This window comes from Pelagibius marinus, from assembly GCF_014925385.1.
Taxonomy (GTDB): domain Bacteria; phylum Pseudomonadota; class Alphaproteobacteria; order Kiloniellales; family Kiloniellaceae; genus Pelagibius; species Pelagibius marinus.
Genome location: NZ_JACSDK010000001.1, coordinates 1 through 56,378 on the forward strand (window position 1 = coordinate 1; position 56,378 = coordinate 56,378).

The following is a 56,378-nucleotide window of genomic DNA, read 5'->3' on the forward strand; positions in this document are numbered from 1 at the left end:
GACTTTCTGCTGGTGGTGCCGGGCATTCGCCCCACCTGGGCGGCGGCCGGCGACCAGAAGCGCATCATGACCCCCGAGGACGCGGTGGGCGCCGGCGCCGACTATACCGTCATCGGCCGGCCGGTCACCGCCGCCCGAGACCCCCCGGCCGCGCGGCCTGGCCGCCGCGCTGAACTACGCCTACCTGGACCCCGGCTCCATCTACCGCGCCGTGGCGGCCCGGATCCTCGCCGCCGGCGGCGACCCGCAGGACCCGGAAAGCGCCGCCGCGACAGCCCGGGAGTTGACCCCCGCCGACCTGGAACGCGACGACCTGCGCCGCGAGGATGTGGGCCAGGCGGCCTCCCAGGTGGCGGCGATTCCCGAGGTGCGCAGCGCCCTTCTGGACTTCCAGCGCGGCTTCGCCGCCGCGCCGCCGGGCGGCCCCGAGGGGCCCCGGGGCGGGGCGGTGCTGGACGGCCGCGACATCGGCACGGTGGTCTGCCCGGAGGCGGATATGAAATTCTTCCTAACAGCCTCGGTTGAAGCCCGCGCCATGAGACGGCATAAAGAGTTGCTAGAACGGGGCGAGAAGAGTATATACGCCCGCGTTTTGCAGGACTTGCGCGAGAGGGATGCGCGCGACAGCGGGCGGGCGACCGCCCCCTTGAAAGCCGCGGATGATGCGGTACGGCTTGATACCAGCGGCATGGATGCCGATCAGGCCTTCGAGTTCGCCATGGCGGAGATCGCCCGGCGGCGCGACCAGGAACGGTTTCAGGAAAACTGAAGATCCCGTTGTTCCAAGGCAGGACCGAGCCTTTTCGGCCTGCTTTGAGCGCAAAGCCCCGCAAGACAGACCGCCCGGGATGGTCCCGGGAAGACCGGCGGCAAACCGCCCGGCCTGGATAGTGCACGAACGAAAGGACTGACTACATGGCTGAAGCAGCCACCACCGATACCGCCGCCAAAGAGAGCTTTGCGGCCCTGCTTGATGAATCCCTCGGCACTGAAGACGGCCTCGAAGGCAAGGTCCTTCGCGGTACCATCATCGCGATCGACGGCGACACCGCCGTTGTCGACGTTGGCCTGAAGTCGGAAGGGCGCGTCGCCCTCAAGGAATTCGCCGAGGCCGGCCAGATGCCGGAGCTCAAGGCCGGCGACGAGGTCGAGGTCTATCTGGAGCGCATGGAGAACAAGAACGGCGAGGCCATGCTGAGCCGTGAGAAGGCCAAGCGCGAGGAAGCCTGGACCCAGTTGGCCAAGGCTTTCGCCGACAATCAGCGGGTGACCGGCACCATCTTTGGCCGCGTCAAGGGTGGCTTCACCGTGGACCTTTCCGGCGCCGTGGCCTTCCTGCCCGGCAGCCAGGTGGACATTCGACCGGTGCGCGACGTCAGCCCGCTGATGGGCACCCCGCAGCCCTTCCAGATCCTCAAGATGGACCGTTCGCGCGGCAACATCGTGGTCTCGCGCCGCGCCGTGCTGGAGGAGACCCGGGCCGAGCAGCGTTCGGAGCTGGTGGCCAACCTGAAGGAAGGTCAGGTCCTGACCGGCGTGGTGAAGAACATCACCGACTACGGCGCCTTCGTGGACCTGGGCGGCGTCGACGGCCTGCTGCACGTCACCGACATCTCCTGGAAGCGCATCAACCACCCGACCGAGGTGCTGTCCATCGGCCAGCAGGTCCAGGTGCAGGTGATCCGCTTCAACCCGGAGACCCAGCGCATCAGCCTGGGCATGAAGCAGCTGGAGGCCGATCCCTGGGAAGGCGTCGCCGCCAAGTACCCGGTCGGCACCAAGTTCACCGGCCGCGTCACCAACATCACCGACTACGGCGCCTTCGTGGAGCTGGAAGCCGGGATCGAGGGCCTGGTCCACGTCTCCGAGATGAGCTGGACCAAGAAGAACGTCCATCCGGGCAAGATTGTCTCCACCTCCCAGGAGGTCGAGGTCATGATCCTCGACGTCGACGAGCAGAAGCGTCGCATCTCCCTGGGCCTCAAGCAGTGCGGCAACAATCCCTGGGAAGCTTTCCTGGAGACCTACCCCGCGGGCAGCGAGCTGGAAGGCGAGATCAAGAACATCACCGAGTTCGGCCTCTTCGTCGGCCTGCCCGGCGAGATCGACGGCATGGTCCACCTCTCCGACCTGGACTGGAACCTGTCCGGCGAGGAAGCGGTCAAGCAGTACAACAAGGGTGACAACGTCAAGGTCAAGGTGCTGGACGTCGACGTCGAGAAGGAGCGCGTCAGCCTGGGCATCAAGCAGCTGGGCGAGGATCCCTTCGCCGGCTCGACCGAGAACCTGAAGAAGGGCGACGTGGTCACCTGCACGGTGCACCAGGTTACCGACAACGGCATCGAAGTGCAGGTTGGCGAAGGCGCCATCGGCTTCATCCGCAAGGCCGAGCTGTCGCGTGACCGCAGCGAGCAGCAGCCCACCCGCTTCGCCGTCGGCGAGAAGGTCGATGCGCGCATCACCGCCATCGACCCCAAGACCCGCAAGATCGCCCTGTCGATCAAGCAGCGGGAGATCGCCGAGGAGAAGAAGGCCGTCGCCGAATACGGCTCCACCGAGTCCGGCGCCAGCCTGGGCGACATCCTGGGCGCGGCCATCTCCGAGGCCCGGGCCAAGGCCGAGGGCGACGACAAGAAGGAAGACTAGAGCAGCCCGCGTCCGGGCGGCCGGGGCCGAAAGGCGCTCCGCCCGCGCCTGGGTTGCAGGAAAAGAACGGCCCGCCGAACTCCCGGCGGGCCGTTTTCTTTTGCGCCCCCGGTGCAGGGGCCCCGCGAAAACGCATGGAATCCTTGCGCTTCCGGTGATTTTTCGATCCTCTGCATTCATCGAAAAAACGTTTGTTCTGAAAGGCTTATCCTTGACGCCCGAACGTTCCTCTGGCAACGTTTCCTGCACTTGCAGGCTGGGCAGAGGTCCCGGTGGTGCGAGGGCAGCGCGATGCGACCGCGGCAGGGAAAAACAAAAGCACAAGATTCCCCGCCGAAACCCAGTCGATAACGGCGGCGGATCGTGACCTGCGGGAGGTAGAACGGGATGGGGACGCCGGCCGCATCGCGGGTCGGGAGGGGAACGATGTCGCTATGACGAAATCAGAACTGATCCAACACATCGCGGATCTGAATCCGCACCTTTACCATCGAGACGTAGAGCGTATCGTGACGACGATCTTCGACGAGATCAGCGAAGCGCTCTCCCGGGGGGACAGGGTCGAGCTGCGTGGCTTCGGAGCCTTTTCGGTGAAACGCCGCGAGGCCCGGGTCGGCCGCAACCCGCGTACGGGTACGGCGGTGAACGTCTCGGAAAAGCACGTTCCCTTCTTCAAGACCGGCAAGCAGCTGCGCGAACGCCTGAACAACCGCTGAGCCCGGACTCCCCGCCGCCCGGGCAACCTGCGGGGGCGCCGGGGGGAATTTTATGACGGGTCTCGCGAAGCGGCGCCGATTGGGCTAAAGTCCGCCTGTGACCTTGGACCCTGAACGGCAGTTGCGCCCGTGCACTACATCTACGTGATCGTCACCGCCCTGTTCCTGATCGTCTTCGCGACCTTCACGTCGGCGAACCTGCAGGGCGTGACCATCGACTTCTGGCCCTTCGAATACCAGATCAACGCGCCCTTCGCCCTGGTCGCCCTGGGCTGCCTGCTGGTCGGCTTCCTGGTCGGCGCCTTCCTCATGTGGCTGCGCTTCGGCGCCGCGCGCGCCCGGGCCCGCCGGGCCGAGCAGCGCGCCGCCGTGCTGGAACGGGAACTGGGGGAGCTGAAGCGCTCCGCCGCCAGCGCGCCGCGCGGCCCCGGCGGCGGCTCTGCGCCCCAACTCGCTGCCCCCGAGCTCAAAGCGGTCTCCGGCAGGAATTAGCTTTCCCATGCGCGTCATCTCCGCCGCGGAGGTCGAGGCCGCGCTCGACTATCCCAGCCTTGTCGAGCGCCTGCGTCAGGCATTCCGCCGCGATATCGAGGTGCCGCTGCGCCATCACCACGACATCGAGGTGACGGGCGGCAACAGGGCGACCCTGCTGCTGATGCCGGCCTGGCAGGTCGACCGGCACATCGGCGTGAAGATGGTCACTGTCTTCCCCGACAACGGCCAGCGTTCGCTGCCCGCGATCATGGGCATCTACATCCTGTTGGACGGCAAGACCGGCTCGCCGCTGGCGCTGATCGACGGCCCCAAGCTGACGGTCAAGCGGACCGCCGCCGCCTCGGCGCTGGCCGCGCACTACCTGGCGCGGCAGGATGCCGAGCGCCTGCTGATGGTCGGCACCGGCGCGCTGGCGCCGGAACTTATCATGGCCCATGCGTCCGTGCGGCCGATCTGCAACGTGCTGATCTGGGGCCGCAACCCGAAGAAGGCGGAGAAGCTGGCCAAGCGCATGAACCGCCATGACTTTCGCGTCGACTGGACCGACGATCTGGAGGCGGCGGCGCGCGGCGCCCATGTCATTTCCTGCGCCACGCTCTCGAGCGAGCCGCTGATCCACGGCGCGTGGCTGCAGCCCGGCACGCATGTCGACCTGGTCGGCGCCTTCCGCCCGGACATGCGCGAAACCGACGACGAGGCCGTACGCCGCGCCCGCGTTTTCGTCGACACCCGCGCCGGCGCCACCAAGGAGGGCGGCGACATCGTGCAGGCGGTGGAGTCCGGCGCCCTGGACCCGGACGACATCGCCGGCGACCTTTTCGAGATAACCCGGGGCGAGCGCAGCGGGCGGCGCTTCTACGACCAGATCACCCTCTTCAAGTCGGTGGGCACCGCCATCGAGGATCTGGCCGCCGCGCAGCTTGCCTACGAGCGGGCCTAGCCCGGCCCGGGGGGCCGCCGGACCCAGGCTGGCCGCCGACTTTGTGACGGGGATACCGGGAGGCTGGATTTCGGGCCGCCCCGGCGTTATGCAGGACGCGGCGCCCCGCCGGTGATCCGCTGCCGAAGCCTGTATCGGCGGCGGCCTGGGTCGGCGGGCAGGCCAGCAGGCAAGAAGGTGCAAAGCCATGAAAGTCATTATCATCGGGGGCGGCATCGTCGGCTTGTCGACGGCCTGGGCCCTGGCGCGCAGCGGCCACGAGGCGCTGCTTTTCGAGCAGGGACCGCTGCCCCACGACGGCGGCGCCTCCTATGATCAACACCGTTTGATCCGCCTGCCCTACGCCGACCAGATCGGCTACTGCGCCATGGTCATCGACGCGCTGAAGGCCTGGCAGAGGATGTGGGACGACCTGGGCGAGTCCCACTACGCCGAGGTCGGCAGCCTGGCCCTGTCGAGCGAGGAGGGCGACTGGGCCGACCTGTCGCGCCAGACCCTCGACCACCTGAGCCTCGATTACGCCACCCTGGACAAAAAGCAGATCGAGGCGCTCTGCCCCTTCATGAAGGTGCCCGAGAACGTCTGGGGCCTGCACAACGAGGCGGGCGGCGTGCTCTTCGCGGCGCGCATCGTCGAGGCGCTGATCCGCGACCTCGGCCACCGCGGCGTGAAGCTGCGCGACGAAACCCGCATTGTCGGCGTCGATCCGGCGGCCGGTTCGGTGACCCTGGAAAACGGCGAGCGCGAAAGCGCCGACGCCATCGTCGTCGCCGCCGGCGCCTGGACCGCCAAGCTGTTCCCCGAGTTGCAGCGCCGCGCCGTGCCGCACCGCCAGGTGGTGGCCTACATGGAGCCGCCGGAGGCCCACGCCGAATCCTGGGCCAAGGCGCCGGTCATGGTGCACCTGCTGAACGACGTCGACATCTACGCCGCGCCGCCGGCCGGCGGCACCGAGCTGAAGTTCGGCTGCGGCCAGCACCGCCGGCCCGGCGACCCGGACAGGCTCGACCCCCTGGGCGACGACGAGGCCGCCCAGGTGGCCGGCGCCTTCGAGCCGCTGCTGCGCGACTTCGCCGACTACAAGGTGCTGCGCGGCCAGGTCTGCCCCTACGCCATCGCGCCGGACGAGCGCTTCGTCACCGAGAGCAACGGTCCGGTCCTGCTGATCGGCGGCTGCAGCGGCCATATGTTCAAGTTCGGCGCCCTGATGGGCGAGCAGCTGGCGCGCACCGCCACCGGCGAGACCGCCTTCAAGGACTTCAAGCTCTGGGCGGAAGGCCGCCACCAGAGCCTGACCCGCAACTGAAGACCACACGCATGACGACGGAGAGGAAGCCATCATGAGCAGCGACCTGAAACCCCACGAGCGCATCTTCGTCGGCCTCGACACGCCGGACATCGACAAGGCCGCGCACCTGGCCAAGACCCTGGTCGGCAGCGTCGGCGGGGTGAAGATCGGCAAGGAGCTGTTCACCGCCCAGGGCCCCGACGGCGTGCGCATGGCCGCCGGCGGGACGCCGCTGTTCCTGGACCTGAAGTTCCACGACATCCCCAATACCGTGGCCGGCGCCATCCGCGCCGCCGTGCACCTGCGCCCCAAGATCGTCAACGTTCACGCCTCCGGCGGGCGCGCCATGATGATGGCGGCGGCCGAGGCGGCGCGCGAGGCGTCGGAGGACCTGGGCGTCGAGCGCCCCCAGGTGATCGGCGTCACGGTGCTGACCAGCCTGGACGCGAAGGACCTGGAAGAAGTCGGCCAGATGGGGCCCGCCGAGGCCCAGGTGGAGCGCCTGGCCCATCTGGCCCAGGACAGCGGCCTGGACGGCGTGGTCTGCTCGCCGCGGGAGATCGCCCTGCTGCGCCGGGCCTGCGGACCGGACTTTCTGCTGGTGGTGCCGGGCATTCGCCCCACCTGGGCGGCGGCCGGCGACCAGAAGCGCATCATGACCCCCGAGGACGCGGTGGCCGCCGGCGCCGACTATATCGTCATCGGCCGGCCGATCACCGCCGCCGAAGACCCCCTGGCCGCCGCCCGGCGCATTGCCGCCGACCTGGACGCGGCGGCGGTGGATGCCTGAGCGCGGCGGCGGATAACCGCATGACGCAGGAACAACCGGCCGCGCCGGGCGGCCCGCCCGAAGGGCCGCTCGCCAACGTGGTGATCTGGGAGACCCTGATCGCCGCCTTCGCGATCACCTTCCGCGACCCCGGGCTGCTGCTCCGCGCCGCGGCCGGCGGGCTGCTGTTGCTCGCGGCCACGACCCTGGTCAGCGTTGCGCTGCCGCCCAACCCCTTCACCCTGCTGTTGATGCTTCTGGCGCCGATCGCCGCCTACAGCCATTTCGGCGTCAACTGGTACCGGGCGGTCCTGCTCGGCCCGCAGGGGCTGATCCGCCCGGCGCTGCGCTGGGACCGCCGGCACTGGCGCTTCTTCGGTCTCGGCCTGCTGCTGGGCGGCGGCCTGCTGGCGCTCGGCGGCGTGCTGTCCATGAGCCTGCCCCTGCCTCCGGCGCTCATCGCCCTCTGCCTGCTCTACCCGGCGGCGCGCAGCAGCTTCCTCTTCCCCGCCATCGCCGTGGAGGAGCCCTACAGCCTCGCCTACGCCTGGCGCCACACCAAGGGACAGGGCGGACGCCTGACCGTGCTGCTGCTGCTCGCCGGGCTGCCGCTGTTCCTGATCGTCGCCATCGCCGTCAGCCTGCTCTTCGATGCCCTGATCGGCATTTCCCTCTTCGACGTCGCATCACTGCAGGCCGGCGCGCCGGGCGCCCCCGAAGCGCGCCTCGGCGAGATCACGGGCGAGGGCGGGGACCTCGCGATTTCCCCGCTGAAGACCCTCAGCTTGAAGATGATCACCGAGGCCCTGACCATGGGGGTGCTGGCGGTGCTCTACAGCATCGTCGCCCTGGCCTTCCGCCGCTGCACCGGCTGGGTGCCCGCGGCGCCGGCGGGCCCGCCCGCCGACCGCGGTGCGCCCTGATTCCGGCCCTTTCCCTTGGTCGAATTCCGGGCTAGCTGTTATCGTTCTGGTTGGCAGGGTGCCGGAGAGGAGGCGCCGCGACAACGCAACTGGGGGAAGACATCATGTCGATGGATGAGATGCCGGCAACGCCGATGAAGCTGTCTTTCGAGGCCACCTTCAGCGGCGCCTTCTCCACCGTTTTCGGCCAGTTCTGGATGTTCATCAAGGCGGCGCTGCTGCCGCTGCTGCTGGGCGTGGCGCTGGGCGTGGCCGGCGTGGCGCTGCTGTTCGTCGACCCGGCTCTGGCGCTTCCGGTCCAGTTTCTCGGCCTGCTGCCCTTCGCCATGCTGGGCGTCGCCTGCTGCCGTCTGACGCTGATCGGGCGCGCCGCGGGCGCCCTGCCGCGGCCCGTCTTCGGGCGGCGCACCTGGGTTTATTTCGGCTACACCCTGCTGTTCACCCTGTTCCTGTGGATACCCGTCGTCGTCGTCGGCTTCACGCTGCTCGGCAGCAGCCTGATCACGCTGGGAACCGACCCGGAGAGCCTCGACCCGGCAAACGCCGCGGCCATGGGCTACAGCGTCTTGCTGCTGTTTCCCGCCTACCTCATCTACTTCTACTTCCTGCTGCGCCTCAGCCTAGTGTTCCCGGCGGTCGCGGTGGACCAGAAGCTGGGCCTCGGCGGTTCCTGGCGCCTGACGCGCGGCGCGGCGGGCTTCAAGCTCTATGCCGTCTATGCCGTGCTCGTGATCGTTCTGCTCATCGCCATCATGATCGCCATGTTCGTGGTCAACGCCATCGTCGGCCTGTTCTGGTTCGGACCCGACTTCTCGCAGGACCCCGCGGACATCGACGTTGTGGCGGTGCTCGCCAGCCAGGCGCCGTCGCTGGTCCTGGGGCTGATCTTCGAATACCTGGGCTTTGCGATCATGATCGCCGCCCTGGCCGGCGCCTTCGCCCAGCTCAGCGGCTGGGGCGGCCCGCGCGAGGAAATCCTCGAGCGCTTCGAATGAGTGTCCTGGAACACGCAACGACAGGCCGCCGCAAGCTGTCGATCTGGCAGGCAACCAAGGCAGCCTACCGCAGCACCTTCGCCAACCCGGGCCGCCTCGCCATTGCCGCGGCAGTCCCTTTCGTGCTGTCGCTGCTGCTCGACGGCTTCTTTGCGCCAGAAGCCTCAGGATTCGGCCTGACCCTGGCCTACACCGCCGCCAGCACCGCCATTCTAGCTCTCTTCGAGTTGACCTGGCTGCGCTTCCTGCTGTTGGGGCCGGCTCAAGCAGAGACCGGACTGCTGCCCGGCACTAACCGGCGGCTGCCGTCCTTTGTCGCATACAGTCTGCTGCTGCTGCTCCTTTTCATGCCGGCGCTGCTTCTCGTGCAGATCACGCAGGAAAATCCGGAGTCGGCATCGGCCGGCATCGTCATCGGAACGATCGTCGTCTACGTCCTCGCGATCTATCTCTGCACCCGCTTCATTCTGGTCTATCCGTGGATCGCCGTCGATGCACCGGAGCGCCTGACCGCATCCTGGCGCGCGACGGCGGGCAACGGCCTGCGCCTGATCTTTGCCATACTCCTGGCCGGCATTCCCCTGCTCGTGACGGCGGGCATCATCATTGTCGTCGTTGTGGTTGTCTTCCATGGCGATGCCCAGCAGATAAACATCGCCGCGCAGCAAGGCCTCATGCCGTGGGTGAGCAACGCCATCGGCAATCTGCTGGTCTACATCTTCTACGCGCTCAGCTGCGGCGTCACGGCCTACGCCTTCTCGGCGCTGACCGGCTGGCAGGGCGATCGCCGCGAATTGCTGGAGCGGTTTGATTGAGCCGAACCGGGGAGAACACCGGGGCCGCCCCGGGCGGCGAGCTGCGGGCGGCGGTCTTTGCCGTCAAGGCCTTCCACAACGTCTTTCGCACCCCCTGGGCTTTCGCAAAAATCGCTGCCCTGCCGGGATTGCTGATCTTGGGTATTCTTTGTGCCGCCAATTGGATTGCCTGGCCCAACCTCTACCTAGCGTCGTTTGGGCTGGGCGCCCTGGCTATTCCCCTCAGCGCGCTCGGCTTCGGCTGGCTGTGCTTTTCCCTGCGGGAGGCCCCGCCGCGGTTCTTGTCCGCCAGGCAGTGGAGCCCCTCCTACCTCCTGGTGTTCCTCTACAGCCTGCCCTGCGTGCTCTGGTTCGTAGCAGTGCCCGTCCTCCTGCTGGCGATGCTCCAGTCCTTCGCCGGCACGGCCCTCGAGCCCAGCTTCGAGGCGGGTCTGATCGTGGGCCTCTGCCACATCTCGCTGGGTCTCTATTTCATATCGCGCCTGATGCTGGCGACACCGGCAATCACCGCCGGCATGGATAGGACCCCCAAAGCCGCGTGGCGGCTGGCAGAAGGGCGGAGCCTGCGCCTTTTCGGCGGCCTCTACCTGCTCGTCGTCATCGTGCTGGCGGGGAGCATCTTCTGCCTTATCGGCTACTCCACCCTGATCAACCTGGCCAAGATCCCGCTGGGCATCTTCACCGATCCCCTCTGGCGCTATTGGTGGCTGCCGGACCGTTTTCAGGTGATCATCAGCCTCGGCCTCACGGCCGGTGCTGTTGTCTTCGCGGAATACTTGGCCCTGGTCTACCGCACGCTCACCGGCTGGCGCGGGCCGCAGCGGGAACTTCTGGAGCGATTCGAATGAGCACTCAGGGACCACCGCCCGATCCGGTCGCGCGGTTGCAACTCTGGCCGACCGTCACCGAGGGCCTGAACCTGCTGCTGGCCAACCTGGGCGCCATGGCCAAGCTCGCGCTCTGGCCGCTGCTGCTCAGCATGGCCGCCGACTTCGCGCTGACGGCGACCTTCTGGGGCACGCCGCTTTACGGTGTCCTGAGGCTGCTCTGCCTGAACCTCATCTGGGTGCTCTTCGCCGTCGGCTGGCTGCGCCTGCTCCTCTTGCAGGACCGCAGAGTCATTCGCGTCTTTCCGCAGCTGACCCCGGACTACCGTCGCTTCACCTTCTACACGCTCGTCATCGCCCTCTTCGACCTGGCGCTGCAGCTCGGCCGCCGCTATCTGGATGACGTGCCCGACGACTTCGGCGCGCCGGGGCTCGAATACTGGCTGGCCTTTCTCGCGATCTCTTTCGTGAAGCTGCGCTTCTCCTTCGTCTATCCGGCGGTGGCCGCCGGGGAGACCTACAGCCTGGCGCTCTCCTGGCGGCACAGCGCCGGCTCCAGCCTGGCGCTGTTCGGCGCCCAGCTCATCGCCGTCTTCATTCCGCTCATCCTGCTGAGCTACCTCGCCAACGCCCTGGCGGCCAGCCCCGACGCCTTTGTGCAGATCCTGATCTGGGTCGGCTCCTACGCCGTGATGTGGCCGCTGGAGGCCGCCTACCTGGCGATCCTCGTCGTCGCCTTCCGTACCTGCACCGGCTGGGTCCCGCCGCCCGACAAGGCCATCGTGGAGCGCTTCGAGTGAGTGCGACGTCAAACGAAGCGGCGAAGGCGGCGGCGGCGACCACGCGCCTGCCGGTCTGGTCGACCGCTGCGGCGGCCTGCAGCGCAGTTGCACGAAACCCCGGAACCTTCCTCAGGCTCGCCGCATTTCCGATCCTGCTCTGCCTGCTGATCCCGTTGGCAACGCTGCCCCTCTACCCCTTCATCACGGAACAGCTTAATCGCTGGGGCGACATTCCGCTTGGCGCCTTGTTCGACAAGGCGGGACTGGAAAGCTTCATTGATCAGGTCCTGCTCTGCATACCCTTCACGCTCTTCCTCAGTCACTGGCTGCAGTTTCTCGCCGGCGGGGCATCCTCGCGGGTCACCGGAGCAATCTGGACTGAGCGCGACCTCGGCGTGATGGTCTACTGCCCGCTCTTCATTCTTCTCCCCCTGCTCATCTTTCTCAATTCCCTCTGGGAGCACTACGAGGCCCTTTCGGCCGAGCCCGGCTTCCTTCTATCGACCATGTACTTCATCGGCTACAGCGCCGAGTGGCTCATCTATCTCGGCGTCTTCGCCCCCTACCTGTTCGCCTTGGCCGTCAACCTTCTTCTGCTTTCCCCCAGCGGACCGGCCTTCGCGGCGGCGGCGGCCGGCGAGCGCCTCGGGCTTTTTGCGGCCTGGCGGCTGACCCGTGGTCTCACCTTCCGCCTGCTGTGGCTTTGGCTGCTACTCTACGCCGGAACAGGCGTCGTCGGCGGGCTCCTGTCTTCTGCAATCGAATCGGCCTACAGCAACGGTCTTGAAGCAGGCTTCGACCCGAGCTTTGGCCTCATTCCACCGGACAACACCTTTGCCTGGGTCGCCGTCTGGCAAGTTGTGCAGCTGCCGCGCACGTTCTTTGTCTTTGTTGCCGCAGCCTTGATCGCCAGCGTCTGCCTGCGCGCCTACCACGGCGAAAACCCCGCAACATCCAGCGCACAACAACAGATCATGGAGCGTTTCGAGTGAGTGCAGAGACACAAGCAGCTGCGGCAGCCACGCGCCTGCCGGTCTGGCCCACCGTGCGCGGTGCCTATGCGGGCGTCCTCACAAACCTCTGGCCGCTGACGAAGCTCGCCGCACCTCCGTTGCTCGTCGCCCTGGCGATTCCGCTCACCACGGCCCCTTTCGATCCAATCACCACCTTGGTGCTCTTCCAACTCGTCGGCCGCGACACTGCCTATCTGCTGGAAATCGCCGGCATCCACCAGATGATCGACTTCGCGCTTTTGCTGATCCCCTTTTCCTACTTTGCAGTGAAGTGGCTGCACTTCTTGCGGCTAGGACAAGACCTCGGTGCCGCCACATCGTCGCCGGGAGCCGGAGGCTACCTGCTCTTCCTGCGACTCAGCCCGCTCCTTTTTGGGATCTATCCCGCAATCGTGTTTCTCAATCAGATCTACATCGCCTATGGGTATGTGATCAGCCTACGGACATCTCTCGCCGATCCGGTCAGCACGCTACTGGTCCAACCTCATTGGATCTATGGACTCGTCGCCGGCACGATGTTGGAGATCGTCATCGTCGCCCGGTTTGCCCCTGCCTTCGCCACCGCTGCCTATGGCGCGCCCGTCTCCCTGCGCGCGGCCTGGCGCAGCACCCGCGGGCAGACTTTCCGCCACGCGCTTATCTGGCTGCTCACCTATCGCCTCGCCTGGTTCGTTTTTGCGTACAGCATTGCCTCAGCTCTAGCGGAATTGCAGATTCCTGACAGGCTTTCTTTCCATGCGCTGTTTGGTGGCGGGAGCCTTGAAGAAAGAATGATCCTGGCATCAATGGAGCTGCCCCTAATCGCCGCGATGTTTGCGGTCATCGCACTGGGCCTCGGCTTCCTCGCCGACGTCCGCCGGCCATCAAGCCCGCGCACCCTCGCCGCCTTCGACTGACCCGGTTGACTCCGGGCGCCCGAGCGGCGCTAATCCCGCCGTCATGACTGTCCAGGTGAAAATCTGCGGCCTCTCGACGCCGGAGGCCATGACCGCCGCCATCGAGGGCGGGGCCGCCTTCGTGGGGCTGGTGTTCTATCCGCCGAGCCCGCGCGCTCTCACGCCCGCCCAGGCCGCGCCCCTGGCGGCGATGGTGCCGGAGGGGGTCGTGAAGACCGGCTTGCTGGTCGACGCCGGGGACGCCACGATCGAGGCCATCCTGAAAGAGGTGCCGCTGGACCTGCTGCAGCTGCACGGGGCCGAGAGCCCGGCGCGGGTGGCGGAGATCAAGGCGCGCTTCGGCCTGCCGGTCATGAAGGTGGTGAAACTGCGCGGCCAAGGCGACCTGGAGGCCGTCGATCCCTACCTGGAGGCCGCCGACCGCCTGCTGTTCGACGCCAAACCGCCCGCGGACATGGAAAACCCCCTGCCCGGCGGCAATGCCGTGGCCTTCGACTGGACCCTGCTGGCCGGGACGAGCTGGCCGCTGCCCTGGATGCTGGCCGGCGGGCTCACGCCCGAAAACGTCGCCCGGGCGGTGGAGATTTCCGGCGCCCCGGCGGTCGACGTCTCCTCCGGCGTGGAGGACGCGCCGGGACGGAAGAATCCGGCCAAAATCAAGGCCTTCCTGGCCGCCTGCCGGGCGCTTTAGCGGCCCCTGAAAGGCTGAATTCCGCCCTTTCGGGGCATTGCGGAGACGGCCCTAATCGGGCAAAGTCCGCCCTTCATCAACGATAAAACGCGAACAAGGACCAGCCCGGATTTCTCAAGCTATGGCGGACGTCACGGAGACAAATTTGATGACAGGCAAGGAAAGACGCGCAGGGCGTATCGGCAATACGGGCAAGCGGCTTGACGCCGCCTGTCATCAAATTTGCCCCGCCCTTGAGGTCGTCTCAGGAAGCCCGCCGGGGGCGTCGAAGTCCTCAACCGTAGGCACCGCTACGCTTTTCGGACTTCTCCTGCCCAGCGGGCTTCCTGAGACGATGACGTTCCACCATAGTTTGAGAGATCCGGGCTAATGTCCCCCATGGAGACGCTCAACACCTACCGCGCCGGGCCCGACGAGGCCGGGCATTTCGGCATTTTCGGCGGCCGCTTCGTCGCCGAGACGCTGATGCCGCTGATCCTGGACGTGGAGCAGGCCTACACCGCCGCCCGCCAGGATCCGAGCTTCCAGAGCGACTACGACTACTACGCCAAGCACTACGTCGGCCGGCCGAGCCCGCTCTACTTCGCCGAGCGCCTGACCGGGGAGCTGCGCAAGGGCGCGCCCTCGGACAAGGGCGCCAAGGTCTACTTCAAGCGCGATGAGCTGAACCACACCGGCTCCCACAAGGCCAACAACGTGCTGGGGCAGATCCTGCTGGCCCGGCGCATGGGCAAGACCCGCATCATCGCCGAGACCGGGGCCGGCCAGCACGGCGTCGCCACCGCCACCTTCTGCGCCCTCTTCGACCTGCCTTGCGTGGTCTACATGGGCGCCACCGACATCGAGCGCCAGGCCCCCAACGTCTTCCGCATGAAGCTGCTGGGCGCCGAGGTGAGGCCGGTGACCAGCGGCACCGGCACCCTGAAGGACGCCATGAACGACGCCCTGCGCGACTGGGTCGCCAACGTCGAGAACACCTTCTACATCATCGGCACGGTGGCCGGCCCGCACCCCTATCCGGCCATGGTGCGCGACTTCCAGTCGATCATCGGGCGTGAGACCCGCGAGCAGATCATGGAGGCCGAAGGCCGCCTGCCCGACGCGCTGGTCGCCTGCATCGGCGGCGGCTCCAACGCCATGGGTCTGTTCCACCCCTTCCTGGACGACAAGGACGTGGCCATCTACGGCGTCGAGGCGGCCGGCCACGGCATCTCCTCGGGCGAGCACGCGGCCTCGCTGACCGGCGGACGCCCCGGCGTGCTGCACGGCAACCGCACCTACCTGCTGCAGAACGACGACGGCCAGATCCTCGACGCCCATTCGATCTCCGCCGGCCTGGACTACCCCGGCATCGGGCCGGAACACTCCTGGCTGCACGACATCGGCCGCGCCAACTATGTCTCGGCTACCGATGCGGAGGCGCTGGAGGCCTTCCAGCTCTGCTCGCGCATCGAAGGCATCATCCCGGCGCTGGAGCCGGCCCACGCGCTGGCCTACGTGCGCAAGCTGGCCCCGCAGATGGGCCGCGACCAGATCATCGTCATGAACCTGTGCGGGCGCGGCGACAAGGACGTCTTCACCGTCGCCGCCGCTCTGGGAGTTGAGCTGTGAGTGAAGCCAGCCGTATCGAGAAGCGCTTCGCCGCGGTGAAAGCCGAGGGCCGCGGCGCGCTGGTCACCTTCGTCACCGCCGGCGATCCGGACTACGACACCTCGCTGGAGATCGTGAAGGGCCTGCCGGGCGCCGGCGCCGACCTGATCGAGCTGGGCATGCCGTTTTCCGATCCCATGGCCGAGGGTCCGCCGATCCAGGCCTCCAGCCTGCGCGCGCTGAAGGCCGGCATGACGCTCAACAAGACGCTGGACATGGTGCGCGAGTTCCGCAAGGACGACGCGGACACGCCGATCATTCTCATGGGCTATTTCAACCCCATCTACAGCCACGGCGTCGACCGCTTCGTGAAGGATGCCAAGGTGGCCGGGGTCGACGGCCTGATCATCGTCGACCTGCCGCCGGAAGAGGACACGGAGCTCTGCCTGCCGGCGCTGGAGGCGGGCATCCACTGGATCCGCCTGGCCACGCCGACCACCGACGACAAGCGTCTGCCGGTGGTCCTCAACAACACCAGCGGCTTCGTCTACTACGTCTCCATCATGGGTATCACCGGCACCGCCGCGGTGCCGACCGACCATGTGCGCGAGGCGGTGGCGCGGCTGCGCCGCCACACCGAACTGCCGGTCGCCGTCGGCTTCGGCATCCGCACGCCGGAGCAGGCCGCTACCATTTCCGGCGTCGCCGACGGCGCGGTCGTCGGCTCGGCCATCGTCGATGCGGTGAAGGCGGAACTGGACGACAACGGCAAGGCGAAACCCGGTCTGGCGGCCAAGGTGCTGGCCCTGGTAGAGTCCCTGGCGAACGGCGTCCGCGGCAACCGCGCCGCGTAACAAACGGTTGGGAACAAGGGGAGATCGACCCGCCCATGAACTGGATCACCAACTACGTCAGGCCGAAGATCCGCGCCCTGGTGCAGAAGCCCGAGGTTCCGGACAATCTCTGGGAAAAGTGTTCCAGCTGCGGGCAGATGATCTTCCACCGCGAACTGGAGAACAACCTGCGGGTCTGCCCGCACTGCGGCTACCACATGCGCATTCCGGCGCGCCGCCGCCTGGAGCTGCTGTTCGACGACGCCAAGTTCAAGGTCATCGAGCTGCCGGAAGTGGTGCACGATCCGCTGAAGTTCCGCGACCGCAAGCGCTATAGCGAGCGCCTGCGCGACGCCCAGGCCAAGAACGGTGCCGACGAGGCCATTGTGGTGGCGCACGGCGAGATCGGCGGCAAGCCCACGGTCATCGCCGTCTTCAACTTCGCCTTCATGGGCGGTTCCATGGGCATCACCGTGGGCGAGGGTCTGCTGGCCGCGGCGCGCCTGGCGGTGATGCAGGAAGCCACGCTCATCGTCATTCCCGCCTCCGGCGGCGCGCGCATGCAGGAGGGCATCCTCTCGCTCATGCAGATGCCGCGCTCGGTCGTCGCCGTGGAGATGGTCAAGGATGCGGGCCTGCCCTACATCGTGGTGCTGACCGACCCCACCACCGGCGGCGTCTCCGCCTCCTTCGCCATGCTGGGCGACATCGCCCTGTCCGAGCCCGGCGCCACCATCGGCTTCGCCGGCAAGCGCGTCATCGAGGAGACCATCCGCGAATCCCTGCCCGAGGGCTTTCAGAGCGCCGAGTACCTGCTGGAGCATGGCATGGTCGACATGGTGGTGCGGCGCGGCGAGCTGCGCGACACCCTGGTGACCATCATCAGCCTGCTGCGCGACAGGACGCCGGTCGCCGAGGTCGTGCCGCTGGGCGAGGGCAAGAAGGGCGCCGCCCGCAAGGCGGAGCCCGCAGTCGAGATTCCGCCGGCCCCGCAAACCGGCAAGGCCGCGGGCAACGGCGAGGACAAGAGTGCCGCCAAGGCGCCCGCCAAGGCCGCGGCCGACGACGGGGCCGAGGCCCCGGCAAAGCTTGGGGAGGGCGATGCCCCCCGCAAGTGATGCGCCGGAGATTGTCCCGCAGGGCAAGACCAGCGACGCGGTCCTCGACCGCCTGACCCGCCTGCATCCCAAGGTCATCGACCTCTCGCTCGGCCGCGTCGAGCGGCTGCTGGACCGCCTCGGCCATCCTGAGCGGCGCCTCGCCCCCGTGGTCCATGTCGCCGGCACCAACGGCAAGGGCTCGCTGCTGGCCTTCCTGCGCGCCATGCTGGAGGCGGCGGACAGACGCGTGCAGGTCTACACCTCGCCGCACCTGGTGCGCTTTCACGAGCGCATCCGCCTCAGCCGGGGACTCATCGACGAGGCGGCGCTGATCGCCCTGCTGGAGCGCTGCGAGGCGGAGAACGGCCCCGAGCCCATCACCTTCTTCGAGGTCACCACCGCCGCCGCCTTCCTGGCCTTCGCCGAAGATCCCGCGGACATCCTGCTGCTGGAGACCGGCCTGGGCGGCCGCCTGGACGCCACCAACGTCATCGACCGGCCGCGCCTCACCGCCATCACCCCGGTCGCCCTCGACCACCAGCAGTTCCTGGGACCTTCGCTGGAGGTCATCGCGCGGGAGAAGGCGGGCATCATGAAGCCGGGTGTGACCTGCGTCACCGGCCCGCAGGAACCGGCGGCCCTGGCGGTGCTGGAACAGCACGCGCGCGAGACCGGCGCGCCGCTCTTCGCCTACGGCCGCGACTGGACTTTCACCGCGACGCCCGGGGGCTTCCGCTATGAAGACGCGAAGGGCCTTCGCAAGCTGCCGAAGCCGGGCCTGCTGGGCAGCCACCAGATCGCCAATGCCGCCCTGGCCGTGGCCTGCGCCGCGCAGCTCGGGGAATTCGACCTCAGCGACAATGCCATTGAGGCGGGGATCGCCCGGGCGACCTGGCCGGCGCGCCTGCAACGCCTGACCAAGGGCCCGGTGGTGGAGGCCCTTCCGGCGGGCTGGGAGCTGTGGCTGGACGGCGGGCACAACCCCGCCGCCGGGCAGGCCCTGGCCGAGACGATAAGGGCGGAATGGGGGGAGGGCGCAGCCGGGCGGCCGCTGGACCTGGTCTACGGCATGCTCGACACCAAGGTGGCCGCCGGCTACCTGGAGGCCCTGGCGCCCTTGACGCAGTCGCTGCAGGCGGTGCGCATTCCCGGCGAGGCCGCCAGCCTCTCCGCCGAAGCCGCCGCCGACCACGCGCAGAAGGCAGGGATCGACGCCGCCCCGGCGGACTCGGTCCTGGCGGCCGTGCAGCGCCTGGTCGAAGAGGGAATCGATTCGGGAAGCGGCAAACCGCACCGCATTCTCATCTGCGGCTCGCTCTACCTGGCCGGCCACGTGCTGGCGGAGAACGGCTGACCCCGGATGCCCGGTCGCTGTCGGGAGAGACCGTGGCGACAGCCCGGGCCGCAGCGACGGCTCAGTAGTTGTTGGTGACGGCGATGTAGTCCGGGTCTTCCTGGGCGTCGCGCTCGAACGTCAGGAACTCGTAGTAGCCGCAGCGCTTGCGCCCGGGATACTCGCGGCAGATCTTGGGCCGCGCCTCGTAGATGGTGCAGCGGCGCTTATCCGTGTCGAAGAACCAGCAGATGCTGCCGAAGTGCTCGTCCTTCTGGTGGCGCAGCACGCGCGGGGCCTTCTTCATGCCCTTTTCCTTGAAGCCCTTCTTGGTGTAGCGCTTCTCGGCCTCTTCCTCGCTCACCTTGAAATGCTCCGCCAGCCGCTTGATGTCCTTCGGCTTGGCGTGGATGTTCGGGTAGGAGCAGCAATACCCCGGACACTTCAGACAGTCGTACTTTTCTTTTCCCACGGAGAAGACCTTCTCACCTGATCGTTTCTTGTTCTTCGCGACTCTGACAACGAGACCAGCGCGGACCTTCGGCACTCAGCGCCGCCCTGTCAAGGGTCGCATCATGAAGATCACAGGTTAAGAGCTTGCAAACAAAGAAAAACCCCGCCGGATCCTTCCGGCGGGGTTTTGGGGCATCTTTCGGGGGGATACCGTACTAACTGGGGGAATACCGTATTTGGAAGCTAACATACCTTGTTACACCCTACCATTTAGGGTGTCAGACAACGGATTCAACCCATTCCATCAACTGTCCCTTGCCGACCGCGCCGACCTTGGTCGCCGCCACCTGGCCGTCCTTGAACAGCATGAGGGTCGGGATGCCGCGCACGCCGTACTTCTGGGGCGTATGCGGGTTGTCGTCGATGTTGATCTTGGCGACCGTGACCCGGCCGCCCATCTCCTCCGCAATCTCTTCCAGCGCAGGCGCGATCATCTTGCAGGGTCCGCACCATTCGGCCCAGAAATCAACGAGGACAGGCCCCGCCGCCTGCAGAACATCCTGTTCGAACGTACCGTCGCTGGTCGGTCTAGTGCTCATAGAAACTTACCCCTGTAACGGTGCTGCCGAGGGGCCGGGCTGGCCCCAAGGTCCGATTCACATTGGCATCAATGTAGGGAGCGCCCTACCGGAGCGTCAAGGCGCGTAATCCCTCAGCAGCGCATCGCTGAGTTGCATGAGACGGGGTTGATCCGTCCAAAGCAGATAGCTGCGAATCGCCCGTCCCGGGTAGATCCGCGCCAGCAGCGCCCGGTAGGCGGCCATTTGTTTCAGGTAGAGGCTGGGAACATCTTCCGGTGCCGCCGGCGCCGGCCGCTGGCTCTTGAAATCGATGAACGAGACCGAGTCGCTTTCTACCAGAAGACGATCGACCTGGCCGGCGATCGCTTGCGGCCCGACGGCGGTTTCCACCAGCCCGGCCAGCGGCACCTCGGCCCGGCTGCCGGGGCCGAAAAGCGGCGCCAGTTCCGGCGCTTCCAGCACCTTCAGCACCTCCGCCAGGATCTCCGCCTGCTGCTCGGCGCCCAGGTCGTGCAGCGGACTGGCGAGAAAGGCCCGCCCCGCCGCGGCACGCTCGGCTTCGGGCAAATCGGGCAAGGACTGCAGCAGCCGGTGAATGAGCAGGCCGCGGCGGAAGCGGCGGCCCGAATCGGGCCCCAGCGGCGAGCGCGAGGGCGGCTCGGCCTCCGCCGGGCGCGAGGGCGCCAGCGGCTGCGGCGGCGCGGGCTCCGGCGGCGCGGCCTGGCGCGCCCAATCCGGCAGAGCCTCCACCGTCGACCCGGCGGCGGCTTCCGGCGCCGCGGCTTCGGCCGTCACCGGGGCCGTCTGCGGGCGCGCCAGCCGCCAGCCCGGCCCGGCCCAGCCTTCGGCCCCCAGGTTCCCGGGACTCTCGGCGGTGAAGTCGAAGTCGACGGCCTCGGCCTCTCCCCCTTCCGCCAGGCGCGCGAGGGCGTTGTCGACCAGCTGGTACCAGTTGCCCTGCGGCGGCGTGTTCTTCGTCAGCCAGCCGCAGAGGTAGAGGCGGTCCTGGGCGCGGGTCAGCGCGACGTAGAGCAGGCGGCGGTATTCCTGTTCCTGGGCGCGCTTGCGCGCGGCCCGCGCCTCGCCCAGCAGCGGCAGGTCGTAGTCGCGCTTCACCGGCCAGACGGCGAGCGGCGGCTTCCGGGTCTCCCTGGCCTTGGCGTCCTCGACCCACAGCAGGCCGTCGGCGGCGCTCGGCAGCTGCAAGGTGTCGGGCAGGATCACCACCGGGGCCTCCAGCCCCTTGGAGCCGTGCACGGTCATGAGGCGCACCGCGCCGTGCTCCTGCTCCAGGTCGCGCTTGATCTCCAGCTCACCGGCGGAAAGCCAGTGCAAGAAGCCTTCGAGCGAGGGCGCGTTCTCGCGCTCGTAGGTCAGCGCCAGGGAGAGAAACTCGTCCAGGGGATCGGCGGCGTCGGGGCCGAGGCGGCCGAGGATCTTCTCGCGCCCGCGCCCGGCGCCCAGCAGGCCCGAGTAGAGTTCGAAGGGCGCCACGTAGTCCGCCTGCCCCGCGTGGTCTTCCAGGAAACGCCGCGCCGCGGCGAAGGCTTCGTCTTCCGGCGCCATTTCGCCGAGGCGCTGCCACAGGCTTTTGCGGCCGCGGTCGTAAGCCAACCGGAAAAGCCGGTCTTCGTCGAAGCCGATGAAGGGCCCCTTCAGGACGCAGGCCAGCGTCAGGTCGTCTTCGGGCAGCAGCAGCACCCGGCCCAGGGCCATGAGGTCCATGACCGCGAGCTGCTCGGTCAGGCGCATGCGGTCGACGCCGGCCACCGGCACGCCCAGCGTCTTCAGCTCGCGCACCAGTTCTGTGATGAAGCTGTTGCGCCGGCGCACCAGGATCATCACGTCGCCCGGCTGGATGCGCCGCCCCTTCGCGGCCAGGCGGCACTGAGGATCGTCGGCGCCTTCGGGCGCCTGCGTCCAGTACCAGATGCGCCGGGCGACCAGGCGGGCGAGGCGCAGCGGCGCCGGGCTGTCGCTGCGGCCCGGCAGCGGCAGGGCCCAGGACTCCAGCTCCTCCGCCTCGGCCGGCGGCGCCGGCGGCCAGAGCTCGACCTGCCCGGCCTCGCCCAGGCGCCTGGCCAGGTGGCGGATCTCCGGCTCGCCGAACAGCACGCCGTCCTGCGCCTCGGCGGCGGCGAAGACCGCGTCCACGGTGCGCAGCACCGCCTCGGTGGAGCGGAAGGAGACCGCCAGCGACACCGGCCGCCACTTGTGTCGCGCCTGCTTTGCGCGTTCGCGAAAGAGGCCACGCAGGCGCTGGAACTCCGCCGGGTCGGCGCGCTGGAAGGAATAGATCGACTGCTTGGGATCGCCGACGGCGAAGACCGTGCGCAGGGCCGCGTCGCGGTTCTCGTGCGCGCCCTCGCCGGTGAAGAACTCGGAGGTCAGCATCTCGACGATGCGCCACTGCTCCGGGCTGGTGTCCTGCGCCTCGTCGACCAGCAGGTGATCGAGGCCGCCGTCCAGCTTGAACAGCACCCAGGAGACGCCGCCCTGGCGCGCCAGCAGACGCGCCGAGAAGTGGATGAGGTCGTCGTAGTCGAGCAGCACCCGCGCTTCCTTGTGGCGCTGATAGGCGCCGATGATGGCGTCACCCAAAATCAGCAGCGCCCTTGTGGCCCGCGCCACGGTGATGGCGTTGCGCTTCTCGGCCACCAGGACCAGGCGCTCGGCCTCGTCCTGCAGCGCCTCCAGCGCGCCGGGGAAATCCTCGGCGGGCTTCTTGTTCAGGAGCCGCTTCTGGATCTCGCCCTTCTGCGTGAGGAAGAGGGCGACGTGGCTGTCGAAAGCCTCCGTCCGCGCCGCATCCTCCGCCGCCAGCCAGCCCGCCAGCGTCGCGCCCTTTTGCTTCTCTTTGTCGGAGCTGTTGTGCCAGGCCTCCATCGCCAGCCTCAGCCCGGCGCGGTCGAAGGCGCCTTCGGCGCAGGCGGCGGCGGTGACGTCCTCCGGCGTCTCGGCGGGATCGACCCCCAGCAGCGCGAAGACCTCCTCGCCCAGGCGGTCGACGCCCCCGCGCGCGGCGATCACCTCGGCCAGGCGTCCGCGCTCGTGGATGAGCTGCTGCACCACCTCGGTGAAGCGTTCCTCCTGCAGATGCGCGATGAGCACGGTGATGGCCTCGGCGAGGCGGCCCTGGCCGTCCAGCGCCGCGGCCAGCACCTCCACCCGCGCGGTCTCCAGCAGGTCGGCGGCCTCGTGCTCGTCCAGCACCTTGGCGTTGGGCGCGACGCCGGCCTCCAGCGGGAAGCGGCCGAGCAGCGCCTGGCAGAAGGCGTGGATGGTCTGGATCTTGATGCCGCCGGGCGTGTCGAGCACGCGGGCGAAGAGGGCGCGGGCGCGCGGCAGCAGGTCGTCGTCCACCGGCCCGCCGGTCAGTTCTTCCAGGCTCGCGCGCAGCGCGGCTTCCCCGGCGGTGACCCAGGCGGCGAGGCGCCCGGACAGGCGGTTGGCCATCTCCGCCGCCGCCGCCTTGGTGAAGGTGAGGCAGAGGATCTTGCCGGGCTCGCTGCCGCGCAGCAGCAGGCTCAGCACACGGTCGACCAGCACCTTGGTCTTGCCGCTGCCGGCCGAGGCCGAGACCCAGACCGAAGCCTCCGGGTCCGCCGCCTCGCGCTGCTTGGCCGTCGCCTCGGCGAGGATCTTTTCCGCCGCCGTGCTCATGACTCGTCAGGTCCCACCGCCCACTCGGCCAGGCGCGAGAGGTGGTCATAGTCGTTGAAGCGGGGCGCCAGCTCCGGGCGCGGCCGGCAGGCGTAGGGCGTCTTCGGATTGTCGAACTCGGCGACCAGACGCTGCAGCCCCTCCAGCGCCTGGGCGGCCAGGGTCGCGGGATCGCTCCGGCTGGCGGCCAGCACCTCGCCCGGCGGCGTGCCGCCGGACAGCCGCCAGAAGGCGAGGCTGCCGACCGGCCCCCCGGGCAGCCCCTCGAAGCCGCCCGCCAGGGCGATGGCCGCCTCCAGGGGAAGCTGCGGGGCGAAGCCGCGCTCGACCTTCTTCTTTTCCGGCGGCGCGCCGGTCTTGTAGTCGATGATCTCCAGCGCGCCGTCGCGCATGCGGTCGATGCGGTCGGCCTTGGCGGTGAGGATGAAGGGCGCGTGCGGAGCGTCGAGCGTCAGCTTGCCCTCAACCTCCACGAAGCTCTCGGCGATGGCGGGACGGCGCGCCTGCTCCTCGGCCAGGAACCACCGGGCGACGCGCAGGAAGCGCGGCCACCAGAAGGCGAAGGCGCCGGGCTTGGCGCTGATCGGGTGGAAGACCTCGGCGCCGATCTCCAGCAGACGGTCGAGGGCGTCGGCGGGCAGCGCGTCCGGAAAGGCGTCGAGGAAACGCTCCAGCGCCGCGTGCACCAGGGTGCCGCGTTCCGCCGCGCCGGGGTCGGCGTCCAGCGGGTCGAGCGGCCTGAGACGCAGGATCTCGCGCGCGTAGAGCGCGTAGGGGTCGCCCATCCAGGTTTCGATGCGCGTCACCGAGAGCTTACGAGGCCGCGCCTCCACCGGCGGGCAGGGCAGCGGCTGCTTGATCGGCGCGACCGTGGCCGGCGCGTCGAGCGCCGCGGCCCAGGCCTTGAGCTGGGCTTGCTCGCCGTGCAGGTCGGCGCTGAGGCCGAGGCCCTCGCGCAGGGCGTCGATGCGCCTCAGCCAGCGCGCCGGCACCGTGGGCGCGCCCTCGACCCGCTCGGCGCGCGTCAGGTAGACCCGCGGCGCGCAGAAGCCCTGGAAGAAGTCGTGCGCCGCCAGGCCGATGCGCCGTTCGGGCAGCGGCAGCCCGAAAGCCGACTGCATGGGACGGCTGAGCCAGGGGCCGGGGTCGACCTCCGCCGGCCAAGTGCCCTCGTTGAGGCCGCCCAGCACCAGCAGGTCCGCGTGCTGCAGGCGCGCTTCCAGCGGTCCAAGAATGGAAACACGCGGATGCAGGCCGTAGCGCGGCCGCACGGCGCGCCCGGCCATCAGGGCCTCCAGCGCCGCCGGGTAGTGCAGCCCCTTGGAGACCGGCGTCGCCAGCGCCGCCTCGCGCAGTTCCGCCGCGAAAGCCGCCGCGGCCTCCCCGGCGTCGCCGGCCCAGAGCCGCTCGGCCCCGCTCTCCTTGTCGCTGGCCGCCAGGGCCTCGGCGGCGGCCAGATGCGCTTCCACGAGGTCGCTGAGCCGCCTGGCGTCGCCCGCGCCCCTGTCGTCCGGGCCGTCGCCCAGCGCCTCGACGAAGGGCGCCAGCTCGGCGGCCAGGCGGTCGAACCATGTCACGAGCCCCTCGCCCGCCCCGGCCCCGACCAGGGCCTTGCGCAGGCCGTCCAGCCCGGCGGCCGGGCGCGCGCCGCGCAGCACCCGTAGTTCCAGGGCGCGCACCTTGCGGCGGAAGGCGGCGGGGGATTGCCCGCCGGCGGCCAGCGGATGCTTCAAGGCGGCGAGCAGCGCCACCGGCGCAAAGCGCTCGGCCACCATGGCGGCGGTCAAGCGCAGGAAGACGCCGGGCGGGGTGTTGGCGAGGCTGAGCCCGGCGGAGTCGTCGACCTCGACGCCCCAGCGCTTGAGGTTGACGGCGACGCGGCGCGCCAGATCGCGGTCGGGCGTGATGAGCGCCGCGGTGCTGGCCGGCTGCGCCACCTGGCGGCGCAGCAGCAGGGCGATGACCAGCGCCTCTTCGCCCGGATCGGCGCAGTCGGCGCGGCGCACGCCGTCCAGCGCAGAGCCGAAATCCGCCGCCTGGGCCTCGTGCCAGCGCGCGGTGGCCCCCGGCGGGCGCAGGGCCAGGTTGGCGAAGCGCGCGCGCGCCGGGTCAACCTGCGGCACCCCCCCTTTAGCTTCAGGGTCTTCCGTCCAGGGCTCCACCGCCCCCCGGTCGAGGCCAAGACGGTCGAGCAGCTGCGCCATGCCGTGCTGCGGGTGGCCCGGGTCGCGGCGGATCTCGTTCCAGGTCTCAGCGTCGCAGTCCAGGTCGAGGCCCGGCAGCAGCACCGCCCCCTGGGGCAGGCCGGCGACGGTCTTCAGCAACTCGGCGGTGGCGGGGATGGAGCCGGTGGAGCCGGCGGCGATCACCGGGTCGGCGGGCGGGCGGCGCCGCCAGGCGGCGGCCTGCAGCTCGGCGAGACGCCGTCGGCGCTCGGCCGGCCCGATGCAGCCCAGGGCCGCCAGGATCTTCGGCCACTCCTCGGTGACGATGGTGAGGAACTCCAGGGTGATCTGCCAGTGCTCGGCATAGTCCTCCGGCACCAGGCCTTGCAGGGCGGCGAAGTCCAGGCCCTCGGTCTCCACCTGGTCGAGCAGGCGCGCCAGCTCGGCGCCGAGGCGGATTGCCTGGTCCTCGCTCATGGCGCTGGCGCCGGCCTCGGCGGCGACGGCGCGGCTGTGGGTCAGGATGCAGGAGGCCAGCAGCAGCTGGCGCTGAACGGCGGAGATGGCGGGCGGCAGGGTCGCCTCGGCCGCGCTGCCGCCGACGAAGGGCGCCTCGAAGAGCAGTTCCTCCGGGTCGAGGTCGCCCAGCGGCAGCAGGCGCGGCAGCAGCAGCGGCGCGCCGCCGGAGGCGCGCAGGAAGGCCGCCTGCAGGGAGCGGCAAGCGCGCCGCGTCGGCAGCAGCACGGTGGCCACGGCGAGGCGGTCCGGGCTTTCCGCAGTGCGCCGCAGCAGCCCGGCGGCCAGGGCATCGACAAAGGACTGTCCGGCAGGGATCGTGAAGACGGCCGGCGCGGAGGGCATCGCGCTATCTCTGGCCCGAGGACTCGGCGAGATAGTGCAGGGCATCCTCGACCGCGCGCAGTTCCTCCGGCGTGCCGACGTGATACCACTCGCCGTCGTGGCGCAGGCCCCAGAGGCGCTCGGCCTCCTGCGCCTTGTCGTAGAGCTTGTTGAGCGAGAAGGAACCGGCGGGCGCGCCCGCGAAGAGGCGCGGGTGCAGGATCTGGATGCCGGCATGGATAAAGGGCGCGATCTGGCGCTCCTGACGGCGGCGCAGGCGGCCCGACGGGTCCATGAGATAGTCGCCGATGCCTTCGTAGCCGAAGGCGCTGACGGTCGGATGCAGCAGCAGAAGCGCGTCCATCTCCTTTTCGTCCCAGGCCAAGGCGAGGCGTCGCAGCGCCGGGGTCAGGCCATCGAGCCAGCAGACGTCGCCGTTCAGGACGAAGAAGGGATCTTCGCCCAGCAGCGGCAGGGCCTTGGTCACACCGCCGCCGGTCTCCAGCAGGTCTTCCTCTTCGGAGAACACGATCTGCGGGCCGCTGCGGCCCTTCAGATGCGCTTCGATCATCTCGCCGAGATAATGCAGGTTCACGACCACTTTGGTGATGCCCGCGTCCTCGAGGCGGTCGAGGATGGTGTCCAGCATCGCCCGGCCGCGCACCTGGACCAGCGGCTTGGGCAGGCTGTCGGTAATCGGGCGCATACGTTGACCGAGGCCCGCCGCGAGAACCATGGCGGTCTTGGGGGTATCGGTCATACCTTCGTTTCCTCTTGCGTATCGGGATCTTCATGGGGCCTTGCGGGAACGCCGCGCAGCGCGGCGGGAGCCTCGCGGTCGAACCAGTCTTTCACCGGCGCCAGAACCGGCTGCCGCAGGTCGCCTTCCAGCAGGCGCCAGACACGCGGGATGTGCTGCAGGTAGCCGTGCTTGCCGTCGCGGCGCGACAGGCGCGTGAAGATTCCGATGATCTTGGCGTTGCGCTGCGCGCCGAGGGCGTAATAGGAGGCGGTGAAGGCCCAGCGGTCGATCTCGTTGCGCATGCCGGCGTGATAGCGCTCCAGCATCTCGGTCACCACCGCCTCGGAAACGTCGCGGCGCGCATCCTCCAGCAGGGAGACGAGGTCGTAGCTGATGGGGCCGATGACACCGTCCTGGAAATCCAGCAGGCCGCAGCGCGCGACTCCCTCGCGGCCTTCCAGGACCATGAGGTTGTCGACGTGGTAGTCGCGCAGCACCAGTTTGTGCGGCACCTGGTCTGCAGGGGGCAGCATGGCCGGCAGGACCTCGCGCCAGGCCGCCAGGTAGGACTCGCGCTGCGCTGCCGGCGTCTCCCGCCCGGTCATGGCCGGCAGGAACCAGTCGACCAGCAGGGCCGCCTCGGTCAGCAGCTTTTCCTCGTCGTAAGGCGGGATCTTCGGGGACTCCACCCACCAGCCGTGATGCAGGGCGACCAGGGTGTCCGTCGCCAGGCGGTAGAGCTCCGCCTCGTCGGCGCCTTCGGCCAGGGCGCGGGTGAAGGTGGTGTCGCCGAAATCCTCCAGCAGCAGGAAGCCGGCCTCGCGGTCGATGGCCAGCGTCTGCGGCGCGCTGAGACCGATCTCGTCCAGGCAGCCGGCGAGGAAGTCGAAGATGTCGACGTTCTCCTGCGGCGGCGGCGCGTCCATCAGCACCGCCCTCTTGCCGTCCCAGGTCAGGCGGTCGTAGCGCCGGAAGGAGGCGTCGGCCGCCAGCACCCGGCGCTCGGCAGCGCCCCAGCCGGCCGACTCCAGAAAGCGCTGCAGCAGTGCCTCACGATCCGCCATCAGCTCCGCAACTCCGCCAGACGTTGGGGCCAGTCGCCGGCACCGTCCAGGCACGCCGCGCGCGCGCCCTCATCGCCGTAGCTCAGGGTGAGCGAAAGCGCCTCGGCCGGCAGCAGGCCGCCCAGGCGTTCGGGCCACTCGATGAGGGTGATGCCCTCGCCCAGCGCTTCGGAAAGGCCCAGCTCGTGGACCTCCGCCGGGTCCTCGATGCGATAGAGGTCGAAATGCCAGACCGGCGCCGGGTCGCGCTCGTAGACCTGCACCAGGGTGAAGGTCGGGCTCGGCACCTCCTCTTCCGCCGCGCCTTCCGGGCCCGGCAGGGCGCGGATCAGGGCGCGGGCCAGCGCCGTCTTGCCGGCGCCGAGATCACCGTAGAGGGCCACCACGTCGCCGGGCCGCAGGATCGCCGCCAGGGCGCGGCCCAGCCGCTCGGTCGCTTCGAGGTCGGGCAGCGGCAGACGAAGGGGCAGAGCGCTGGCTGAAGGCATGGGAGTCGCTGTCATCATCTGCGGGCTGTTTTACCGGGCGACCAGGGCTGCGGCAACTGTCGCGGGCGCGCGCCCGGCCGGGCGGCCGGGCCGCAAAACGGCCGCGGGCGGCCGCAGCCCGGCTTGTATTGGACAGCCTCGCCCGCCATGTTAAGCCCTGCAATCCCAGCGCCTTCATGGAGGGCGCGCCTTGACCCTTCCCCGGCCGCGCGGGGCGCGAGAAACTCTTAGGAAACAAGGGCCCGGCCGCGGCCCGCAAGGGAGAAGCTTCTTGCCGGATCAGACCCTCTCATCCGCCCCCCCCTCCACCCAGGACCCCCTGACGACGGATGTGGCGATCATCGGCGCCGGCCCGGTGGGGCTCTTCGCCGTCTTCGAATGCGGCATGCTGAAGATGCGCTGCCGGGTCATCGACACCCTGGAGGTGATCGGCGGCCAGTGCGCGGCGCTCTACCCGGAAAAGCCGATCTACGACATTCCCGGCTACCCGCAGGTCATGGCCCAGGAACTGGTCGACCGCCTGGCCGAGCAGGCCGCGCCCTTCGAGCCGGTCTACCACCTGGGTCAGCAGGTGACCGGGCTGGAGCGCCAGGAGGCCCATCAAGAGGGTGGAGGCCGCTGGCGACTGACCACCTCGACCGGCGCGCAGATCGACGCCGCCGCCGTCGTCATCGCCGCCGGCTGCGGCGCCTTCGGCCCCAACCGGCCGCCGCTGGCCGGCATCGAGGATTACGAAGGCACCTCCGTCCACTACCTGGTGCAGCGCCGCGAGGCCTTTCGCGGCCGCCGCGTGGTCATCGCCGGCGGTGGCGACTCCGCCGTCGACTGGGCGATCTCCCTGGCCGAACTGGCCGAGAAGGTCTACGTGGTGCACCGGCGGCCCAAGTTCCGCGCCGCCCCGGAGAGCGTCGAGCGCCTGCACCGCCTGGCCGAGAGCGGCAAGATCGAGCTGGTGATCCCCTATCAGCTCGCCGCGCTGGAAGGCGACGGGCGGCAACTGAGCGGTGTCGTGGTGGCCGACATGACCGGCGTGCGCAAACTGATCGCGGCCGACAGCCTGCTGCCCTTCTTCGGCCTCTCCATGAACCTGGGGCCGATCGCCGACTGGGGCCTGCAGCTCGACCATCATCACATCACCGTCAATCCGGCGACCAGCGAGACCAGCGCCGCAGGCATCTTCGCCATCGGCGACATCGCCCACTACCAGGGCAAGCTGAAGCTGATCCTCACCGGTTTTTCCGAGGCGGCCATGGCCGCCCACGCCATCCGCCCGCTGGTCTACCCGGGCGAGGCGCTGCACTGGGAATACTCCACCACAAAGGGCGTGCCGGCGGGCGAGACGGCGGCGGGCTAGATCAGAGCAACTTGTCCGCGTCCACCTGGAGGCGGGTTGCTCCAGCGGCGCCTACTCCGCCACGTCGCGGTCGACGGCGTCTTCGTCGCCGCTGTCCAGTGGCATCTGGCCCAACGGCACGTGGCAGATCACCTGGGTGCCGCCGCCGACGCGGGATTCCAGCTCCACCCGGCCGCCGTGCAGCTCGATGAGGCTCTTCACCAGCGAGAGACCGAGGCCGGCGCCGCTGTGGCGCGTCTCCAGGGAGCCGCGCTCGAACTTGCCGAAGACCCGCTCGCGGTCCTCCTCCGGGATGCCGATGCCGGTGTCGGAGACCTCCAGCAGCACTTCCTCGGGCAGGCGCTTGGCGGCGATCGTCACCACGCCGCCTTCCTTGGTGAACTTCAAGGCGTTGGACAGCAGGTTGAAGAGGGCCTGGCGCAGGCGCCGTCCGTCGGCCAGCAGCTCGCCGGCCTCTTCGTCGCAGACCAGCTTCAGCTCGATGTTGCGGCTGTGCGCGCGCTCGCGGCCCAGGGTGAAGATCGATTCCAGCAGGGAGTGAATGTCGGTCGGCTGCAGGTCGAGCTGCAGGTAGCCGGCCTCGATGGAGGCCAGGTCGAGGATGTCGTTGATCAGCGCGATGAGCTGCTGCGAGGACTGCACGATGGCGTGGCTGTACTCGAGCTGGCGCTCGTTCAGCTCGCCGAAGAACTGGTTCTCCAGCACCTCGGCGAAGCCGATGATGGCGTTCAGCGGCGTGCGCAATTCGTAGGAGATGTTGGCGATGAACTCCGACTTCAGGCGGTCGGCGGTCTCCAGCGCCTCGTTGCGCTCGATGAGGGCGCGCTCGACGCGCAGGGTGTCGGTCACGTCGACATAGCTGAACAGCACGCCGCCGTCGGGCAGCGGCACCTGCGCCCAGTCGATGGCGGAGCCGTCACTGCGTTCAATGCGGCCGCTGCGCGTATCGGGATCGGTGGTGCGGGTAATGATCTGCTCGGCATAGGCCGGCCAGTCTTCATCGGCGATGTCGAACAGGCTGCGCGCCTTGACCAGGACGTCGCGCACATGCGGCTCGCCGCGCAGGAACTCCACATCCAGATGCCACATCTCGCAGAGCCCTGGATTGAAGAGCTTCAGGCGGCCGTCGGCGCCGTAGACCGCGACGCCTTCGTAGAGATTGTCGATGGTCTCGCGCTGCACCTCGGTCAGGGTGTTGTAGCTGCGCTCCAGCGCCAGGCGATCGGTCACGTCCTCGTAGGACAGCAGGATGCCGCCGAAGGGATGCGGCGTGACCACCATGCGCAGGGTGCTGCCGTCGGGCAGGTGCACCAGCTCCTCTTCCTGGGCGATGAGGGTCGCGTACTTCTGCAGCACCTCGCGCTTGTAGGCCGGGAAGTTGGGGAACTCCGGGAAGCGCCGGCGCTCGCGCAGCGCCTCCAGCACGTCGCCCAGGTGCGGCTGCGACTGCAGGAAATCCTCCTCCAGCTCCCACAGCCGCGCGTAGGCGGTGTTGAAGAACATCAGGTGCAGGTCGCGCCCGTAGATAGCGATGGCGGTGGAGAGGTTCTCCAGCATCTCCGACTGCACGCGGATGTGTCGGCCGAGCTCCGCCTGAACCTCCTCCAGCTGAGTGCGGTCGAAGGCCAGGCCCAGTGTCTCGCCCTTGCCAAAGGGCAGCTCGAAGACCTCCAGCAGATGGCGCTCGCCGCCCATGACCACATGGTGGCTGTCGCTGCAGGGCTCGCCCTTCTCGCGTGCCTGGGCCGCCAGGGCCTGGGCCGCCGCGGCCTTGGCGCGGCCCAGCAGCTCGGCGCCGTCCTTCAGGACCGTCTCCACCTCGGCGTCTACGGCCTGGGCGTAGAAGCGGTTGCAGTCGGTCAGCTTGCCCGTGCCGTCGCGCAGCCAAAGGGCCATGGGCAGGCAGTCGATCACCGCGCGAAGGTGCTTGGCCTCGGCCTTCAGCGCGGCCTCGCGGCGCGCCGCCACCGAGCGGTCCTCCAGCCACACCGCCCCCGTGCCGCCGGCCGGGCGGCGCCCGCGTAGCACCAGCAGGCGGCTGCCGTCCTTCAAGCGTGCTTCCGCGTCGAAGGCCGTGCCGGCGCTGTGCAGCTCCTGCAGCGCCGGCTCGACCCGCGCCCGGGCGCCGGCGTCGAGGGCATCGAGAAGCTGGCTTTCGCCGATCGGCGCCTCGGCCGGCAGGCCCAGCAACTCGGCGGCCGCCGGGGCGGCGGGCGGCGCGGTGCCGGCGCCGGCCGCGATCTGCGGCCCCGGCGCGGCGCGCAGGGGGTGGGTCAGGGCCTTGGCGCGGCCTTCCGCGGCCAGGGTCTGGGCCTCGCTGGCTTCCAGGGCTTTGCGTGCGGTGAGGGCGGCCCGGACGCAGAAGACCAGGGCGACGAGGGCAACAAGGAGAAGCAAGGGCCAGACGAGCCCGCCTGCCTCAAGCATCCGGTCCTCCGCGGCGCCGGGCCCGATGGTCTGCGTGGCATGCCAAATGGCCGGCGACCGTCCCCGCTGCTGTTGCGAAGACCGCCGCGCCGCTGCCCCGCCGGCCGGACCGGCGCTCTGTCGAGGCCCCTCTCACGGCATGGGAGTCTAAGCTGAAGCCGCGAAGGCGGCAAGCAAGGCTGTCACGGCGCCGGAAGGGGCCCGGCGCCGCCGCAGGCATCAGTAGCGGTAGTGTTCGGGCTTGAAGGGACCCTCGACGGTGACGCCGATGTAGTCGGCCTGCTTCTGGCTGAGCTGGGTGAGCTGGGCGCCGACCTTTTCGAGGTGCAGGGCCGCCACCTTCTCGTCCAGGTGCTTGGGCAGCACGGCGACGGTCTTGCCGTACTTCTCGGCGCTGGCCCAGAGCTCCATCTGCGCCAGCACCTGGTTGGTGAAGGAGGCGCTCATGACGAAGCTCGGATGGCCGGTGGCCACGCCCAGGTTCACCAGGCGCCCTTCGGCCAGCAGGATGATCTTCTTGCCGTCGGGGAACTCGATCTGGTCGACCTGCGGCTTGATGTTGTCCCACTTGAAGTTCCTGAGCGCGCCCACCTGGATCTCGGAATCGAAGTGGCCGATGTTGCAGACGATGGCCCGGTCTTTCATGGCGCGCATGTGGTCGACGGTGATGACGTCGACGTTGCCGGTGGCAGTGACGAAGATGTCGGCCTGCGGAGCCGCCTCCTCCATGGTCACCACCTCGTAGCCTTCCATGGCGGCCTGCAGGGCGCAGATCGGGTCGGCCTCGGTCACCAGCACGCGGCAGCCGGCGCTGCGCAGGGATTCCGCGGAGCCCTTGCCGACGTCGCCGAAGCCGGCGACCGTGGCGACCTTGCCGGCCATCATCACGTCGGTGCCGCGACGGATGGCGTCCACCAGGCTCTCGCGGCAGCCGTACTTGTTGTCGAACTTCGACTTGGTCACTGAGTCGTTCACGTTGATGGCCGGGAACAGCAGGGTGCCGGCCTTCTGCATCTCGTAGAGGCGGTGAACGCCGGTGGTGGTCTCCTCGGTGACGCCGCGGATCGCCTTGCCGAGCTCGGAATACCAGCCGGGCTTCTCGGCGACGCGCTTCTTGATGGCGGCGAAGAGGGCTTCCTCCTCCTCGTTGGTCGGGTTGGCGACCACAGAGAGGTCCTTTTCCGCCTTCATGCCCAGGTGGATCAGCAGGGTTGCGTCGCCGCCGTCGTCGAGGATCATGTTCGGCGTGCCGCCGTCGTGCCATTCGAAGATGCGGTGGGTGAAGTCCCAGTACTCCGTCAGGCTCTCGCCCTTGAAGGCGAAAACCGGAGTCCCGGTGGCGGCGATGGCCGCGGCGGCGTGGTCCTGGGTCGAAAAGACGTTGCACGAGGCCCAGCGGACCTCGGCGCCCAGCGCCTGCAGGGTCTCGATCAGGCAGGCGGTCTGGATCGTCATGTGCAGCGAGCCGGCAATGCGCGCGCCCTTCAGGGGCTGCGACTCACCGAATTCCTCGCGCAGCGCCATGAGGCCCGGCATCTCCGTCTCTGCGATGTCCAGTTCCTTGCGGCCCCAATCGGCCAGGGAGATATCCGCCACCACGTAATCGGTGAATTCGGCCATGCTGTCCTTCCTACATCCGGGTGCGGCCACCTCACCGGCTCGGTGCCGGTCCCGCCGCGTCAAGAATAGAGCGGCTCATGTATCAGCCCGCGCGCCAAGCCGCAAGGCCGTGCGGAGAGGAAGAGATGCCGCTTAATTCGCCATTTCGTTGAAATCGTCTAGCAGGGCGGCGATGCGCCCGCTGTCGACCTGCTCCATGATCATCATGGCCCGGCGGCCGGCGGCGTGCATGTCGATGGAGAGGATGCGGCTCTTGACCCGGGGGATGGCTTTGGCGGTCATCGACAGTTCACGCACCCCCAGTCCCACCAGCAGGGCGGTAAAGCGCGGGTCGCCGGCGATCTCGCCGCAGACCGAGACCGGAATGCGCGCCCGCAGCGCCGCCTCCACGGTGAACTGGATGAGCCGCAGGACCGCCGGATGCAGGGGATTGAAAAGGTGGGCGACCTGCTCCTCGCCGCGGTCGATGGCCAGGGTGTACATGGTCAGGTCGTTGGTGCCGATGGCGAAGAAATCCGCCGACTGGGCCAGGGAATCGGCGGCCAGGGCGGCGCCCGGCACCTCGATCATCGCGCCCACCGGCGGCAGGGGGTCGGCGATGGCGACGCCGCGCCGGGAGAGGCGCCGGGCGGTCTTGTCCAGCTCCTTGCGCACGGCCCGGATCTCACCCGGGGTGGTGATCATCGGCAGCAGGATGCGCAAGGGGCCGTGGGCGCCGGCGCGCAGCATGGCGGCCAGCTGCGGGCGCAGCAGCTTGGGCTCCTTCAACGACAGCCGGATGGCGCGCAGGCCCAGCGCCGGATTGGCGGCCTCGCCCAGGTGCTCGCCGAGGGAGGAGGCCAGCTTCTCGCCGCCCACGTCGAGAGTACGCACCGTGACCGGGCGGCCCCGCATGGCCTTTACGATCTGCGCCAGGGCTTGGTACTGCTCCTCCTCGCCGGGCAGGTCGGCGCGGTTCATGTACATGAACTCGGTGCGCAGCAGGCCGACGCCCTCGGCCCCGGTCTCGACGGTCTGCTCCAGTTCGCGCGGCAGCTCCATGTTGACCTGCAGGGTGACGCGCTGGCCGTCGCGGGTCTCCGCCGGCACGTCGCGCAGGCGGGCCAGCGACCGGGCCTCGCGCGCGATGTCCTTCAGACGCCGCTCATAGCCGGCCAGCCGGCGGGCCGTCGGATTGACGATGATCAGGCCGTTGGTGCCGTCGATGATAAGCTGGTCGCCGCTGCGCACGGTCGGCAGCAGGTCCGGCACGCCGACCACCGCCGGCATGCCCAGCGAACGCGCCATGATCGCCGTGTGGCCCTCGGCGCCGCCCAGCACGCAGGCGAAGCCGCCGATCTGCCGCGGGTCCATCAGGGCCGTGTCGGCGGGCGAGATCTCCTCGGCGATGACGATGCTGCCTTTCTCCAGGCCGCCGAAACCGTGGTAGGCCTCGTCGGTGAGACAGCGCAGGATGCGGTGGCCTACCTCGCGCACGTCCTCGGCGCGGGCGCTGAGATAGCTGTCCTCCATGGCCTCGAATTCCTGGGCGATCGCGGAAATCTCCGCCATGACCGCGGCCTCGGCGTTGCGCCGGTCGCTGTCGATACGCCGCTCGATGCCGCCGACCAGGCGGCTGGAGTTCAGCATCTGCCCGTGCGCTTCCAGGAGGTAGCCCAGTTCCTCGGCGGCCAGGCCGTGGATGCCCAGCGCTTTTGCCTTCAGCTTGCCGACCTGGCGCAGCGCCTTGTCGATGGCCTCGCCCAGGCGCACCTTCTCGGCCTTCACGCGCCCGGCGGGGATCTGGTACTCGGGAACCTGCAGGTCACCGGCCTCGCGCACGTGCGCGGGCCCGATGGCCACGCCGGGGGCGACGCCGAGGCCTTCGAGTATCAGTTCCTCCCTACGCTTCTTGCTCTTCTTATCCGTCTTCATCGAACTTGCCGGCGACCAGCTTCGCCAGCGCCTCCACCGCATTCTCTGCGCCGGGGCCGGAGGCCTCCACGTCGATCTCACAGCCCGGCCCGGCGGCCAGCATCATGAGACCCATGATCGAACAGCCGGAGACCCTCGTGTCGCCCTTGACCACGGTGATCTGGGCATCGAAGCTCTCGGCCAGCTTCACGAACTTGGCGGCGGCGCGGGCGTGCAGGCCTTTCTGGTTGCAGATGGTCAGGCGCCGCTGCACGGCATCCTGCGCCTCCGCCTGCGCGGCCGCGTCGGCTGCCGCATCTTCCAGCTTTCCGGTCATTCCCAGCCCTTCATTCCTTGTCCGCGTCGAGCAGCTGCGAGGCCACGTTGATGTACTTGCGGCCGGCGAGCTGGGCCTGGGTGACCGCCTCGGCCAGGGAGGCGCTGCTGCGCAGCCCCGTAAGCTTGATCAGCATGGGCAGGTTGATGCCGGCGATGACCTCGACCTGGCCCTTGTCGAGCACGGAGATCGCCAGGTTCGAGGGCGTACCGCCGAACATGTCTGTCAGCAGCACCACCCCGTCACCTTCATCGGCCTTCTCCACCGCGTCGATGATGTCCTGGCGGCGCTGCTCCATGTCGTCTTCCGGTCCGATGCAGATCGCCGTCACGTTCTCCTGCGGCCCGACGACGTGCTCCAGAGCCTGGACGAACTCTACGGCGAGCCGCCCGTGGGTTACCAAGACGAGACCGATCATCCCAAACTCCCTGCCCGCCAGTGCAAATCCCCGGCTTTCCGCCGGGGATACGCTGGTCTTGCTTGTTCTCCGGCCATGATAAGGGCCCAATCGCGGCCCCGGGTCAACTCCCCCACCCGCAAGCTCAAGGCCTTGGCCCCACCCTCACCCCGGCCTCACTGGGGGCCCGCCGCACGGGCCGGCTCGCGTGCGATGTCGCGGTGCGCCAGGTGCACCTGGCGGCCGCCGGCGCCCAACCAGGCGGCCAGGCGGCCGGCCACGAAGGCCGGGCGGTGGCGCCCGCCCGGGCAGCGCCCGGCGAAGGTCAGATAGCTCTTCCCCTCGCGCTCGTAGCGCGGCAGCAGCCCCTCCAGCATGGCCGTCAGCTGCGTGAAGAAGGGCGCGAAGCCGGAATCGCGCTCCACGTAGGCGCCGACGGCGGCGTCCTGGCCGCTCAGCGGCTTCAGCTCCGGGTCGTAGTGAGGGTTGGCCAGGAAACGCACGTCGAAGACCAGATCGGCCTCGCGCGGCAGGCCCTGGCGGAAAGAAAAGGAGGTGACGAAGACCGACATGCCCAGCGTGGCGGCCAGGCCGAAGCGCCCGAGCAGCTGCTGGCGGAAGTCGGCCGGCGTCAGATAGGAGGAATCAATCATCAGGTCGGCGCGCTCGCGCAAGGGCGCCACCAGGCGGCGCTCCGCCGCGATGCCGTCGGCCACCGGGCGGCCCTGGGCCAGCGGATGGCGTCGCCGCGTCTCGGTGAAGCGCCGGCCCAGCACCTCGTCCTCGCAGTCCACGAACAGCAGGGTGATGGCGAAGCGCGGATTGGCTGTCAGGCGGTCGAGCTGTTCCAGCACCGGGCCCACCGCGAAGTCGCGGGTACGGATGTCGACGCCGATGGCGATGGGGCGCTGCAGGCCGACCTCGTTCACCACCACTTCGAGCAGGCTGAGCGGCAGGTTGTCGATGGCCTCGTAGCCCTCGTCCTCCAAAACGCGCAGCGCCGTCGAGCGGCCGGCCCCCGACATGCCGGTGACCAGCACCAGGCGCGTGCGCCCAGCGGAGGAATCCGGCGCCGTCTCCGGCTGCGCCGCCGACTCGGCCGCGCCCTCTGTCAGGATGTCGTCGCTCATCTTCCCACCAAGCCGGGAGGCCTCCCCCGTTGCGGCGCGCATTATAAGCGTCGCGGCGCGGCGCAAGGCAAGGTGCAGCTTCTCCGGCGCGGAAATCTGCGCCGGATCGAGATCGATGCGCTGGAGGCATACACCCGCAATGGTTTCGTGATCCTCGGCCGGCAGACGCTCGATCCGCGCCGCCGGCTTGAGGTCGGCCACCAGGGCGACGGGAATGCCTTGACGGTAGGGCTGCTCGACGATGCCCAGGCCGCGCACCTCCAGCTTGCCGGCGATGGTCTCGGGCGGCGCCGCCAGCAGGCGCCCCTCGCGGACCTGCAGGCGGGTCTGGTCGTCGCTGACGAGAACCGCGCCGCGGTCGATCATGCGCAGCGCCAGGTCGGACTTGCCGGCCCCCGAAGGGCCGCGCAGCAGCACCGCCCAAGGCCCCAGCGCGGGGTCGGCGATAGCCACGGCGGTGGCGTGGATCAACTCGGCGGCGCCTGCCTCTGCCATGCCCTGCTCCACGCCCCGGGCCTAGTCGGCCGGCAGGCGCACGACGAAGCAGGCGCCGCAGACCTCGCCGTCGGGGCCGTGGCGGTTCTCCGCCTTGATGGTGCCGCCGTGGGCCTCGACGATCTGCTGGGAGATGGAAAGACCAAGTCCGGAATGGGTGCCGAACTTCTCGCCCGCCGGCCGCTCGGTATAGAAGCGCTGGAACACCGCCTCCAGCTTTGCCTCGGGAATGCCCGGGCCCTCGTCGGAGATCGACACCACGACTTCGTCGCCCTGGCGCTGGGCCGCGAGGCGGATGGTGCCGCCCGGCGGCGAGAAGGTGACGGCGTTGCTGATGAGATTGCGGAAGACCTGGCCGAGGCGCCCTTCGATACCGGGCACCGAGAGGTCCTGGTGGTCGAGCACGTCGAGCGCGAAGCGCGGCGCGCCCTGCCGCTCCACGGCCTCCTGCACCGCCACCAGGGCGCGCAGCAGATCGCCGACGTCGACCGCCTCCGTTTCCGCGCGCGACAGCTCGGCGTCCAGGCGCGAGGCATCGGAGATGTCGCTGATCAGGCGGTCGAGGCGGTGCACGTCGTCGAGGATGATCGACATCAGCTTCTTCTGCTGCTCCGGGTCCTCGACCCGCGCGACGGTTTCCACCGCGCTGCGCAGTGAGGTCAGCGGATTCTTGATCTCGTGCGCCACGTCTGCGGCGAAAGCCTCGATGGCGTCGAGGCGCGCCCAGAGCGCATCGGTCATGGCGCGCAGCGCGTCGGAAAGGTCGCCGATCTCGTCGCCGCGCCGGGTGAAGTCGGGAATCTCGAACTGCCGTCCCTTGCCGGAGCGCACCTGGTCGGCGGCCAGGGCGAGGCGGCGGATCGGCCGCGCGATGGTACCGGCCAGATAGAACGACAGCAGCACGGTGACGCCGAAGGCGACGCCGCAGACGATGAGGATGTCGCGCCGGCGGTCGTCCACCGCCGCGTCCACCACGGCGCCGTCCTTCGACAGCATCAGCGCGCCCAGCACCTGGCGGTAACGCTGCACCGGCACGGCGACGGAGAGCACCAGGCGGCCCTGGCGATCGACGCGCACCATGCCGGGGCTCTGTCCGCCCAGGGCGCCCAGGACCTCCCGGTAGTCCGCGGCCTTCTGCTCCCGCGCTTCCTGATAGATCGGGAAGTTGTCCTTGCCCGGGATCCATTGGACGACGAAGTTCAGCAGGCGGCGCAGCAGGCCGAGACCGCCTTCGCCCTGGGGCGGCAGGGCCTGGATATGCACCTGCCCGCCGGGCCCGCCGAGCACGAAGCTGTCGGCGAGGATCTCGCCGGAACGCGCGAAGATGCGCGCGCGCACGCCGGTATCGACCAGCAGTACGCGCATGAGGTTGCGCGTCACCTCCGGCAGCAGGCGCTCGTCGCCGACCTGGGTGGCGACCACCGCGGTGGAGCCCAGCGACAGCGAGAAGGCGCGTGCCTGGATGCGCAGGGAGTCGATCTCGGCGGCGATCAGGCTGTCGCGGTACTGGTCGAGGTGCATGAGGCCCAGCACCGGGATCAGCAGCACCAGCACGTTGATGGTGAGGATGCGCCGGGTCAGCGGCGAGCGCCAGCCGCGCGGGCGGCGCCGGGCCGGGCGCGGCGCAGCGCCCTCGGCGAGGCGCGGGGCATCGGACGACTTGTCCGATGCGGCCCCCGAGGCACCGCCGGCCTTGCCGTTCTGGCGTAGCAGCACGCGGCCGCTCTGGCTTTCGAGGCTCATCGTCTGACGGCCTTCAAATCAGACCCCTAGGCTTCCCGGTAGCGATAGCCGACACCGTAAAGCGTCTCGATCTGCTGGAAGCTGTCGTCGACATCGCGGAACTTCTTGCGCAGCCGCTTGATGTGGCTGTCGATGGTGCGGTCGTCGACATAGACGGATTCGCCGTAGGCGGCGTCCATCAGCTGGTCGCGATTCTTCACGTGCCCGGGACGCTGGGCCAGGGCCTTCAGAATCAGGAACTCGGTCACCGTGAGGTTGAGGCGTTCGCCCCTCCAGGTGCAGAGGTGGCGCGCCGGATCGAGAGTCAGCTCGCCGCGCACCAGGGGCGCCTCCGGCGCCTCGCCGGAGACCGCGTCCTCCTCGCCGCCCTTCTCGCGGCGCAGCAGCGCGCGGATGCGTTCGATCAGCAGGCGCTGGGAGAAGGGCTTGGTGATGTAGTCGTCGGCCCCCATGCGCAGCCCCAGCACCTCGTCGATCTCGTCGTCCTTGGAGGTCAGGAAGATGACCGGGAGGTTGGAAGCCTTGCGCAGATGGCCCAGCAGTTCCATGCCGTCCATGCGGGGCATTTTGATGTCCAGCACCGCCAGGTCGACCGGGCTGGCGGAGATCCCGCGCAGCGCCTCGGCGCCGTCGTTGTAGGTGCGCACCTTGAAGCCCTCGGCCTCCAGGGCGATGGAGACCGAAGTCAGGATGTTGCGGTCGTCGTCGACCAGGGCAATGGTGTCTTGCATGGGCCTAGAATTCTGGGAACCCCTCTCATTAGACCAGATCGCGGCGGAAAGTGCCCGCTTTCCCGGCACCCGGCGGTCCCGCCCGGCTCCGCCGGGGCACGTAAGCAGACCCCGGCCCCCGCGGCAAGCCGCCTGTGGGGCCCGCGGCAAGCCGCCTGTGGGCCCGGCGGCAGAGCGCCGGTCTCCCCCCGCTTTCGCGGCCCCGCCGCCGGACCGGCGGGAAGCCACAATGCGGGCCAGCCTGGCCAGCGACTGTGGCCATTTTGCGGCATTTTCTGGATAGATAGGGATCGATTCCCCGACTGGAAAGTGGGCGGAACCGGCGGATTACCTGGGGATTTTCGAAGGCTACGGGGCCCGGCGGGGCTATTGCGGCCTCAGCCGGCCTTGTGTGTTTTTGAGTGGGTTTCGGTCGCCACGGCGGCCGGCGCGGCCAGCAGCCGTTCGGCCGGGAAAATGACGTTCACCAGCGTGCCCTTGCCTGGGGCGCTCTCCAGGGTGATGCGCCCGCCGTGCAGCTCGACCAGCGACTTCACCAGCGGCAGGCCGAGCCCGGTGCCCTCGTAGCGGCGGTTGAGTTCGCTTTCGGCCTGCACGAAGGGCTCAAAGACGCGTTTGTGGTCCTTCTCGGCGATGCCGATCCCGCTGTCGCGCACCGCCAGCACCAGTTCCTCCCCGGTGAGGCGCAGTTCCACCGTCACCTCGCCGCCGGGCTCGGTGAACTTCAGCGCGTTGGCCACCAGGTTGAGCAGCACCTGCTTCAGGGCGCGTTCGTCGCCGTGCAGCAGTGGCAGGTCGTCGCAGATCTCGAGATGCAGGGCCAGTCCGCCGCTGCGCGCCTTGGCCTCCATGAGGCTGATCGTGCGCAGCACCAGCGCAGCGGTGTCGATGGCGCTCTCGTTCAGCGCCGACTGGCCGGCCTCGACCCGCGAGAGGTCCAGGATGTCGTTGATGACAGCCAGCAGGTGCTCGCCGCTCTCTCGGATATGGCCGATGTATTCCTTGAATTTTTGCAGGCTGGCAGGGCCATCGGCCTGGCGCTCCAGCAGCTGGGCGAAGCCGATGATGGCGTTCAAGGGGGTACGCAGTTCGTGGCTCATGGTCGCCAGGAAAGCCGACTTGGCCTGGTTCGCCGCCTCGGCGCCCTGCTTGGCCTTCATCAGCGCCATCTCGGCGGCCTTGTCTTCGGTCACGTCCCGCGTGGTGCCGATCAGCTTGAGGGGCACGCCCGTCGCGTCGCGTACCACCTCGGCTATTTCGCTGACGTAGCGAACGGTCCCGTCCGGATGAACGACGCGGTGGTCAACGATGTAGAGATCCTGCCGCTCGACCTCCTCCATCGCCCGGTTCACCGCCGCCTTGTCGTCGGGGTGGACGCTGTCGAGAAAGGCCTCGTAAGAAGCCTCCGTCTCGCCGGGCACGTAGCCGAGAATGCGGAACTCTTCGTCGGACCAGATCGAGGTGCCCTGGCGCAGGTCGTTTTCCCAGCTGCCGACGCGGGCAATACGCTGCGCCTCCACCAGGCGGCTGCGGCTGTCCCGCAGCTCCGCCTCGGCGCCCTTGCGAACGATCATGCCGGCCAGCACGTCGGCGACCGCGCGCAGGTGGTTGACCTCGGGATCGTCGCGCTCACGCCCGTCGGGCAGGCAGAGCAGCAGCACGCCCAGGGTCTCGCCGTTTGAGACGATGGGCACGGAGTAGTGGCCGTGCGGCGCCATGCCGTCGTATTGGTTGTCGTGGCGCTCGTCCACATGGGCGGCATGGACGATGGTCTGGCTGACGGCGGCGCGCCCGCAGAGGCAGTGGCCGTAGGGCACTTGGTCGCAGATCGACTGCAGGGCCGGCGCGAGGTTGCTCTGCACCGCCAGGCGCAGCCGCCCGTCCTCCGCCAGAAAGATGCCGCCGCGCGGCTCCACCGACAGCCAGGGGGCCGCGATGACGATGTCCAGGGCCTGCGACAGCTGCTCTTCCAGGGAGTCGTTGCCGAGCGAGATCTGCAGCAGCTGGTTGAGGGTCGCCAGGTGCTCGCGGCTCTGTTCGTGCTTTTCCTCGGCCTGCTTGGCCTTGCTGCGCTGCTGGCCGGCGGTGAGCAGCAGCAGGCCGACGGCGCTGAGCATGGCGAGCAACTGGGAGATCAGGTAACCGAAAGGCGCGAACCAGTCGATCGGCCGCAGCCAGGGAAAGTCGAGCTTGTGCAGCCCCCAGGCGAAGAGGGCTATGCCGACGAGGCGGCCCGCGGCCAGCGCCTCGTTCTGGCGGCAGCGCAGCAGGCAGAGACCGGCGTAAGACAGCGCCGCGCCGGAGACGAGATAGAGCGGAATGCTGCGCAGCATGAAGTCGTCGATGACGAAGGTGGTGAGCGCCGCCCACGCCGCGGCGCCGCCGATCACGTGGCAGAGGGTCATCACCGGGACCGCGCGGCCGACAAAGCGCAGGGTTCCGGCCATCAGCAGCAGGGACGCGGTGACCTGCGCGCTTTCCGCGAGGAAGGTATGGAGAGCCGGATCCAGATAGCCGCCGACCAGATAGCCGGCCAGACGCACCACCCAGAGCCCGAAGCCGGCGGTCCAATAGCCGACGCCCGGGGGAGCGCCCGGCATAGCCCGCAGATAGGCCAGCGCCGCAAAGAGCACCGTGGCGCCGATCAGCGAGCCCCAAATGGTCGCCGAGACAGAAAACTCGATCATGGAATTCCGGGCACGAAGATTGGGTCGGACGACGGACGCAGTTTCACACCCATGCGGAGTAGCATCGTCTTGGTTAAGGGCGAATTAAGGAACCGGCGCGGAATCGCGCTTGGCCCAATCTCAGCGCCGCCGCGGGCGCGGCGCTGCCCGGCTTGACAAAACAATATAACCTGGGAGCTTAGAGCGCTCCTCCCTAGGTGGTGCGGCAGATCGCCTGGCGGCACGGTTCGCAGCAAGGCAAGCATGGCATTACGGAAACATCAGCGGCTCCCTGACGGCACCATTCTGAAACGCTGCTCCACGCGGGAGTTCCTGGACTCCTGCCCGCCGCTGATCGCCGAGTTCTTCCATTACTGGGATAGCCTGCGCCAGGGCCGCGCCATGCCCAGGCGCGCCGATTTCCATCCCGAAGCCGTGGTGCGGCAGCTCCCCGGCGTCCTGCTGCTCGACGTCGAAGGGGTCGACGCCGAGGGGATCGGCATCTACCGCTACCGCGTCGTCGGCACCGCGGAAGTGGACCTGCGCGGGCATGATCCGACCGGCAAGCTGGTGCAGGAGGGCTTCTTCTGGTCCAGCCTGGAAGACGCGCTCGATTGCTACGAGACGATCCGCAAAAGCCGCAGCTTTCTCTACGAGAACGCGGAGTTCATCTCCCCGGAAGGCCGCTGGCGCGCCGAGCATGCGGTCATCGTTCCCTTTTCCGACGACGACGAGACGGTGACGCAGATCATGGTCTACTCCCTGGCGCGCAGCAGCCACGAGGGCTGAGCCCCGCCAACGCCTACGGCTCCTTGCCGCTTCCCATCCTTTGCCGCTTTCAGGTGCCTCTTGACAGGAACCTATATTTCTATAATTTTGGAAATATGGAAAAAGAAAGCGTCCTCACCGGCCTCGCCGCCCTGTCCCAGGAAACGCGCCTGGACATCTTCCGCCTGCTGGTGGCGCGCGGTCCGGCGGGTCTGGCGGCCGGCGATATCGGCGCCCGCCTGGGGCTGCCGGCGGCCACCCTGTCGTTCCATCTGAAAGAACTGCGCCGGGCCGAGCTCGTCACCTGCCGGCGCGCCGGACGCTCGCTGATCTACGCGGCCGATTTCACCGCCATGCGCGGGCTGGTCGGCTATCTGACCGAGAACTGCTGCGGCGGCGGCTGCGAATCCCCCGCCCCAGACAAAAGCTCGGAAGCAATCCCGGAGGAGAGCCCCGCATGAAGCGCCTGCACGTGCACATCAGCGTCGACGACCTGGACAAGTCCGTCGGCTTCTATTCCACCCTCTTCGGGACGGCGCCCAGCGTGCTGAAGGACGACTACGCCAAGTGGGCGCTGGACGATCCGCGGGTGAACTTCGCCATCTCCAAGCGCGCCCGCACGGCCGGCCTGGACCATCTGGGCATCCAGGTGGACGAGGCCGAAGAACTGGCAGAAGTCGCCGGGCGGCTCGCCGCCTCCGGTGCCGAGCTGCTGGAGCAGAAGGACGCGGCCTGCTGCTACGCCCGCTCTGACAAGGCCTGGGTGAACGACCCCCAGGGCATCGCCTGGGAGACCTTCCATTCCCATGGCGAGATCACCCGCTACGGCGAGGACGGGCGCGAGGAGGCTGCCGCCTCGGCCTGCTGCGCCGACCTGCCCTGCGGCACCGACGAGCTGGCCGCCGCGCAAAAGACCGGCGACGGCGACAAGGCCTGCTGTGGTTGAAGGGCGCAAAAATGCTGCGCAGCATGGATTTCCACGATGCGCAGCAAAATGCGGTTTCTCAATTAGTTAAGGGCTGAATTCAGGCCTCGAGGTCGCGAAAGGCGCGATGCAGCTTGGCCTCCGAGGAGGTGACGAAGGCTTCCATGTTGCGGATGCGCTGTTCCTGCTCGCGGTAGCGGTGGCGCAGGCGCGACAGGGTTTCGCTGGGCTTCACACGCACCTGACGCCAGAACTCCTTCTCCGCGTCGGACTGATACTCGAACGCGGGCGCCCGGCTGATGAACAAGGCGGCCAGGAAATAGCAGACCAGGGTCGGCAGGGTGAACATGAAGAGCGCGATGACCGCGATGATGCGCACCACGAAGACGCTGACGCCGAAGTAGTCGGCCAGGCCGGCGCAGACGCCGAAGAGCTTGCCGCGCTCGGTGTTGCGGTAGAGGCGGCTCGGCCGCGGGCCGGCGCCGGGACCGCAGCCCGGCCGGCTCCCACCCTCGGCGTGGGGGTTTTGGCCGCGCGGGCGGCAGGGGCTGGGGCGCGGACACATCACAGCTGCTTCCTCCAGTCGGTCACCTCGGCATCGAGGATACGTTCCAGCGCGTTGATGCGCTGCTCCATGCGCTCCGAGTTCTTCCACAGCTCCTCGAGGAGCTGCTCCTCGTCACTCGACAGCGCCTTGGTCGCCTTCCAGCGCGTGGTGTAGTGGGCGATGATCCAGATCGGCGCCACCACGGCCAGGAAGATGATACCTAATGCGTTGTAATCCATAGAACTCTAACTCCTGGGACCGGCCGGTGCCTCACTCACCGTCAGCGGACTTGGGGGCGGCCTTGGGGCCGGCCTTCCCGGCGGCGACCTTCGCCTTTAGCGCCGCCAGCTCGTCCTCGATGGCGGATTCGGCGGCCAGCTCGGAGATCTCCTCGGCCAGCGACTTGCCACGGCCCAGGTCGAAGGCTTCCACCTCGCCCTCGGCCTCGTCCAGCTTCTTTTCGACCTGCTCGAAGCGGGCGAAGGCCTCGTCGACGCGGCCGTCATAGAGGTTGCGGCGCACCTTGAGGCGCGAGGAGGCGGTCTCGTGGCGGGCGGTCAGCGCCTGCTGCTTGGCCTTGGCCTCGCGCAGCTTGCTCTCCAGCTTGGCGATGTCGGCCTCACCCTGGGCCAGCATGGCGTCGAGTTCCTCCAGTTCCTCCTTCAGCAGCTCCGCTGCCTCTGCCATCTTGGCCTTCTCCACCAGGGCGCCCTTGGCCAGATCCTCGCGGCCCTTGGAGAGCGCCAGTTCGGCCTTCTCCTCCCAGTTCCGCTGCGCATCTTCCAGGCGGCCCAGCTTGCGGGCGCTTTCCTTCTTCTCGGCGATGGTCTTGGCGGCCGTTGAGCGCACCTCCACCAGGGTGTCCTCCATCTCCTGGATCACTAGGCGGATGATCTTCTCGGGATCCTCGGCCCGATCGAGGATGGAGTTGAGGTTGGAATTGATGATGTCGGTGAGGCGGGAGAAGATACCCATCGGTCTCGATCCTTGTCGCTTGCTCTCGGTTATCTCGGGGTTGCGGCGGCTCTTCACAAGAGCCCGTTGCAGTCACATGGGGTCAGGTCTTGCGTATTCAGCCCAGCAGCGCGCCGATCAGCAGGCCCCCGGCGAACATCAGCCAGTGGTCGGCGGTGCGGCTCTTCAGGTAGCTGCGGGTGCGCTCGACCCAGCGGTCGAAGTCCCGGGAGTTCCCTCCGGCCTTACGCCCTGAATCAAAGCTGTCTGACGTGTCGTTCCAGCGGCTCATCGCTTCCCTGTCTCTCTATCTCGTGGCTTGAGGCCCCGACGATCCGGTGCCTTTCACCTGGTTATTGGCAAGCCGCGTGCCAGACCGGGCCGCTTCTCTCAAGTAATTGATTCAACGTTCATTTCTGCCGCCACAGGCGGCGGGGGCCACCCCCGAAAGGCGACAGAAAATGCGATTTCTTAGTGTTTTCTGCTACTTTGTGGCTATATTTGCGCCATGGCCGCGACCGATCTTCCGCCCCTGCTCGGCGAATCCCCCGCCTTCATGACGCTGGCCGAGCAGATTTCCCGCGTGGCGCCGCTCGACCGCCCGGTGCTGGTGATCGGTGAGCGCGGCACCGGCAAGGAGCTGGTGGCCGCGCGCCTGCACTTCCTGTCGCGGCGCTGGGACGGCCCCTTCGTGAAGCTGAACTGCGCGGCCCTGGCCGAGAGCCTGCTGGAAACGGAGCTCTTCGGCCACGAGGCCGGCGCCTTCACCGGCGCGGCGAAGCGGCGGGCCGGGCGCTTCGAGATCGCCGACAGCGGCAGCCTGTTCCTGGACGAGATCGCCTCCTCCAGTCCCGCGGTGCAGGAGAAGCTGCTGCGCGCCATCGAATACGGCGCCTTCGAGCGGGTCGGCGGCAACGCCACCCTGGAGGTCGACGTGCGGGTCATCGGCGCCACCAACGAGGACCTGCCGGCCGCCGCGGCCGCCGGGCGCTTCCGCGCCGACCTGCTGGACCGCCTGGCCTTCGAGGTCATCACCCTGCCGCCCCTGCGCGCGCGCCCGGAGGACATCCCCCTGCTGGCCACTCATTTCGGTCGCGAAATGGCCAACGAGCTGGACTGGCCGCGGTTTCCCGGCTTTTCCGAGGCGGTGATGGAGCGCCTGCTGGCCCACGACTGGCCCGGCAACGTGCGCGAGCTGCGCAACACGGTGGAGCGCTCGGTGGCGCGGGCCACGCCGGACGAAGAGATCAACGCCGTGACCCTCGACCCCTTCGCCAGCCCCTGGTCGCCTGAGGCGGCGGCGGGCGGCGCGGTGCCGGCCCCTGCGGCGGCGGAAAAGACCAAGGCCAAGGCGCCGCGCCCGGAAGGGCCGCCGGTGGGTGGCATCCTCTCCGATCCCCTGCGGGCCTTCGACCTGCGCGAGGCGATGAAGCGGGTGGAGCACGACCTGTTGAGCCAGGCCCTGGCGGCGCAGCGCTACAACCAGCGCGCCACCGCGCGCCAGCTCGGCCTCACCTACGACCAGCTGCGCAACCGCCTGCGCAAGCACGGCCTGCTGGGCGCGGGGAAAGAAACCGAAAGCCTTTAGGAAGGCAGCTCCAGCGTCGAGCGTTCACCCAGGTCGTCGCGGTGCCGGGCCAGCCAGGCCTCGGCGGCGCCACGGCCGACCTCCTTCAGCTCGCTGACGAAGCCCCAGTCGGCGCGGTGCTTGCTGGCGCCGTCCAGCCCGCGCATGGCCGCGCCGCCTTCCAGCAGGTGCAGCTTCAGACCCTTCACCTGGGCGCTGAGCCCGCAGCCCCGCCGCCCGGCCATCTGGCCCATGTAGCCCAATGCCTCCAGCTCGCGCATCAGGGGTGCGTTGAACATGATCTGGTTGCGCCGGTTGTCGATCTGGCGCGCGCTTAAGGGCACCTCGTCGGCGGTCAGCGAGTCGATCTGCACGATCATCACGTCGCGGGCCGCGCAGTTGAAGACCAGCGGGAAGATCGTGGGGTTGGCCATGAAGCCGCCGTCCCAGTAATGCGAGTCGCCGATCGCCACGGCCTTGTAGAGGTGGGGCAGGCAGGCGGAGGCGAGCAGCACCTCCACGCACATGTCCTCGTTCTCGAAGACCACGGCACGGCCCTGCTTCAGCTCCGTGGCCGAGATGAAGAGGCGCAGCGCGCGGTCGTCCTGCAGCGCCTCGAAGTCGATGACGTCCTCCAGCATGCCGCGCAGCGGGTTCACGTTCAGCGGGTTGAGCTGATAGGGCGAGAACATGCGCGTCATCATCTGGAAGGCCGGGGCGACCGCCAGGGGCGGGCCGAAGTCGGCCAGCTTGCTGACCCGGCGCCACAGTTCCTCCAGGGTCCGGCGCGCGCCGCCTCTGGGATCGCTGCGGCCGCCGGCCTGCCAGCCCGCCGCCAGGGCCGCCGCGTTCAGCGCCCCGGCGCTGGCCCCGCTCAGGCCCTCGATCTCGATCCAGGGCTCCTCCAGCAGGCGGTCCAGGACACCCCAGGTGAAGGCGCCGTGCGCGCCGCCGCCCTGCAGGGCGAGCGTCAGGGGACGGGGCGTCAGCGCCCGCGCCGCGCGGCGCCCAGGCCTGAGCGGCGGACGGATCCGCGCGGCACTTCGCACAGCGACGTTTTCGGCAACCATATGGCCTCCAGACGGGGTCTGGGGCATTTCCCTACCCGGACGGCTCTTCTCGGCCAGTCCGCCGCGGCACAGCGCGGTCTTGGGGATAACTTCTAAATTGCATTGATGAACAGGCACTTAAACTATGAATACCGACAATCTCGGCGGGCCAGCGAAGCGGCGAAGGGCAGGGCCGGGAAAAGTCACCGGGCAGGCGCCGCAAGGAGGAGACTCCGCTGCCGGAAAAAACACATAATCTGCATGGCCAAGCCTGGCGGAATTGACTATCTCTCTGCCAGCCACCCTCCTTGGGCAGCAGGGTAAGAGGCATACCTACGGAGGCCCGTTACAAGGCCCCCGCAACGACCCCGAAACGGGGCGCGACCGTAGCGCCGGTCGAGAAAACGAAGGACCACAGAGAAAGCTCGGGAGGAAAGAGCATTGGATAACGTCGGCAAAGCCGTCAGTCGGAACGGCCTGGGTCAGCACGGCCTCAAAGATCTTCGTACCGCCTTTTGGAACCTCGATACCGCCGCCCTCTATGAAGAGACCCTGAGGCGCGGCGAAGGCCAGCTTGCCGAAGGCGGCGCCCTGGTGGTGCTGACCGGCAAGCACACGGGCCGCTCGCCCAACGACAAGTTCATCGTCCGCGAGGCCGAGACCGAGAGCGACATCTGGTGGGGCAACGTCAACGTCGCCATCGACGAGGCCGGCTTCGAGCGGCTGCACGGCAAGCTGATCGACTACCTGAAGGACCGCGACGTCTTCGTGCAGGACGTCTACGCCGGCGCCGATCCGGACTATCGCCTGCCGGTGCGCGTGGTCAGCGAGAGCGCCTGGCACTCGCTCTTCACCCGCAACATGTTCATCCAGCCGCCCGAGAGCGAGCTGGGCGACTTCCAGCCGCAGTTCACGGTGCTGCACGCGCCCTTCCTGCACGCCGACCCGGAGGTCGACGGCACGAACAGCGAGAGCTTCATCGTGGTCAGCTTTGCGCGGCGCACGGTGCTGGTCGGCGGCACCGTCTATGCCGGCGAGATCAAGAAGTCGATCTTCTCGATCCTCAACTACCTGCTGCCCGAACGCGGCGTGCTGCCCATGCACTGCTCGGCCAACATCGGGCCCGCGGGCGACACGGCGATCTTCTTCGGCCTTTCGGGCACCGGCAAGACGACGCTCTCCGCCGACGCCAGCCGCCACCTGATCGGCGACGACGAGCACGGCTGGTCGGACAACGGCGTCTTCAACTTCGAGGGCGGCTGCTATGCCAAGGTGATCCGCCTGGATCCCCAGGCCGAGCCGGAGATCCACGCCACCACCGGGCGCTTCGGCACGGTGCTGGAGAACGTGGTCATCGACCCCGTCACGCGCCGGCTGGACCTGGACGACAACCGCTACACCGAGAATACCCGCGCCAGCTATCCGCTGGACTTCATCCCCAACGTGGTGAAGAGCGGGCAGGGCGGCCAGCCGAAGAACATCATCATGCTGACCGCCGACGCCTTCGGCGTGCTGCCGCCGATCTCCAAGCTGACGCCGGAGCAGGCCATGTACCACTTCCTCTCCGGCTACACGGCGAGGGTCGCCGGCACCGAGAAAGGCATGGGCGCCGAGCCCTCGGCCACCTTCTCGACCTGCTTCGGCGCGCCCTTCATGCCGCGGCATCCCTCGGTCTACGCCAAGATGCTAGGCGACAAGATGGCCGCCACCGGCGCCAACTGCTGGCTGGTCAACACCGGTTGGACCGGCGGCGCCTACGGCACGGGCGAGCGCATGAAGATCGCCTACACCCGTTCCATGGTGCGCGCGGCGCTCAGCGGCATACTCGACCAGATCGCCGCGGCCAAGCATCCGCAGTTCGGCCTGCTGATGCCGGAGACCTGCCCGGACGTGCCGGCCGAGGTGCTGAACCCGCGCAACACCTGGAACGACAAGCAGGCCTACGACACCACGGTGCGTGACCTGACCCAACGGTTCGAGGCGAACTTCAAGCAGTTCGAGAACTACGTCGACGACGGCGTGGTGGCCGCCGGCATCCGCCCCGCGGCCTGACGACGCACAAGAGCCGGCGACGGCCCGTTCCCGCCGGCGACGGGAACGGGCCGTTTCCTTTTTGAGGTCCCTGACTTTGTGCTTGGGAGCGCAATGCCTATACTCCGCCAGGCAAGATGATTCGGGGGAAAACAGGGTGTCGGGACTCACCGCCGAGAGGGTGCTGGACGTCGCGCAGGAGCTGATCCAGACGCGCGGCTACAACGGCTTCAGCTTTCGCGACATCGCCGAGGCCATCGGCATCAAGTCGGCCAGCATCCACTACCACTTTCCCGGCAAGAGCGACCTGGGCGTCGCCCTGGTGGCGCGCTACCGCGGTCTCTTCGGCGAGGAGCTGGCTGAGGTGCGGCGGCGCCAGGCGACGGCGCCGAAGCGCCTGAAATGCTTCATCACCCTGTTCCGCCGCACGCTGACCGAGCGGCGCCTCTGCCTCTGCGGCGTGCTGGCCGCCGAGCGCGGAAGCCTCCCCGCGGAGGTCAACGCCGAGGTCAGCGCCTTCTTCCGGCTCTGCGAGGACTGGCTGGTCGAGGTGCTGAAAGAGGGCCGAGCCGCCGGGGAGATCGAGTTCCGCGGGCCGGCCACGGCCCTGGCCGGCCACCTCATCGCCTTGCTGGAAGGCGCGATGATGATGGCCCTCAGCCTGGACGACCTGGACCGCTTCGACAAGGCGGCCCAGGGCTTCCTGCGCATCCTCAAGCCGGCGGTGGACGGCTAGCCGCTTGGGGCCTAGCTGGCGCCCTCGGTCTCGATTCTGATGGTGCGCCCGCAGTGCTTGCAGTGCACCGCGTCGGGATCGTGGCGCGTCAGGCCGCAGTCCGGGCAGGTGTAGCGGACCTTGCGCGGCTGGAACACGGCCTGGGCCAGGCGCAGGAAGAGGGCCACCCCCACCACCATGATGACCACCGCCAGCAGGCGTCCTAACTCGTCCTTCAGGGTGATGTCGCCGAAGCCGGTGGTGGTCAGCGTCGCCACGGTGAAGTAGAGCGCGTCCAGGTAGGTGGTGATGTCCGGGTTCTGCTGGTGCTCCAGGGTGAAGACCAGCGCCGTGGTGACGAAGATGAAGACGCCGAGGTTCACGCAGGCGACGACCACGTCCTCGTTGCGGCGGAAGAAGGCGGTCTCGCGCCTGAGGTCGCGCAGCACGTGGTAGGAGTGCAGCAGGCGCAGCGCGCGCAGCACCCGCAGGAAGGCGAAGGTCGTGGTGATGAAGGGCGCGAGCAGCAGCGTCAGGATCACCAGGATGTCGGCCAGGGTGTAGAGCTGGCGCAGCATCTGCAGCTTCTTCGGGGCGATCCAGAGGCGCGCCAGGAAGTCGGCCAGGATGACGAGGCCGATGATGAAGTCGGCGGTGAGAATGAAGGTGGTGGGGAAGTTCGGCGCGGTGACGACGAAGAAGGCGATGGTCAGGATGTCGAAAGCCATGAGGCCGTAGCGAAAGCGCGTCGCGGTTTCGCTGCTGCCGGTGTAGAGCATCCGCACCGTCTGCTTCAGCCTCAGTTCGGCCATGCCGCCTCCTTCACCCCAAACCTCACTGCAAAAAGGCGGGCAGACGATCCAGGAATCTCTCCACATCCTCCTGGGTGGTGAAGAGATGCACCGAGACCCTGACGCGCCCGTTGTCGCTCCACACCAGGATATCCTCTTCCGCCGCGCGGCGCATCACGGCCTCCGGGTCGGAACAGACGAAGCAGACGTTGCCGGCGTGCTTCGCCGCGCCCGCGGGGGTCATGACCTCCAGGCCCAGGCGGGTGAGGCGGGCGATGAGACGTTCGGCCAGGGCGCGGTTGTGCGCGGCGATGGCCTCGATACCGAAGCTTTCCAGGTAGGCGAGGGACTCGCGCAGCAGGTAGGCGCCCAGGTGCCCGGCGTTGCCGTATTCGAAGCGCCTTGCATCGGGCTTCATCACGTAGTCGGCGGGGCTCGCCCCCGGATCGGCGGAAGACCAGCCGGCGCCGTCCGGCGCGAAGTCCGGTTGCCGTCTCCGGTTCCAGCCGAGGATGCCCTCGTGAAGCCCGAGGGCGAACTTGTAGCAGGCGGTCACCAGGAAATCCGAGAGGTCGCCGCGCAGCGGCACCGCGCCGAAGGCGTGGCTGGCATCGACCATCAGCGCCGCGCCCTTGTCCGCCAGGCCCGCAGAGAGTTTCTCCAGGTCGAGGTGCTGGCCGGTCAGCGCATTCACCTGGCTGACGTAGACCAGGCGCGTGCGCGCGTCGCAGGCGGCCAGCAGGTCGTCTTCGTTCAGCACCCAGCCGCACGCCGGGACCATCGTCACCTCGACGCCCCGGCGCTTCAGGCTGGCGAAGGCGTAGCGCCCCGAGGCGTAGTCCAGTTCCGGCGCCACCACCTTGTCGCCGGGCTGCCAGTCGAAGCCGGAGACCACGCCCATGATGGCGTCGGAAGCGTTGCCCAGCAGGGCGATGTCGCCCGCCTCAAGACGCATCATCCGCGCGATCTGCGCGCGCACCTCGTCGTCGACCTTCCAGTGGGTCCAGTAGCCGTCGTAGCCCCTCGACTTGTCGCGGGCGAAAGCCTCGAAGGCCTCGCGGTGCTTCACCAGCAGCGGCGGCTCGCCGCCGGTCGCCAGGTGCACCTTGCCTTCCAGGCCGATGAAGTCGCGCTGGGGCGCGGGCAGGATGCGGCTCATCGGCGCGCCTTAACTTCCGCCGCAGCAGGCGTCGCCCGGCTGCTTGGGCGGGCAGGCGAGGGTGGAGCGACGTTCGACCTCTGGCCGCTGCGGCTGCATGACCTCCCCCTAGTGCGCCTCGGCCCAGTTGGCGCCGGTGCCGGCGTCGGCGGTAAGCGGCACCGAGAGCTCGACGGCCGGCGCGCAGGCGTTCTCCATCACCTCGCGCACCAGGGCCGAGGTGTCGTCGACCTCGTCCTTCGGCACTTCGAGCAGCAGTTCGTCGTGCACTTGGAGCAGCATGCGCGCGCCGAGCTTGGCGTCTTCCAGCGCCGGCACGACGCGGATCATCGCGCGCTTGATGATGTCCGCCGCCGTGCCCTGGATCGGCGCGTTGATGGCCGCGCGCTCGGAGAAGCTGCGCCGCGCCGGGTTCTTGTCCTTGATGCCCGGCACGTGGATCTTGCGCCCGAAGAGGGTGGTGACGAAGCCCTGCTCGCGCGCCGCCTTCTTCATCTTGTCCATGTAGTCGCGGATGCCGGGATAGCGCTCGAAGTAGGCGTCGATATAGGCCTTGGCCTCGCCCTGGGCGATGCCAAGATTCTGCGCCAGGCCGAAGGCGGAGATGCCGTAGATGATGCCGAAGTTGATGGCCTTGGCCTTGCGGCGGGTCATGGGGTCCATGCCCTCGATGGGCACGCCGAAGACCTGCGAGGCGGTGATGGCGTGGATGTCCTGGCCTTCGTGGAAAGCCTGCTTCAGGGCGTCCACCTCGGCGATGTGCGCGGTGAGGCGCAGCTCGATCTGGCTGTAGTCGACCGAGAGCAGCACGTGGTCCTTCTCGGCGACGAAGGCGGTGCGGATCTTGCGGCCTTCTTCGGTGCGCACGGGAATGTTCTGCAGGTTGGGGTCGTTGGACGACAGCCGCCCGGTGGAGGCCACGGCCTGGGAATAGGAGGTGTGGACGCGCCCCGTCTCCTCGTTGATCTGATTCTGCAGGGCGTCGGTGTAGGTGCTCTTCAGCTTGGAGACATGGCGCCAGTCCAGCACGCGGGCCGGCAGGTCGTGGCCCTGGTTGGCCAGGCCCTCCAGGATGTCGGCGCCGGTGGCATAGGCGCCGGACTTGCCCTTCTTGCCGCCGGGCAGGGACATCTCGTCGAAGAGGATCTCGCCCAGCTGCTTGGGCGAGCCGATGGTGAACTCGCGCCCGGCCAGCTTGTAGATCTGCTTCTGCAGTTCGTCGATGCGCTTGGCGAAGTCGTTGGACATGCGGTGCAGGGTGGCGCGGTCGACCTTGATGCCGGTCAGCTCCATCTCCGCCAGCACCTGCACCAGCGGCCGCTCGATGGTCTCGTAGACCGTGGTCAGGCGGTCGCTGACCAGGCGCGGCTTCAGCACGTCGTAGAGGCGCAGGGTGATGTCCGCGTCCTCGGCGGCGTAGTCCAAGGCCTTGTCGAGCGGCACCTTGTCGAAGGTCACCTGGTTCTTGCCGCTGCCGGCGACCTCCTTGAACTTGATGGTCTGGTAGTCGAGGTGCAGCTGCGCCAGCTCGTCCATGCCGTGGCCGTGCAGGCCGCCTTCGACCACGTAGGACAGCAGCATGGTGTCGTCGATGGGCGCCACCGAGATTCCCTGGCGGGCGAAGACCAGCATGTCGTACTTGATGTTCTGGCCGACCTTGAGGACGCCGGGGTCCTCCAGCAGCGGTTTCAGCGCGGCGATGGCCTTCTTCAGCGGGATCTGCTTGGGCGCCTCGGCGGCGCCGTCGAAATCCAGGCCGCCGTCGTTGGTATCCGCCGCCCTGTGCCCCAGCGGGATGTAGCAGGCCTGGCCCGGCGCGGTGGACAGCGAGACGCCGACCAGCTCCGCCGCCAGGGGGTCGAGGGAGGTGGTCTCGGTATCCACCGCGATGACGCCGCGAACCTGCGCCGCCGCCACCCAGCGCTCCAGGGCCGCCATGTCCTGCACCAGCTCGTAGGAAGCCTCCTTGGCGGACTCCGGCGCCGCTTCCGCGGGCGTCGCGATCTCCTCGGCGCCGCCGATCTGGTCGGAAAGCCGGCGCAGCAGGGAGCGGAACTCGTAGCGCTCCAGGAAGGCGCGCAGGTCCTCGGGCTCCGGCTGCCTGAGGCCGAAGTCCTTCAGGTCGACCTCCACCGGCGCGTTCTGGTCCAGGGTGACGAGCTGCTTGGAGATGCGCGCCAGCTCGGCGTTCTCGATCAGCTTCTCGCGGCGCTTGGGCTGCTTGATCTCCCCGGCGCGCGCCAGCAGGGATTCCAGGTCACCGTATTCCTCGATCAGCTGCGCGGCGGTCTTCACGCCGATGCCCGGCACGCCGGGCACATTGTCGGTGGAATCTCCGGCCAGGGCCTGCACGTCGACCACCTTGTCCGGCGTCACGCCGAACTTCTCCTTCACCTCCTCGTAGCCGATCTTGCGGTCCTTCATGGGGTCG

50 protein-coding genes and 1 pseudogene (1 of these 51 running past the window's edge) are annotated in these 56,378 nt (G+C 68.7%); 27 read left to right on the top strand and 24 right to left on the bottom strand.

Features of this window, described 5'->3' with window-relative positions; translation table 11 throughout:
- The 20 genes and pseudogenes from H7X47_RS00005 to H7X47_RS00100 form a co-directional block, all read left to right on the top strand.
- Positions 1–177 (top strand): annotated as a pseudogene (locus H7X47_RS00005) (orotidine 5'-phosphate decarboxylase / HUMPS family protein); the annotation flags it as partial.
- Between the two features lie 34 nt (positions 178–211).
- Entirely contained in the window at positions 212–769 is a 558-nt protein-coding gene (locus tag H7X47_RS00010; RefSeq protein ID WP_319633495.1) for a (d)CMP kinase, read from the top strand.
- Positions 770–915: 146 nt separating this feature from the next.
- Positions 916–2,646, top strand: coding sequence for a 30S ribosomal protein S1 (rpsA, locus tag H7X47_RS00015; RefSeq protein WP_193366565.1), 1,731 nt, complete (start codon positions 916–918; stop codon positions 2,644–2,646).
- Between the two features lie 434 nt (positions 2,647–3,080).
- Positions 3,081–3,362 carry an integration host factor subunit beta gene (ihfB, locus tag H7X47_RS00020; RefSeq protein ID WP_193366566.1) on the top strand — a complete coding sequence of 94 codons (282 nt, stop codon included), beginning with the start codon at positions 3,081–3,083 and terminating at the stop codon, positions 3,360–3,362.
- A gap of 129 nt (positions 3,363–3,491) precedes the next feature.
- Positions 3,492–3,854 (top strand): lipopolysaccharide assembly protein LapA domain-containing protein, encoded by a 363-nt coding sequence (locus H7X47_RS00025; RefSeq protein ID WP_193366567.1) that lies wholly within the window; start codon positions 3,492–3,494, stop codon positions 3,852–3,854.
- A gap of 7 nt (positions 3,855–3,861) precedes the next feature.
- Complete coding sequence (gene lhpI, locus H7X47_RS00030) at positions 3,862–4,797, top strand: bifunctional Delta(1)-pyrroline-2-carboxylate/Delta(1)-piperideine-2-carboxylate reductase (protein ID WP_193366568.1); 936 nt, start codon at positions 3,862–3,864, stop codon at positions 4,795–4,797.
- Between the two features lie 187 nt (positions 4,798–4,984).
- The gene (locus H7X47_RS00035; protein ID WP_193366569.1) at positions 4,985–6,103 is read left to right on the top strand and encodes an NAD(P)/FAD-dependent oxidoreductase; all 1,119 of its coding nucleotides are present in this window, start codon (positions 4,985–4,987) and stop codon (positions 6,101–6,103) included.
- 34 nt (positions 6,104–6,137) lie between these two features.
- Complete coding sequence (pyrF, locus tag H7X47_RS00040; RefSeq protein WP_193366570.1) at positions 6,138–6,875, top strand: orotidine-5'-phosphate decarboxylase; 738 nt, start codon at positions 6,138–6,140, stop codon at positions 6,873–6,875.
- A gap of 20 nt (positions 6,876–6,895) precedes the next feature.
- Complete coding sequence (locus H7X47_RS00045; RefSeq protein WP_193366571.1) at positions 6,896–7,777, top strand: hypothetical protein; 882 nt, start codon at positions 6,896–6,898, stop codon at positions 7,775–7,777.
- A 104-nt stretch (positions 7,778–7,881) separates the two neighbouring features.
- A complete protein-coding gene (locus tag H7X47_RS00050; protein WP_193366572.1) occupies positions 7,882–8,772 on the top strand; it encodes a hypothetical protein in 891 nt (296 codons plus the stop codon).
- The gene (locus H7X47_RS00055) at positions 8,769–9,587 is read left to right on the top strand and encodes a hypothetical protein (RefSeq protein ID WP_193366573.1); all 819 of its coding nucleotides are present in this window, start codon (positions 8,769–8,771) and stop codon (positions 9,585–9,587) included. The genes H7X47_RS00050 and H7X47_RS00055 overlap by 4 nt, the downstream gene beginning before the upstream one ends.
- Positions 9,584–10,435 carry a hypothetical protein gene (locus H7X47_RS00060; RefSeq protein ID WP_193366574.1) on the top strand — a complete coding sequence of 284 codons (852 nt, stop codon included), beginning with the start codon at positions 9,584–9,586 and terminating at the stop codon, positions 10,433–10,435. Before H7X47_RS00055 ends, H7X47_RS00060 begins: the two co-directional genes overlap by 4 nt.
- Complete coding sequence (locus H7X47_RS00065) at positions 10,432–11,214, top strand: hypothetical protein (RefSeq protein WP_193366575.1); 783 nt, start codon at positions 10,432–10,434, stop codon at positions 11,212–11,214. Before H7X47_RS00060 ends, H7X47_RS00065 begins: the two co-directional genes overlap by 4 nt.
- A gap of 155 nt (positions 11,215–11,369) precedes the next feature.
- The gene (locus tag H7X47_RS00070) at positions 11,370–12,188 is read left to right on the top strand and encodes a hypothetical protein (RefSeq protein WP_193366576.1); all 819 of its coding nucleotides are present in this window, start codon (positions 11,370–11,372) and stop codon (positions 12,186–12,188) included.
- Complete coding sequence (locus H7X47_RS00075) at positions 12,185–13,105, top strand: hypothetical protein (RefSeq protein ID WP_193366577.1); 921 nt, start codon at positions 12,185–12,187, stop codon at positions 13,103–13,105. Before H7X47_RS00070 ends, H7X47_RS00075 begins: the two co-directional genes overlap by 4 nt.
- A 43-nt stretch (positions 13,106–13,148) precedes the next feature.
- Complete coding sequence (locus H7X47_RS00080; protein ID WP_193366578.1) at positions 13,149–13,796, top strand: phosphoribosylanthranilate isomerase; 648 nt, start codon at positions 13,149–13,151, stop codon at positions 13,794–13,796.
- 378 nt (positions 13,797–14,174) lie between these two features.
- The gene (trpB, locus tag H7X47_RS00085; protein ID WP_193367487.1) at positions 14,175–15,407 is read left to right on the top strand and encodes a tryptophan synthase subunit beta; all 1,233 of its coding nucleotides are present in this window, start codon (positions 14,175–14,177) and stop codon (positions 15,405–15,407) included.
- Positions 15,404–16,240 (top strand): tryptophan synthase subunit alpha, encoded by an 837-nt coding sequence (gene trpA / locus H7X47_RS00090; RefSeq protein WP_319633496.1) that lies wholly within the window; start codon positions 15,404–15,406, stop codon positions 16,238–16,240. The genes trpB and trpA overlap by 4 nt, the downstream gene beginning before the upstream one ends.
- Before the next feature lie 35 nt (positions 16,241–16,275).
- Positions 16,276–17,337, top strand: a complete 1,062-nt coding sequence (gene accD, locus H7X47_RS00095) for an acetyl-CoA carboxylase, carboxyltransferase subunit beta (protein WP_193366579.1) — start codon at positions 16,276–16,278, stop codon at positions 17,335–17,337.
- Complete coding sequence (locus tag H7X47_RS00100) at positions 17,321–18,673, top strand: bifunctional folylpolyglutamate synthase/dihydrofolate synthase (RefSeq protein ID WP_193366580.1); 1,353 nt, start codon at positions 17,321–17,323, stop codon at positions 18,671–18,673. Before accD ends, H7X47_RS00100 begins: the two co-directional genes overlap by 17 nt.
- Before the next feature lie 61 nt (positions 18,674–18,734).
- Here the strand turns inward: H7X47_RS00100 and H7X47_RS00105 are convergent, their stop codons facing one another.
- The 7 genes from H7X47_RS00105 to tsaE all read right to left on the bottom strand — a co-directional run bounded on the left by H7X47_RS00105 (position 18,735) and on the right by tsaE (position 28,648).
- Complete coding sequence (locus tag H7X47_RS00105) at positions 18,735–19,124, bottom strand: YkgJ family cysteine cluster protein (RefSeq protein ID WP_319633497.1); 390 nt, start codon at positions 19,122–19,124, stop codon at positions 18,735–18,737.
- A 259-nt stretch (positions 19,125–19,383) separates the two neighbouring features.
- Positions 19,384–19,704 (bottom strand): thioredoxin TrxA, encoded by a 321-nt coding sequence (gene trxA, locus H7X47_RS00110; protein WP_193366581.1) that lies wholly within the window; start codon positions 19,702–19,704, stop codon positions 19,384–19,386.
- A 96-nt stretch (positions 19,705–19,800) separates the two neighbouring features.
- The gene (addA, locus tag H7X47_RS00115; RefSeq protein ID WP_193366582.1) at positions 19,801–23,349 is read right to left on the bottom strand and encodes a double-strand break repair helicase AddA; all 3,549 of its coding nucleotides are present in this window, start codon (positions 23,347–23,349) and stop codon (positions 19,801–19,803) included.
- The gene (gene addB / locus H7X47_RS00120; RefSeq protein ID WP_193366583.1) at positions 23,346–26,375 is read right to left on the bottom strand and encodes a double-strand break repair protein AddB; all 3,030 of its coding nucleotides are present in this window, start codon (positions 26,373–26,375) and stop codon (positions 23,346–23,348) included. Before addB ends, addA begins: the two co-directional genes overlap by 4 nt.
- A 4-nt stretch (positions 26,376–26,379) precedes the next feature.
- Complete coding sequence (locus H7X47_RS00125; RefSeq protein ID WP_193366584.1) at positions 26,380–27,114, bottom strand: nucleotidyltransferase family protein; 735 nt, start codon at positions 27,112–27,114, stop codon at positions 26,380–26,382.
- Positions 27,111–28,160, bottom strand: coding sequence for an aminoglycoside phosphotransferase family protein (locus H7X47_RS00130; RefSeq protein ID WP_193366585.1), 1,050 nt, complete (start codon positions 28,158–28,160; stop codon positions 27,111–27,113). Before H7X47_RS00130 ends, H7X47_RS00125 begins: the two co-directional genes overlap by 4 nt.
- On the bottom strand, positions 28,160–28,648 hold the full coding sequence (tsaE, locus tag H7X47_RS00135; protein ID WP_193366586.1) for a tRNA (adenosine(37)-N6)-threonylcarbamoyltransferase complex ATPase subunit type 1 TsaE: 489 nt from the start codon (positions 28,646–28,648) through the stop codon (positions 28,160–28,162). The genes H7X47_RS00130 and tsaE overlap by 1 nt, the downstream gene beginning before the upstream one ends.
- A 271-nt stretch (positions 28,649–28,919) precedes the next feature.
- On the opposite strand from tsaE, the gene H7X47_RS00140 reads away from it, so the two are divergent.
- The gene (locus H7X47_RS00140) at positions 28,920–30,002 is read left to right on the top strand and encodes an NAD(P)/FAD-dependent oxidoreductase (protein ID WP_193366587.1); all 1,083 of its coding nucleotides are present in this window, start codon (positions 28,920–28,922) and stop codon (positions 30,000–30,002) included.
- Positions 30,003–30,053: 51 nt separating this feature from the next.
- Here H7X47_RS00140 and H7X47_RS00145 read toward each other — a convergent pair whose 3' ends face one another.
- From H7X47_RS00145 to H7X47_RS00185, 9 genes are all read right to left on the bottom strand, one after another.
- Complete coding sequence (locus H7X47_RS00145) at positions 30,054–32,429, bottom strand: PAS domain-containing sensor histidine kinase (protein WP_193366588.1); 2,376 nt, start codon at positions 32,427–32,429, stop codon at positions 30,054–30,056.
- Positions 32,430–32,648: 219 nt separating this feature from the next.
- The gene (gene ahcY / locus H7X47_RS00150) at positions 32,649–34,049 is read right to left on the bottom strand and encodes an adenosylhomocysteinase (protein ID WP_193366589.1); all 1,401 of its coding nucleotides are present in this window, start codon (positions 34,047–34,049) and stop codon (positions 32,649–32,651) included.
- Positions 34,050–34,181: 132 nt separating this feature from the next.
- The gene (gene ptsP, locus H7X47_RS00155) at positions 34,182–35,963 is read right to left on the bottom strand and encodes a phosphoenolpyruvate--protein phosphotransferase (RefSeq protein WP_193366590.1); all 1,782 of its coding nucleotides are present in this window, start codon (positions 35,961–35,963) and stop codon (positions 34,182–34,184) included.
- Positions 35,950–36,279: an HPr family phosphocarrier protein gene (locus H7X47_RS00160; RefSeq protein ID WP_193366591.1), complete on the bottom strand. Its 330-nt coding sequence runs from the start codon at positions 36,277–36,279 to the stop codon at positions 35,950–35,952. The genes ptsP and H7X47_RS00160 overlap by 14 nt, the downstream gene beginning before the upstream one ends.
- Before the next feature lie 10 nt (positions 36,280–36,289).
- Positions 36,290–36,697: a PTS sugar transporter subunit IIA gene (locus H7X47_RS00165; protein ID WP_193366592.1), complete on the bottom strand. Its 408-nt coding sequence runs from the start codon at positions 36,695–36,697 to the stop codon at positions 36,290–36,292.
- A gap of 155 nt (positions 36,698–36,852) precedes the next feature.
- Positions 36,853–38,301 carry an RNase adapter RapZ gene (gene rapZ / locus H7X47_RS00170; RefSeq protein WP_193366593.1) on the bottom strand — a complete coding sequence of 483 codons (1,449 nt, stop codon included), beginning with the start codon at positions 38,299–38,301 and terminating at the stop codon, positions 36,853–36,855.
- Between the two features lie 21 nt (positions 38,302–38,322).
- Positions 38,323–40,044: a sensor histidine kinase gene (locus H7X47_RS00175; RefSeq protein ID WP_193366594.1), complete on the bottom strand. Its 1,722-nt coding sequence runs from the start codon at positions 40,042–40,044 to the stop codon at positions 38,323–38,325.
- 26 nt (positions 40,045–40,070) lie between these two features.
- Positions 40,071–40,775 carry a response regulator transcription factor gene (locus tag H7X47_RS00180; protein ID WP_193366595.1) on the bottom strand — a complete coding sequence of 235 codons (705 nt, stop codon included), beginning with the start codon at positions 40,773–40,775 and terminating at the stop codon, positions 40,071–40,073.
- Between the two features lie 377 nt (positions 40,776–41,152).
- Complete coding sequence (locus H7X47_RS00185) at positions 41,153–43,462, bottom strand: ATP-binding protein (protein WP_193366596.1); 2,310 nt, start codon at positions 43,460–43,462, stop codon at positions 41,153–41,155.
- Positions 43,463–43,705: 243 nt separating this feature from the next.
- On the opposite strand from H7X47_RS00185, the gene H7X47_RS00190 reads away from it, so the two are divergent.
- The 3 genes from H7X47_RS00190 to H7X47_RS00200 all read left to right on the top strand — a co-directional run bounded on the left by H7X47_RS00190 (position 43,706) and on the right by H7X47_RS00200 (position 45,155).
- Positions 43,706–44,230, top strand: a complete 525-nt coding sequence (locus H7X47_RS00190) for a PAS domain-containing protein (RefSeq protein WP_193366597.1) — start codon at positions 43,706–43,708, stop codon at positions 44,228–44,230.
- Positions 44,231–44,325: 95 nt separating this feature from the next.
- The gene (locus tag H7X47_RS00195; RefSeq protein WP_193366598.1) at positions 44,326–44,670 is read left to right on the top strand and encodes an ArsR/SmtB family transcription factor; all 345 of its coding nucleotides are present in this window, start codon (positions 44,326–44,328) and stop codon (positions 44,668–44,670) included.
- Positions 44,667–45,155, top strand: coding sequence for an ArsI/CadI family heavy metal resistance metalloenzyme (locus H7X47_RS00200; RefSeq protein ID WP_193366599.1), 489 nt, complete (start codon positions 44,667–44,669; stop codon positions 45,153–45,155). The genes H7X47_RS00195 and H7X47_RS00200 overlap by 4 nt, the downstream gene beginning before the upstream one ends.
- A gap of 79 nt (positions 45,156–45,234) precedes the next feature.
- Here H7X47_RS00200 and pspC read toward each other — a convergent pair whose 3' ends face one another.
- From pspC to H7X47_RS00220, 4 genes are all read right to left on the bottom strand, one after another.
- The gene (pspC, locus tag H7X47_RS00205) at positions 45,235–45,699 is read right to left on the bottom strand and encodes an envelope stress response membrane protein PspC (protein ID WP_193366600.1); all 465 of its coding nucleotides are present in this window, start codon (positions 45,697–45,699) and stop codon (positions 45,235–45,237) included.
- On the bottom strand, positions 45,699–45,920 hold the full coding sequence (gene pspB / locus H7X47_RS00210; protein WP_193366601.1) for an envelope stress response membrane protein PspB: 222 nt from the start codon (positions 45,918–45,920) through the stop codon (positions 45,699–45,701). The genes pspC and pspB overlap by 1 nt, the downstream gene beginning before the upstream one ends.
- Positions 45,921–45,951: 31 nt before the next feature.
- Complete coding sequence (pspA, locus tag H7X47_RS00215; RefSeq protein WP_193366602.1) at positions 45,952–46,656, bottom strand: phage shock protein PspA; 705 nt, start codon at positions 46,654–46,656, stop codon at positions 45,952–45,954.
- A gap of 97 nt (positions 46,657–46,753) precedes the next feature.
- Entirely contained in the window at positions 46,754–46,927 is a 174-nt protein-coding gene (locus tag H7X47_RS00220) for a hypothetical protein (protein ID WP_193366603.1), read from the bottom strand.
- A 216-nt stretch (positions 46,928–47,143) separates the two neighbouring features.
- Here H7X47_RS00220 and pspF point away from each other — a divergent pair, with 216 nt between their 5' ends.
- The gene (gene pspF / locus H7X47_RS00225; RefSeq protein WP_193366604.1) at positions 47,144–48,223 is read left to right on the top strand and encodes a phage shock protein operon transcriptional activator; all 1,080 of its coding nucleotides are present in this window, start codon (positions 47,144–47,146) and stop codon (positions 48,221–48,223) included.
- On the opposite strand, the gene H7X47_RS00230 is transcribed toward pspF, so the two are convergent.
- On the bottom strand, positions 48,220–49,272 hold the full coding sequence (locus tag H7X47_RS00230) for a patatin-like phospholipase family protein (RefSeq protein WP_193366605.1): 1,053 nt from the start codon (positions 49,270–49,272) through the stop codon (positions 48,220–48,222). The genes pspF and H7X47_RS00230 overlap by 4 nt on opposite strands.
- A 420-nt stretch (positions 49,273–49,692) precedes the next feature.
- Between H7X47_RS00230 and H7X47_RS00235 the strand changes: the two genes are divergently transcribed.
- Positions 49,693–51,303: a phosphoenolpyruvate carboxykinase gene (locus H7X47_RS00235; protein ID WP_193366606.1), complete on the top strand. Its 1,611-nt coding sequence runs from the start codon at positions 49,693–49,695 to the stop codon at positions 51,301–51,303.
- A 136-nt stretch (positions 51,304–51,439) separates the two neighbouring features.
- Positions 51,440–52,018 (top strand): TetR/AcrR family transcriptional regulator, encoded by a 579-nt coding sequence (locus tag H7X47_RS00240; RefSeq protein ID WP_193366607.1) that lies wholly within the window; start codon positions 51,440–51,442, stop codon positions 52,016–52,018.
- A gap of 11 nt (positions 52,019–52,029) precedes the next feature.
- On the opposite strand, the gene H7X47_RS00245 is transcribed toward H7X47_RS00240, so the two are convergent.
- The 3 genes from H7X47_RS00245 to polA all read right to left on the bottom strand — a co-directional run.
- A complete protein-coding gene (locus H7X47_RS00245; protein ID WP_193366608.1) occupies positions 52,030–52,809 on the bottom strand; it encodes an ion channel in 780 nt (259 codons plus the stop codon).
- 22 nt (positions 52,810–52,831) lie between these two features.
- Complete coding sequence (locus H7X47_RS00250; RefSeq protein ID WP_193366609.1) at positions 52,832–53,947, bottom strand: aminotransferase class V-fold PLP-dependent enzyme; 1,116 nt, start codon at positions 53,945–53,947, stop codon at positions 52,832–52,834.
- 108 nt (positions 53,948–54,055) lie between these two features.
- Positions 54,056–56,378, bottom strand: partial view of a DNA polymerase I gene (gene polA / locus H7X47_RS00255; protein ID WP_193366610.1) — the 3' portion only. It continues 455 nt past the right edge of the window; 2,323 of the gene's 2,778 nt are visible here — the last part of the coding sequence; the start codon falls outside the window, past its right edge; its stop codon occupies positions 54,056–54,058.

Excerpts from the sequence above, each read along its gene's own strand:
- rpsA (WP_193366565.1), top strand. The coding sequence starts at position 916 with ATGGCTGAAGCAGCCACCACCGATACCGCCGCCAAAGAGAGCTTTGCG.
- ihfB (WP_193366566.1), top strand. The coding sequence starts at position 3,081 with ATGACGAAATCAGAACTGATCCAACACATCGCGGATCTGAATCCGCAC.
- lhpI (WP_193366568.1), top strand. The coding sequence starts at position 3,862 with ATGCGCGTCATCTCCGCCGCGGAGGTCGAGGCCGCGCTCGACTATCCC.
- H7X47_RS00035 (WP_193366569.1), top strand. The coding sequence starts at position 4,985 with ATGAAAGTCATTATCATCGGGGGCGGCATCGTCGGCTTGTCGACGGCC.
- pyrF (WP_193366570.1), top strand. The coding sequence starts at position 6,138 with ATGAGCAGCGACCTGAAACCCCACGAGCGCATCTTCGTCGGCCTCGAC.
- H7X47_RS00045 (WP_193366571.1), top strand. The coding sequence starts at position 6,896 with ATGACGCAGGAACAACCGGCCGCGCCGGGCGGCCCGCCCGAAGGGCCG.
- H7X47_RS00050 (WP_193366572.1), top strand. The coding sequence starts at position 7,882 with ATGTCGATGGATGAGATGCCGGCAACGCCGATGAAGCTGTCTTTCGAG.
- H7X47_RS00055 (WP_193366573.1), top strand. The coding sequence starts at position 8,769 with ATGAGTGTCCTGGAACACGCAACGACAGGCCGCCGCAAGCTGTCGATC.
- H7X47_RS00065 (WP_193366575.1), top strand. The coding sequence starts at position 10,432 with ATGAGCACTCAGGGACCACCGCCCGATCCGGTCGCGCGGTTGCAACTC.
- H7X47_RS00080 (WP_193366578.1), top strand. The coding sequence starts at position 13,149 with ATGACTGTCCAGGTGAAAATCTGCGGCCTCTCGACGCCGGAGGCCATG.
- trpB (WP_193367487.1), top strand. The coding sequence starts at position 14,175 with ATGGAGACGCTCAACACCTACCGCGCCGGGCCCGACGAGGCCGGGCAT.
- accD (WP_193366579.1), top strand. The coding sequence starts at position 16,276 with ATGAACTGGATCACCAACTACGTCAGGCCGAAGATCCGCGCCCTGGTG.
- H7X47_RS00100 (WP_193366580.1), top strand. The coding sequence starts at position 17,321 with ATGCCCCCCGCAAGTGATGCGCCGGAGATTGTCCCGCAGGGCAAGACC.
- trxA (WP_193366581.1), bottom strand. The coding sequence starts at position 19,704 with ATGAGCACTAGACCGACCAGCGACGGTACGTTCGAACAGGATGTTCTG.
- addA (WP_193366582.1), bottom strand. The coding sequence starts at position 23,349 with ATGAGCACGGCGGCGGAAAAGATCCTCGCCGAGGCGACGGCCAAGCAG.
- addB (WP_193366583.1), bottom strand. The coding sequence starts at position 26,375 with ATGCCCTCCGCGCCGGCCGTCTTCACGATCCCTGCCGGACAGTCCTTT.
- H7X47_RS00125 (WP_193366584.1), bottom strand. The coding sequence starts at position 27,114 with ATGACCGATACCCCCAAGACCGCCATGGTTCTCGCGGCGGGCCTCGGT.
- H7X47_RS00130 (WP_193366585.1), bottom strand. The coding sequence starts at position 28,160 with ATGGCGGATCGTGAGGCACTGCTGCAGCGCTTTCTGGAGTCGGCCGGC.
- tsaE (WP_193366586.1), bottom strand. The coding sequence starts at position 28,648 with ATGCCTTCAGCCAGCGCTCTGCCCCTTCGTCTGCCGCTGCCCGACCTC.
- H7X47_RS00145 (WP_193366588.1), bottom strand. The coding sequence starts at position 32,429 with ATGCTTGAGGCAGGCGGGCTCGTCTGGCCCTTGCTTCTCCTTGTTGCC.
- ahcY (WP_193366589.1), bottom strand. The coding sequence starts at position 34,049 with ATGGCCGAATTCACCGATTACGTGGTGGCGGATATCTCCCTGGCCGAT.
- ptsP (WP_193366590.1), bottom strand. The coding sequence starts at position 35,963 with ATGAAGACGGATAAGAAGAGCAAGAAGCGTAGGGAGGAACTGATACTC.
- H7X47_RS00160 (WP_193366591.1), bottom strand. The coding sequence starts at position 36,279 with ATGACCGGAAAGCTGGAAGATGCGGCAGCCGACGCGGCCGCGCAGGCG.
- H7X47_RS00165 (WP_193366592.1), bottom strand. The coding sequence starts at position 36,697 with ATGATCGGTCTCGTCTTGGTAACCCACGGGCGGCTCGCCGTAGAGTTC.
- rapZ (WP_193366593.1), bottom strand. The coding sequence starts at position 38,301 with ATGGCAGAGGCAGGCGCCGCCGAGTTGATCCACGCCACCGCCGTGGCT.
- H7X47_RS00175 (WP_193366594.1), bottom strand. The coding sequence starts at position 40,044 with ATGAGCCTCGAAAGCCAGAGCGGCCGCGTGCTGCTACGCCAGAACGGC.
- H7X47_RS00180 (WP_193366595.1), bottom strand. The coding sequence starts at position 40,775 with ATGCAAGACACCATTGCCCTGGTCGACGACGACCGCAACATCCTGACT.
- H7X47_RS00185 (WP_193366596.1), bottom strand. The coding sequence starts at position 43,462 with ATGATCGAGTTTTCTGTCTCGGCGACCATTTGGGGCTCGCTGATCGGC.
- H7X47_RS00190 (WP_193366597.1), top strand. The coding sequence starts at position 43,706 with ATGGCATTACGGAAACATCAGCGGCTCCCTGACGGCACCATTCTGAAA.
- H7X47_RS00195 (WP_193366598.1), top strand. The coding sequence starts at position 44,326 with ATGGAAAAAGAAAGCGTCCTCACCGGCCTCGCCGCCCTGTCCCAGGAA.
- H7X47_RS00200 (WP_193366599.1), top strand. The coding sequence starts at position 44,667 with ATGAAGCGCCTGCACGTGCACATCAGCGTCGACGACCTGGACAAGTCC.
- pspC (WP_193366600.1), bottom strand. The coding sequence starts at position 45,699 with ATGTGTCCGCGCCCCAGCCCCTGCCGCCCGCGCGGCCAAAACCCCCAC.
- pspB (WP_193366601.1), bottom strand. The coding sequence starts at position 45,920 with ATGGATTACAACGCATTAGGTATCATCTTCCTGGCCGTGGTGGCGCCG.
- pspA (WP_193366602.1), bottom strand. The coding sequence starts at position 46,656 with ATGGGTATCTTCTCCCGCCTCACCGACATCATCAATTCCAACCTCAAC.
- H7X47_RS00220 (WP_193366603.1), bottom strand. The coding sequence starts at position 46,927 with ATGAGCCGCTGGAACGACACGTCAGACAGCTTTGATTCAGGGCGTAAG.
- pspF (WP_193366604.1), top strand. The coding sequence starts at position 47,144 with ATGGCCGCGACCGATCTTCCGCCCCTGCTCGGCGAATCCCCCGCCTTC.
- H7X47_RS00230 (WP_193366605.1), bottom strand. The coding sequence starts at position 49,272 with ATGGTTGCCGAAAACGTCGCTGTGCGAAGTGCCGCGCGGATCCGTCCG.
- H7X47_RS00245 (WP_193366608.1), bottom strand. The coding sequence starts at position 52,809 with ATGGCCGAACTGAGGCTGAAGCAGACGGTGCGGATGCTCTACACCGGC.
- H7X47_RS00250 (WP_193366609.1), bottom strand. The coding sequence starts at position 53,947 with ATGAGCCGCATCCTGCCCGCGCCCCAGCGCGACTTCATCGGCCTGGAA.